At 51.3% G+C, this 57,671-nt stretch carries 42 protein-coding genes and 2 pseudogenes (2 of these 44 running past the window's edge); 19 read left to right on the top strand and 25 right to left on the bottom strand.

What is annotated here, in order from left to right; translation table 11 throughout:
• Positions 1-970, bottom strand: the start of a protein-coding gene (locus GNT65_RS12845; protein ID WP_160796808.1) for an LTA synthase family protein. It extends 1,019 nt beyond the left edge of the window; the window shows 970 of its 1,989 coding nt (coding positions 1-970); it begins with the start codon at positions 968-970; its stop codon lies beyond the left edge, outside the window.
• A gap of 491 nt (positions 971-1,461) precedes the next feature.
• Here GNT65_RS12845 and GNT65_RS12850 point away from each other — a divergent pair, with 491 nt between their 5' ends.
• Complete coding sequence (locus tag GNT65_RS12850; protein WP_160796810.1) at positions 1,462-1,680, top strand: hypothetical protein; 219 nt, start codon at positions 1,462-1,464, stop codon at positions 1,678-1,680.
• An 87-nt stretch (positions 1,681-1,767) separates the two neighbouring features.
• On the opposite strand, the gene GNT65_RS12855 is transcribed toward GNT65_RS12850, so the two are convergent.
• From GNT65_RS12855 to GNT65_RS12865, 3 genes and pseudogenes are all read right to left on the bottom strand, one after another.
• A complete protein-coding gene (locus GNT65_RS12855; RefSeq protein WP_160796812.1) occupies positions 1,768-4,131 on the bottom strand; it encodes a Tex family protein in 2,364 nt (787 codons plus the stop codon).
• A 127-nt stretch (positions 4,132-4,258) separates the two neighbouring features.
• Positions 4,259-6,064 (bottom strand): thiamine pyrophosphate-binding protein, encoded by a 1,806-nt coding sequence (locus GNT65_RS12860; RefSeq protein WP_160796814.1) that lies wholly within the window; start codon positions 6,062-6,064, stop codon positions 4,259-4,261.
• 234 nt (positions 6,065-6,298) lie between these two features.
• Positions 6,299-6,640, bottom strand: a pseudogene (locus GNT65_RS12865) (GreA/GreB family elongation factor); the annotation flags it as partial.
• Positions 6,641-6,778: 138 nt separating this feature from the next.
• On the opposite strand from GNT65_RS12865, the gene gmtY reads away from it, so the two are divergent.
• The 4 genes from gmtY to greB are packed head-to-tail and all read left to right on the top strand — an operon-like array spanning position 6,779 to position 12,502.
• Positions 6,779-8,083, top strand: coding sequence for a gamma-mobile-trio recombinase GmtY (gene gmtY, locus GNT65_RS12870; protein ID WP_160796816.1), 1,305 nt, complete (start codon positions 6,779-6,781; stop codon positions 8,081-8,083).
• The gene (gene gmtZ / locus GNT65_RS12875; RefSeq protein ID WP_160796818.1) at positions 8,080-11,361 is read left to right on the top strand and encodes a gamma-mobile-trio integrase GmtZ; all 3,282 of its coding nucleotides are present in this window, start codon (positions 8,080-8,082) and stop codon (positions 11,359-11,361) included. The genes gmtY and gmtZ overlap by 4 nt, the downstream gene beginning before the upstream one ends.
• Position 11,362: 1 nt before the next feature.
• A complete protein-coding gene (gene gmtX, locus GNT65_RS12880) occupies positions 11,363-11,986 on the top strand; it encodes a gamma-mobile-trio protein GmtX (protein ID WP_160796820.1) in 624 nt (207 codons plus the stop codon).
• A 21-nt stretch (positions 11,987-12,007) separates the two neighbouring features.
• A complete protein-coding gene (gene greB, locus GNT65_RS12885; RefSeq protein WP_160796822.1) occupies positions 12,008-12,502 on the top strand; it encodes a transcription elongation factor GreB in 495 nt (164 codons plus the stop codon).
• A 252-nt stretch (positions 12,503-12,754) separates the two neighbouring features.
• On the opposite strand, the gene GNT65_RS20550 is transcribed toward greB, so the two are convergent.
• The 4 genes from GNT65_RS20550 to GNT65_RS12900 all read right to left on the bottom strand — a co-directional run bounded on the left by GNT65_RS20550 (position 12,755) and on the right by GNT65_RS12900 (position 14,933).
• The gene (locus tag GNT65_RS20550) at positions 12,755-13,135 is read right to left on the bottom strand and encodes a hypothetical protein (RefSeq protein WP_181006290.1); all 381 of its coding nucleotides are present in this window, start codon (positions 13,133-13,135) and stop codon (positions 12,755-12,757) included.
• 202 nt (positions 13,136-13,337) lie between these two features.
• Positions 13,338-13,652 carry a DUF2004 domain-containing protein gene (locus tag GNT65_RS12890; protein WP_160796824.1) on the bottom strand — a complete coding sequence of 105 codons (315 nt, stop codon included), beginning with the start codon at positions 13,650-13,652 and terminating at the stop codon, positions 13,338-13,340.
• A 111-nt stretch (positions 13,653-13,763) separates the two neighbouring features.
• Positions 13,764-14,270: a DUF695 domain-containing protein gene (locus tag GNT65_RS12895; protein ID WP_160796826.1), complete on the bottom strand. Its 507-nt coding sequence runs from the start codon at positions 14,268-14,270 to the stop codon at positions 13,764-13,766.
• A gap of 456 nt (positions 14,271-14,726) precedes the next feature.
• The gene (locus tag GNT65_RS12900; RefSeq protein WP_033540323.1) at positions 14,727-14,933 is read right to left on the bottom strand and encodes a helix-turn-helix domain-containing protein; all 207 of its coding nucleotides are present in this window, start codon (positions 14,931-14,933) and stop codon (positions 14,727-14,729) included.
• A 132-nt stretch (positions 14,934-15,065) separates the two neighbouring features.
• Between GNT65_RS12900 and GNT65_RS12905 the strand changes: the two genes are divergently transcribed.
• Positions 15,066-15,605, top strand: coding sequence for a response regulator (locus GNT65_RS12905; protein WP_160796828.1), 540 nt, complete (start codon positions 15,066-15,068; stop codon positions 15,603-15,605).
• A gap of 5 nt (positions 15,606-15,610) precedes the next feature.
• The gene (locus tag GNT65_RS12910) at positions 15,611-17,026 is read left to right on the top strand and encodes a DEAD/DEAH box helicase (protein ID WP_160796830.1); all 1,416 of its coding nucleotides are present in this window, start codon (positions 15,611-15,613) and stop codon (positions 17,024-17,026) included.
• 75 nt (positions 17,027-17,101) lie between these two features.
• Here GNT65_RS12910 and GNT65_RS12915 read toward each other — a convergent pair whose 3' ends face one another.
• Positions 17,102-18,037 (bottom strand): BrxR family helix-turn-helix transcriptional regulator, encoded by a 936-nt coding sequence (locus tag GNT65_RS12915; RefSeq protein ID WP_160796832.1) that lies wholly within the window; start codon positions 18,035-18,037, stop codon positions 17,102-17,104.
• A gap of 305 nt (positions 18,038-18,342) precedes the next feature.
• On the opposite strand from GNT65_RS12915, the gene GNT65_RS12920 reads away from it, so the two are divergent.
• Genes GNT65_RS12920 through GNT65_RS12935 form a run of 4 tightly spaced genes read left to right on the top strand, consistent with a single transcriptional unit; the run spans position 18,343 to position 21,447 of the window.
• Positions 18,343-19,593, top strand: coding sequence for a cyclic GMP-AMP synthase DncV-like nucleotidyltransferase (locus GNT65_RS12920; protein WP_160796834.1), 1,251 nt, complete (start codon positions 18,343-18,345; stop codon positions 19,591-19,593).
• A complete protein-coding gene (locus tag GNT65_RS12925) occupies positions 19,583-20,074 on the top strand; it encodes a type II CBASS E2 protein (protein WP_160796836.1) in 492 nt (163 codons plus the stop codon). The genes GNT65_RS12920 and GNT65_RS12925 overlap by 11 nt, the downstream gene beginning before the upstream one ends.
• Positions 20,071-21,174 (top strand): SAVED domain-containing protein, encoded by a 1,104-nt coding sequence (locus GNT65_RS12930; protein WP_160796838.1) that lies wholly within the window; start codon positions 20,071-20,073, stop codon positions 21,172-21,174. The genes GNT65_RS12925 and GNT65_RS12930 overlap by 4 nt, the downstream gene beginning before the upstream one ends.
• Before the next feature lie 27 nt (positions 21,175-21,201).
• Positions 21,202-21,447 carry a hypothetical protein gene (locus GNT65_RS12935; protein WP_244952180.1) on the top strand — a complete coding sequence of 82 codons (246 nt, stop codon included), beginning with the start codon at positions 21,202-21,204 and terminating at the stop codon, positions 21,445-21,447.
• 204 nt (positions 21,448-21,651) lie between these two features.
• Here the strand turns inward: GNT65_RS12935 and GNT65_RS12940 are convergent.
• Positions 21,652-21,792, bottom strand: a pseudogene (locus tag GNT65_RS12940) (transcription elongation factor GreB); the annotation flags it as partial.
• A gap of 405 nt (positions 21,793-22,197) precedes the next feature.
• Between GNT65_RS12940 and ompR the strand changes: the two are divergent.
• The 4 genes from ompR (at position 22,198) to GNT65_RS12960 (ending at position 27,313) form a co-directional block, all read left to right on the top strand.
• Complete coding sequence (ompR, locus tag GNT65_RS12945) at positions 22,198-22,923, top strand: osmolarity response regulator transcription factor OmpR (protein WP_160796842.1); 726 nt, start codon at positions 22,198-22,200, stop codon at positions 22,921-22,923.
• A 21-nt stretch (positions 22,924-22,944) separates the two neighbouring features.
• Positions 22,945-24,255: a two-component system sensor histidine kinase EnvZ gene (gene envZ, locus GNT65_RS12950; protein ID WP_160796844.1), complete on the top strand. Its 1,311-nt coding sequence runs from the start codon at positions 22,945-22,947 to the stop codon at positions 24,253-24,255.
• 146 nt (positions 24,256-24,401) lie between these two features.
• Positions 24,402-26,363 (top strand): methyl-accepting chemotaxis protein, encoded by a 1,962-nt coding sequence (locus GNT65_RS12955; RefSeq protein ID WP_160796846.1) that lies wholly within the window; start codon positions 24,402-24,404, stop codon positions 26,361-26,363.
• Positions 26,364-26,467: 104 nt separating this feature from the next.
• Complete coding sequence (locus GNT65_RS12960; RefSeq protein WP_160796848.1) at positions 26,468-27,313, top strand: hypothetical protein; 846 nt, start codon at positions 26,468-26,470, stop codon at positions 27,311-27,313.
• 66 nt (positions 27,314-27,379) lie between these two features.
• On the opposite strand, the gene GNT65_RS12965 is transcribed toward GNT65_RS12960, so the two are convergent.
• The 9 genes from GNT65_RS12965 to GNT65_RS13005 all read right to left on the bottom strand — a co-directional run bounded on the left by GNT65_RS12965 (position 27,380) and on the right by GNT65_RS13005 (position 47,251).
• The gene (locus tag GNT65_RS12965) at positions 27,380-27,853 is read right to left on the bottom strand and encodes a peroxiredoxin (protein ID WP_160796850.1); all 474 of its coding nucleotides are present in this window, start codon (positions 27,851-27,853) and stop codon (positions 27,380-27,382) included.
• Positions 27,854-27,973: 120 nt separating this feature from the next.
• Positions 27,974-28,531, bottom strand: a complete 558-nt coding sequence (locus GNT65_RS12970; RefSeq protein ID WP_160796852.1) for a DUF2937 family protein — start codon at positions 28,529-28,531, stop codon at positions 27,974-27,976.
• Between the two features lie 32 nt (positions 28,532-28,563).
• Entirely contained in the window at positions 28,564-28,779 is a 216-nt protein-coding gene (locus GNT65_RS12975; protein WP_160796854.1) for a DUF7661 family protein, read from the bottom strand.
• Positions 28,780-28,914: 135 nt separating this feature from the next.
• Positions 28,915-29,730, bottom strand: a complete 816-nt coding sequence (locus GNT65_RS12980) for a substrate-binding periplasmic protein (RefSeq protein WP_160796856.1) — start codon at positions 29,728-29,730, stop codon at positions 28,915-28,917.
• A gap of 303 nt (positions 29,731-30,033) precedes the next feature.
• Positions 30,034-31,278 (bottom strand): DUF1501 domain-containing protein, encoded by a 1,245-nt coding sequence (locus GNT65_RS12985; RefSeq protein WP_160796858.1) that lies wholly within the window; start codon positions 31,276-31,278, stop codon positions 30,034-30,036.
• Between the two features lie 19 nt (positions 31,279-31,297).
• Positions 31,298-37,600, bottom strand: coding sequence for a LamG-like jellyroll fold domain-containing protein (locus GNT65_RS12990; RefSeq protein WP_160796860.1), 6,303 nt, complete (start codon positions 37,598-37,600; stop codon positions 31,298-31,300).
• Between the two features lie 85 nt (positions 37,601-37,685).
• On the bottom strand, positions 37,686-38,927 hold the full coding sequence (locus GNT65_RS12995; protein ID WP_160796862.1) for a DUF1501 domain-containing protein: 1,242 nt from the start codon (positions 38,925-38,927) through the stop codon (positions 37,686-37,688).
• A gap of 17 nt (positions 38,928-38,944) precedes the next feature.
• Positions 38,945-45,313: a LamG-like jellyroll fold domain-containing protein gene (locus GNT65_RS13000; RefSeq protein ID WP_160796864.1), complete on the bottom strand. Its 6,369-nt coding sequence runs from the start codon at positions 45,311-45,313 to the stop codon at positions 38,945-38,947.
• 1,158 nt (positions 45,314-46,471) lie between these two features.
• Entirely contained in the window at positions 46,472-47,251 is a 780-nt protein-coding gene (locus GNT65_RS13005) for a class I SAM-dependent methyltransferase (RefSeq protein ID WP_420853523.1), read from the bottom strand.
• A 182-nt stretch (positions 47,252-47,433) separates the two neighbouring features.
• On the opposite strand from GNT65_RS13005, the gene GNT65_RS13010 reads away from it, so the two are divergent.
• Positions 47,434-48,273, top strand: coding sequence for a 23S rRNA (adenine(2030)-N(6))-methyltransferase RlmJ (locus GNT65_RS13010; protein WP_160796866.1), 840 nt, complete (start codon positions 47,434-47,436; stop codon positions 48,271-48,273).
• Between the two features lie 59 nt (positions 48,274-48,332).
• On the opposite strand, the gene GNT65_RS13015 is transcribed toward GNT65_RS13010, so the two are convergent.
• From GNT65_RS13015 to GNT65_RS13030, 4 genes are read right to left on the bottom strand one after another with little or no spacing between them, the layout of a single operon-like run.
• Entirely contained in the window at positions 48,333-48,695 is a 363-nt protein-coding gene (locus GNT65_RS13015) for a nuclear transport factor 2 family protein (protein WP_160796868.1), read from the bottom strand.
• Positions 48,696-48,700: 5 nt separating this feature from the next.
• Entirely contained in the window at positions 48,701-49,432 is a 732-nt protein-coding gene (locus tag GNT65_RS13020; RefSeq protein ID WP_160796870.1) for a lytic transglycosylase domain-containing protein, read from the bottom strand.
• Entirely contained in the window at positions 49,432-50,442 is a 1,011-nt protein-coding gene (locus tag GNT65_RS13025) for a DUF3137 domain-containing protein (protein ID WP_160796872.1), read from the bottom strand. The genes GNT65_RS13020 and GNT65_RS13025 overlap by 1 nt, the downstream gene beginning before the upstream one ends.
• Positions 50,443-50,458: 16 nt before the next feature.
• Positions 50,459-51,028 carry a LemA family protein gene (locus GNT65_RS13030; RefSeq protein ID WP_160796874.1) on the bottom strand — a complete coding sequence of 190 codons (570 nt, stop codon included), beginning with the start codon at positions 51,026-51,028 and terminating at the stop codon, positions 50,459-50,461.
• An 883-nt stretch (positions 51,029-51,911) separates the two neighbouring features.
• On the opposite strand from GNT65_RS13030, the gene GNT65_RS13035 reads away from it, so the two are divergent.
• Entirely contained in the window at positions 51,912-53,525 is a 1,614-nt protein-coding gene (locus GNT65_RS13035) for an AbgT family transporter (protein ID WP_160796876.1), read from the top strand.
• A 101-nt stretch (positions 53,526-53,626) separates the two neighbouring features.
• Here the strand turns inward: GNT65_RS13035 and GNT65_RS13040 are convergent, their stop codons facing one another.
• Positions 53,627-54,499: a LysR family transcriptional regulator gene (locus GNT65_RS13040; protein ID WP_160796878.1), complete on the bottom strand. Its 873-nt coding sequence runs from the start codon at positions 54,497-54,499 to the stop codon at positions 53,627-53,629.
• Between the two features lie 93 nt (positions 54,500-54,592).
• Between GNT65_RS13040 and GNT65_RS13045 the strand changes: the two genes are divergently transcribed.
• Positions 54,593-55,096 carry a lactoylglutathione lyase family protein gene (locus GNT65_RS13045; protein WP_011867450.1) on the top strand — a complete coding sequence of 168 codons (504 nt, stop codon included), beginning with the start codon at positions 54,593-54,595 and terminating at the stop codon, positions 55,094-55,096.
• 85 nt (positions 55,097-55,181) lie between these two features.
• Here GNT65_RS13045 and prlC read toward each other — a convergent pair whose 3' ends face one another.
• Positions 55,182-57,221, bottom strand: a complete 2,040-nt coding sequence (gene prlC / locus GNT65_RS13050; protein WP_160796880.1) for an oligopeptidase A — start codon at positions 57,219-57,221, stop codon at positions 55,182-55,184.
• Between the two features lie 302 nt (positions 57,222-57,523).
• On the opposite strand from prlC, the gene GNT65_RS13055 reads away from it, so the two are divergent.
• Positions 57,524-57,671, top strand: partial view of a hypothetical protein gene (locus tag GNT65_RS13055; protein ID WP_160796882.1) — the 5' end (the start) only. Its footprint extends 629 nt past the window's final position; 148 of the gene's 777 nt are visible here — the first part of the coding sequence; its start codon is at positions 57,524-57,526; its stop codon lies off the right edge, out of view.

Raw genomic sequence — 57,671 nt, forward strand, 5'->3', positions numbered from 1 at the left:
GGTTAAAGGCCCAGCCCTCTTTAGCCAAGGCGTCGATATTAGGCGTCAGTGGCAGGCCGCCAAGGTAACCGGTAAATCTCGCCCCCAGGCTCTCCTGCAGTATGATCACCAGGTTCTTGGGCTTGCCCTGGAAACTCGCCTGGTTATAGGTCACGCTCGGCAGAGACTCTGAGGTGAAGGCGCTTAGCGGGCGACCACTGTCTTTACGTATATTGTCTATGATCTGGCTCTTCTCCAGCTTGCCATACACCTTAGAGGCATTGGCTTCCGCCGCCATCTGATCTATGGCAAACACCAGAGAATAAGAGGAGTTCACCACCAGAGAGTTCACCAGCGGATCGTCGGCGAAGGCCACCATGGCGGGGTTAAGTGGTCTGTGCCCCAGGCTAGAGCGCGCGCCCATCAGGGTCACGGCGATAACCAGTAAGGCAATGGCCGGACGCCAGAACCAGCGCGGATAGACCACCTCTTTCAGTAAGCGCCCACTCAGGCGCCAGCCGCCCCACAGACTCAGGGTGCTGACGATCAGCCCGAGGAAGATCTCTCCCTTACGGCTGGTCCACAGCATGGAGAGCACCTCTTTGGGGTAGATGAGGTATTCGATATAGAGACGATTCGGTCTCAGGCCATACTCGTCGATAAACGAGGGAGTCGATAGCTCGAGGAAGATCATCAACCAGAGGCCCAGGGTCAGCCAGACTCTCAGTACCGACTTCCAGCCACGGCCGACTATATGGTCGCCACCAAAGATGGTGGTGCCTAGGGCGGCGATGCCCCATAACCAACACAGAGTGGCAAAGTCGACCCTCAGTCCCTGAAGCAGCAGGTGTGGCCAGCCATCCACGGCGGCGACCCTATCGGCCTGCCAGATGCCCAAACCAATACGGCTCAGTGTCGTGATGGCCAGGGCTATCAGGCCAAAGTAGACAATGGCCCGCATTGGCCCATGTTTCTTGTGGGACGTCGTCATGGTTTCCTCAATCAAAATCGCTATCGCTTAATGGGTACGAGCATGTTCGCTCGGCAATGTGCCATTTTGACATAAAAGTCAGTAAAAAGTTCGAAAAGTGTAACAGTTAAATAAGACGTGAATTATCAGCTAAATAGTGGATTCCCGCGCTTTTTGCCCGCCAGAAGCCCCAATAATCTATTAAAAAATCGAATAGTAACTATCTTTCGATCTCCCCCCTCCCTGGGTAGGATAGCGTCAGATAAGTCAACAACATCAGTTAAAACAATCAGATAATAGATGGCTCTCGGCTCTACGCCGTCTAAAGAGGATACGCCCAGGGCTCGAAATTGAGTCCCTCATGGCACCTGCCGAGAACAGTATCAGCCAACAAGCCTTAGGGCCTCGTAAATACATAAAAATAACAACTGGTTATTTTCTAACAGCTTAAACACGACAACTCATACGGTTACACATGCATTCATATCAGAGATCCACGCCAGAGGCGCCCCATGGCTGACTACCTCATTAGCTATAGCTTCGAATCACCCACACCGCTGAGCGGCCGTCCCAGCCCCAAGGCGAACAAGACACACCTGGATAACACCCTCAGCGCCAGCGTGATAGTCAATGCCCGCGGCCTGACGCTCGCCAAGCAGAAAGTGATCGCCAGGGGTAAACAAAATGGCGTCAGGCGGCTCAAGATACTCTCTGCCGAACTCCTGCTCTAGCTGCAGTGCTAGCGACCAAGCAGTTCCATACGTAAGCCACACATAAAAAAGGCCGCAAGTGCGGCCTTTAAAAACGGTAAAGCGAGATTACTTCTTCAATTTGGCGAAGGCATCGGCAAAGGCATTACCCATGGCCGCGTTGGCTGGCGCCTTAGGCTGCTTGTACTGACCCTTAGACTGATTCTTGCCCTGTGGGCCTTTACCTTGATGTCCCTTGCCCTGACCCGCTTTCGCCTGGCTCTTGCCGCCTTGGTGAGACATTTGCTTCTCGCCCGGCTTCTCGTCCAGACGCATGGTCAGGCTGATACGCTTACGCTCGGCGTCGACCTCCATCACCTTGACCTTGACCACATCGCCTGCCTTCACCACAGTGTGAGGATCGCTGACAAACTTGTCGGTTAGCGACGAGATATGCACCAGACCATCCTGATGCACGCCGATATCGACGAAGGCACCGAAGTTGGTCACATTGGTCACCACGCCCTCTAAGATCATCTCCACCTTAAGATCTTTGATCTCCTCGACCCCTTCCTTAAACACGGCGGTCTTGAACTCGCCGCGGGGGTCACGACCCGGCTTATCCAGCTCGCTGAGAATATCTTCTATGGTCGGCAGACCAAACTCCTCGGTCACAAACGCCTTAGCATCGATCTGCTTGAGCAGATCTGTGTTGCCAATCAGGGCATCCACCGCCTGCTGCTGGGCCTTGGCGATAGACTCGACCAGGGCATAGGTCTCCGGGTGCACCGCGCTGGCATCCAGCGGGTTGTCGCCCTCACGAATACGCAAGAAACCCGCCGCCTGCTCGAACGCCTTGGGGCCGAGACGTGGCACCTTAAGCAGCTGTTTACGCGAGGTAAACTGACCATTTTGGTCGCGGTACTCGACGATATTGCGCGCCAGCGTCTTGTTCAGGCCGGCCACCTGAGTCAGCAGCGGCATGGAGGCCATGTTGAGATCCACGCCAACGCCGTTTACACAGTCTTCCACCACAGCCTCGAGGGACTGTGACAGCTGGCTCTGACTCACGTCATGCTGATACTGACCCACGCCGATAGACTTAGGCTCTATCTTCACCAGCTCGGCCAAGGGATCCTGCAGGCGACGTGCGATAGAGACCGCGCCGCGAATCGACACGTCCAGCTCGGGAAACTCCTCCGCCGCCAGCTCGGAAGCCGAATAAACCGAGGCGCCGGCCTCGCTCACCATGATCTTGGTGAGTCCTGGCAACTCGCTCTTCAGCTGGGCGATCAGCTCGCCCGCCAGCTTGTCTGTCTCACGGGAGGCGGTGCCATTGCCTATGGCTATCAGCTCTACCTTATGCATCTTCACCAGGTTCGCCAGGGTGCGGAGCGACTTGTCCCACTGGTTTTGCGGCGCATGGGGGAAGATGGTGGTATGGGCCATCAGCTTGCCCGTGTTGTTGACTATGGCCACCTTGACGCCGGTTCTTAGGCCTGGATCTAATCCAAGTGTCGCCTTGGCACCGGCAGGCGCCGCCATCAGCAGATCGCCAAGATTTCGGGCGAAGACATTAATCGCCTCGGTCTCGGCACGCTCGCGCAACTTGGCGATAAACTCTGTCTCCATCTGCAGCGCGATCTTGATGCGCCAAGTGGAGGTAACCACCAGCTTAAGCCACTGATCCACTGCGGAATCGCTCAGCTTGAGCCCGAAGTGATCGGCAATGATCACCTCGCAGTAACTGCCTTGCTTGGCCTCGCTGTCCGGGTCGGCATTCATGCTCAGGCTCAACACGCCTTCGTTGCGACCACGCAACATGGCCAGGGCACGGTGAGAAGGCACATTCATCAGCTTCTCGCTATGCTCGAAATAGTCTCTGAACTTGGCGCCCTCTTTCTCCTTCCCCTTCACCATACGGCTCTCGAGCACCGCGTTCTGGGTCAGATGTTGACGCACCTTCTGCAGCAATTCGGCATCTTCGGCAAAACGTTCCATCAGGATAAAGCGCGCGCCATCGAGCACGGCCTTCACTTCATCGAAACCCGCCTCGACATTGAGGTATTCGCTCGCCAGGGCCTGAATATCAGCCTGACGATCACTGAGCAAACGATCCACCAGAGGTTCGATACCGGCCTCGATGGCAATCTGCCCCTTGGTTCGACGCTTAGGCTTATAGGGTAGATAGAGATCTTCCAGGCGCGTCTTGCTGTCGGCCTGATCGATAGCGGCCTGCAGCTCGGCGGTCAGCTTGCCCTGGGCCTGAATGCTGGAGAGGATCACCTGACGGCGATCGTTGAGTTCGCGCAGATAGCCCAGGCGGCTATAGAGGGTGCGCAGTTGGGTATCGTCTAAACCACCTGTGACCTCTTTGCGATAACGTGCCACGAAGGGAACCGTCGCGCCGTCATCCAATAGAGTGATAGTTGCCGTCACTTGCTGCTCACGAACATTAAGTTCCTGAGCGATGATTTGTGCAATATTTTGCATAGATTACGTCGTGCCCAAATAGAGAGTTAAGTGCCGCCAAAGATAACACAGCCCAGTGCCAAGTTGTACGCCCTATCTGTCGCAACCCCAGATATTAAAGGGCAATTAAGGCGACACGTCTCTCAGTTTAGTTGCGTTTTTCGCATAGCTCCTGCCAACGGCGCGTCGCCTCAGCCTGACCATTACGATAGCCGATGTAACAGTTGAGCTTCTGGGTGGTATCGCTCTGGAATGGCTCCTCGATAGGGGCTGGCACCTCGATAAGATGCAGGCCACCACTGGCGATGCAGCCACACAGGGTATCGACAAACTCACCGCTTTGCTGACACAGATGCCCCCTGCCACCATAGGCCTGAATCAATAACTTAGGATCGAACCCCTCATGATTACAGGCATAGATGGGCGCGTCGCCGGCCTTACCCAGATGGAAGATGTTGTTGCGCATGTAGACGATAACCAGGTTGGCCCCCTGCTTCTGCAGGTTAATCAGCTCGTTCGCCTGGAAGTTAAAGCCACCGTCGCCGGTGATCACCACCACCGGCTGCTTACTGTCTTGCTCGGCTAGCTGATCTACCACGGCTCTGGCATAGGGCAGGCTGGTGCCCATGGCCGCATACCAAGGATTAGCCAGATAGCTGCGGCCGATATCGCTGCCCAGGGTCGTCAGCTCGAAGCTGGCAAACAGCGAGTTACCCACCTCGGGCAGAAAGATGAAGGGGTGCTGGCTAGCCTGCTGCGCCGCGTTGATACAGGCCGAAAGATGGTGATAGCCCAACTCGGCATCCTTGGTACTCACAGGCGTTGACGCTCTAGAGTCGGCCTCAAGAGTCAGACTTGGGGGTGCACTGATGATTGGCTGCTCGCTCAGCAGCTCCACCACGGCGGCGATATCCGCCTCCCACTGGGCGGTGCCCTTGAGCATGGTCTTGTTGCCATGGTTGTCTATGGCGTGAGTCTGGCTGCTAAAGGCGTTGTTGGTGTCCGAGGGGAAGATGGCCGTGCCCAGCTCGAGCACATAGTCGGCCTGGGTCTCGATATAGTCCTGATTCGGCAAGCGGCTGAATACGCCGTTGTAGCTACCCAGGCAGAGTGGCCGCGACTCATCCAACATTCCCTTACCAAACCAGGTGGTGGCATAGGGCAGACCATTTTGCTCGCAGAAGGCCAAAATCTTCTCAAGCAGCGGCGCATTGAGCCTGAGCTTCTCGCCGAGGAATACCAGCGGCGCCTTGGCACGCTGCAGCTGGGTGCGGATCTGACAGGCAATCAGCTCGGCGCCGCTCAGGTTTAGCGCCTGGGGCCTAAGTTCACTCGGCGAGGCAGGCAGACTCAGCGCCTGGGTGGGCTGATAGATAAGATCCCGTGGCACCTCTATATACACGGGCTGACGATTCACATAGGCATAGGTGAGCAGCTGCAGAAATTGCTCGGCGGCCACGTTAGGCTGGCCGCTGTGACGCTGGCCCTGCAGACGCTCGGCGCGCACGCCCAGCGCCTTGAAGGCGTTGAGCGCCGCATCGAGATCCGTGTGCCATGCCGTGTGAGGATGCACGCTGTGGTGCAGCGCCTGACTGTTTATCTCCGCCTCGCCGGGTGCGCCCGAGATAAACACCACGGGCAGGCCTTCGGTACGTGCCAGGGCCGCCGCCGAGGTGCAGGGCAGGCTACCGACCGTATAGGTAGTCATACAGACCCCGAGCGGGTTCAGCTCGGCCTGGGCACAGGCGCTAAAGCCGGCGTGCATCTCGTTGCTAGAAGGCAATACCGCCACCCGTTTATCCAAGGTGTTGATCAGGTTAGCGACGAAGTCGCCACCGACACCATAAACACGTTTCACACCGAAGAAGGCCAGCAGCTCGGCGATGCTATCGCCAAGTAGGGGCAGATGGGCGGCGTAGTCGGCGCCAAAGTTAGATTCGATCGATACAGACACGTTAAAATCTCGGGTTGTCCAAAAATGTCTGTAGCCTAGGAGCTGCGGCGCATCTGCGCCTTGATCGAGATCATCAAGGCTTAGCGCGCAGTGCTATACCAAGGACGAACCGCAGTGACAAGATTTCGTTACAGGACTTATATTAGGCAGGTATTGATTTGTTTTTCAGTGCATTAACTGAAGCCGAAGGCGTTAGCCCAGGCTTACACCCAGGCTGAAATCGCGAAGGCAGGTTTAGTCGTCAAACGCCTTATACTGGATCTTATTGACGTACCACTCCTTCTTACCGGCGGGCGTGTTGACCACTACTTCATCGTCCACCTGCTTGCCGATGAGCGCCCTCGCCATGGGCGAATCTATGGTGATATAGCCAAGCTTGGTATCCAGCTCATCCTTGCCGACGATACGATAGCGCACTATCTTGCCCGCCTCGTCCTCCAGCTCCACCCAGGCGCCGAAGAACACCTTGCCCTCCTGCTGGGGCGAGTAATCGACGATCTGCAGATCTTCCACCCGCTTCACCAGATAGCGCACCCGGCTGTCTATCTGCCGTAGCAGACGCTTGTTATAGGTGTATTAGTACCATGCCAATAAGCATACTAAGTAAGTGAAAGTGAATAGTTTAATGCTCTAGATCAATAGATTTTCTTTCAAAGAACATATGTTAGTAACACTAACTATGTAATAAAAAGTATCTAGTTTAGGAAGTGATGTATGGCTTATGTTTTCAAGAGGCATGTTTACTATAAAGCGAATCAGTCAGCTTTAATGGTTACGCTTCCTGCAATTTTTACTGAAAAAGGTCTCCTTGTATCGCATCTCAGATTCCTCTATTCAAAACGTCACAAATCTCAATCTTGGATTGAACGAAATGTATTTGCAGTAGAACTACTATTAAAATTTATTAATGCCCATATAAATACTTCTACTTCGGCCACGGAGATGCTTCGCTCGTTTGTCGATACCCTATGCTTTGGTTCAATAGATAACTCAAACGATGACCAATCTGGTTTGTACTGGCAATCAAGAAGGGTTGAGGATGTTAACGTAATACTTGGCCACATCAACTTCTATTGCGACTATCTAGATGAACTTCATGGTCATAAGCTACCCAATCTAAATCCATTAAGAAAAGCCACTAAAGCTGAAGAGAGAATGCGCTGGTGCGCATACTATAAACGCCAGTCAAACTGTTTCTTAAACCACCTTAGCAATCCATCAAAACATCACTCCTCTGTGGTGCGTAACATTCAAGGTCCATTGAATCATCTATTGGCAATTGAATCAGTACATCGTTTCCCAGAAGAGCATTTCGAACGTTTCTTACAATATGGTTTTCTAAACCCCCGAACCGGTGACATGGATTTCGGAAGCCTACTAATTGTGATGCTGATGCATTATGGCGGTCTTAGATTATCCGAATGCTTCCATATTTATACCAGTGACATTTCAGTTGATACCAAATCAGGCTCAGCAATTGTTTCAGTTTTTCATCCCAGTGATGGAGCAAGTCCTGAACCAAGGTTCTCAAATCGCAGAGACTACTTAAACAGTCGCTTTCGTCAAAAGCCACGAAATGAGTACAAACGATCCCATAAGCTTTATTCCGGCTGGAAGCAACCTCTGCTAACAAATCGAAACCTATCATTTGATGTCATGTTTTTCCCAGCAAACAAGGCCAACGATTTCTCCTGGTTATTACACAAATACTTAGCAGTAAGAGTTGATGGGGCTCATCCATATCTTTTTAGCAACTCGATAGGAAAGCCTGAATCGAAGAAAAACTTCATTCAAAAACACAAGCGAGCTGTAGAACGCATCGGACTTGAAGTTGGGAAACGCCTCGGCACTAGCCCACACTCCCACAGGCACTCCTACGGCTATCGTCTAAACCAAGCGGGCTTCAACCAATTAGAAATACAAAAAGCGATGCACCATAAAAGTCCATTTAGTTGCTTGGTTTATTTACAGCCACAAGACAAAGAAATTAGAGAAAAAATAAGGATGTTGGAGCTTTGAAAAAAAAATTCTACTCCTCCCTCGCCGAGGCTCAGCAGGCGACGCAAGACTTGGTCATAACCACTCGGTCCGAATACTATAAGCGTAGGTGTGAGGACCCACGCTTACCCAGCAGCCCAAATGAAATCTATGCAGCCGACTGGCACAACTGGCCTGAATTTTTAGGCAAAGAACCCCCAAATGTCTACGCCACTTTCGCCGAGGCTCAGCAGTCCACGCAAGCCTTGGGCATCACCACTAACTCTGAATACCAAAAGCGCAGGAGTGAGGACCCTCGCTTACCCTGCAAGCCAGACCGAACCTATGCAGCCGACTGGCAGAGCTGGCCTGCATTTTTGGGCACTAATAACAAATTCTATGCCACCCTCGCCGAGGCTCAGCAGGCGACGCAAGCCTTGGCCATCGCCACCAGCTCCGAATACCAAAAGCGCAGGAGTAAGGACCCTCGCTTACCCAGTACCCCTCATGTTACCTATTCAACAGAGTGGCAATCATATACTCAATTTTTGATGCCAATTCAGATAGACACTCTCTCTGAATTAAAGAGAGCCTGCAAAGTACTGGCGATAAAAGACTCGATGCAGTATCGCCAATGTCGAAAAATCTATCCTCAGCTACCCTCTAAACCTGACAAAAAATTAAAAGAATGGGTAGATTGGTTCGATCTGTTAGATATCCCTCGTCCATACCCATATGAAAAACTGCGATCGATAGTTTTAGAGCAAAAATGTCGTACTCTGGCAGACTATAAAAAAATGCGCGTAACGCTAAATGATCCCCATATTCCTTCATCCCCGATAGAGTGTTACAGAGGAAAAGGGTGGACAAATACATTTGACTTCTTTGGCACAACAAGACCATATCAAGTCAAATATTTTGAGCCAAAGTGGAAAGAATGGGCCAATTTGATAACCGAATTTTTAAAGTCTGCAAGGGGAGGCGATACCAAAGCGAAAGACCTTTGTGAATTTGTTCGAGAATATATTGAGCCTAATAACTTTGAAACCTCACCATTGGAATATTTAACCAGAGGAAAAACCAACATTCAGCCAATGCTCGAATTGTTTGAAAAAGCTACTATTACACGTAAGAAAAAGTGGCTTTTTTCAATTAATGAATATTTAGACTGGATAATTGCTAATTTTCTAACCATTGAAGATGAAGATACGGGAGAGATATATCGCATAAAAGGAGCCAAAAACCCTTTTTCACATGTCAATTTCGATGGTGAGCAAATGCCAGTATCAATCAATGAGACGAATAAACTAGCCTTACCCTATCAATTCGTAAAAGACGCCAGAGAATGGATCCTACCTCCAAACTCAATGCTCAACCAGACTAGTTACTCAGAACTGCATCATCTTCATAAGTTCTCTGCAGACTGGATTCTTATTGATGATTCATTCCCCGTTGCCCCCTCAGATCCTGACTGTGTAACCAAAGTTGAAGGCGGTAAAACGTTCCTATGGCTGCCTATCTATTGGACCTATACCTATGCATTAATGCAGTTGCCGGCTAGAGGGAGGCAAATAGTTTATTGCGACTCAGGTGAAGCAGATACAGAAGTGCCTGACATTCAAAACGGTAAAGTAGTATGGAAAAAGAACCTAAGCCAATTAGCGGGCCTCACGACACGTCAAAGCATGGTCAGCAAAACAAAAGATAATGACTTTGGTGTTTACTACACCTCAAATAAGACTAACTTCAACGGTGAAGGATATGCCATCCCATTTATGCCATTGGAATTAGCCTATTGGCTAATAAAATTGCGGAAATGGCAAGAAAAATACAACCCTATCATTGCACCGACAAAGTGGCTTGATTGCACCCGAACTAACTTAAATGAGATCCAAAGAAAACAAAAAGGTATTAACTGTTTTCTTTTTCGAGACTATCAAGAAAACGAGCCAGGTACATTTGGTGGACGCTTAGCAACAAGGCTGGCAGCAGCACTGTTTTTCTCATCAGGAGAACAATTGAATTCTGCGACCTATAACGGACAAAGCCATAAAGAGTGCTACAAACAAATACAACAATTACAGAGTATCCCTATTTCACGCTTTAAGTCGCAATATACGCCTCACTCCATGCGAGTAAGCCTGATCAATGCTTATGCTTACGAATTTGGCATGCCACTCGAAGTGATTATGAAGCTAGTCGGACATTCATCGATTATCATGTCTATTTACTATATAAAAAGTGGCAAAACAGGCGCAAATGTTCGAGAACGACTAGAGGTAGGAGAAAAGCAAGCATTAAGCAAAAGCACAGATACATTAAGAAGTTTCATAGAGGCTCAACGAATTGAGCAGTGCAAAAGCCAGTTGATAGCAAATAGCCAAGAATATCTACAAACCATAGATAATATTCGGCCAGCTTCTAGCTATCTGTTTAAGGATTTTGGCATGTGCCCTGTCGGTGGCGCTTTTTGTAGCGAAGGCGGCTCTCCATTGGCAATGAAAACAAATATCTACCATCCAGTCAATGCGGGATACTTAGGGGAGCAAAATTGCATTCAATGCCGATTCTTTGTTACTGGACCTGCCTTTATGATGGGACTAACGGCACTGTTTAATGAAATAAGCTTAGCCGTTAACACTCAATCACATCGCTATGCAAAGTTAGAAGGCGAGCTAAGTCAAACGATCACCCAAATCGATGTGATCTCACATGAAATTTATCGACAAAAAGCCCAAAATGAGCAATTGGATAAACTCGAAAAGGAGAAAGGACAACTCCAAGCTGAAAGACGGAAACTAAACTCCGAGATAGAAACTAGAGCGAAGAAAATGGACTTATACATGTCTGACATGAACTCCATCCATAAATACCTGATTAGCTGCAAAAAACTCATCAACCAAGAAGAAAACATCAACAGTTCAAAACTACATTTGATCGTACCGCATGAGTTTGAAGTGAATATTGAGCTGGATGATGTCAGTGGTTTCCAGCTGCTATCTGAAGTATGTGAAAATGCCGAACTCTATCATAGCTGTAGCGACGAGTTAGCTGTAACCAGACGCAGTCAGGCTCTCGATAAAATATTGATTCAAAATGGGCTGAACCCGCAGTTTGTATTTCTTAGTGAAGAGCAGCAACTGGCTGTTGGCAATCAAATGACTCAACTTATGCTCACAAGACTGCAAAGCTGGGAAAAGATCGATAAACTTATTAATGGCAGTTTAGGGTTAAACGACTTCACTGAGGCCGATGGGTTATCAACTTGTGACATCAAAGAATTATTCGCAAACTCTACCCCTCTAAAGTTGGTAAATTAATATGTCAGAAATCTCCCCTCAAATAGTACTTGAACAACTAAATAAAACGGTCTCTTCACGCATTCAGAGATCACTAGATGCTATTTATCAGATTTGCATTGAACAGCAAGAAAGAGGGCTAAGTGAATTTAGCTATTCCACTATTGCACGGCTTGGAAAGGGCCGTGGAGTCCCAGCAGCTCAGAGCATTCGCAATAAAACAGGTGAACCATATAGAACACTTATTGCTAGCTTCGTAAACACCTCAGGAAAATCTGAAAAACCGAAAGCAACAACCAGCAAAAGTAAACGCTACGCATGGATTGATGAATTAAAAGATCCTGTTGTAAAACTTCAAGCTAACATCCTCTATTCTCAGAAAATTGCAGCAGAAAAGTTAGTAAAAGAAATCGTACCAATTGATCAAGTTATTGAGATATTTGACGGCGATTCATCAGCATCAACTACCACTAAACTCACCAACTTGGAGCGAGATGCTTTAGAGCACCTAATCTCATCGGAGTTTTTGCGCCGACAACGATTGGAGATAGGCCCAAATGGAAGTATATTGACGGTCGATGAACAAGAAACATTTTTCCCTGTTGCAACCATAGATGCGATAAAAAAAGCATTGCAGTATTTGTAAGCAAGGACTAGGAATACACAGTTGAGAACCAACCTAATTACCCGAGAAGGGTTTGAGAAACTCAATAAAGAGCTTAATTACCTCTGGCGCGAGTACAGGCCTGAAATCACCAAAAAAGTGACCTGGGCAGCTAGCCTTGGCGACCGCTCAGAAAACGCTGACTACAAGGAGAACAAACGTCTTCTTAGGCAAATTGACTCTCGTGTACGCTTCCTTAGAAAGCGCATTGAAGCTATCAAAGTCATTGAGTACTCTCCAGAGCAAGATGGTAAGGTCTTTTTCGGTGCCTGGGTTGAAATTGAAAATGATAATGGCGATACAAAAAGCTTCCGCATAGTTGGCCCTGATGAAATCTATGGTCGCAATGATTACATCTCTATTGATTCCCCCATGGCGCGGGCATTGCTAAAAAAAGAGGTGGATGATGAAGCAGTTGTTAAAACGCCAACAGGTGAGCAGGTTTGGTATGTGAATAGCATTTCTTATCAACCGCCTAAAACCAATTCTCAAACTTAAGCAATTGATAAGATGTATTAGTTCAGACTAGATCGTACAGTAGACATGCTCGTACCGTAACTCTCAATTGGACATTTTCGAATTAAAGCCTTAACTCTAACCTATCAGCTTCGGATAAAAATTTCTATGGGATAACGCCCCGCCAACCGCGAGCGTCAGTGAGTCCGGTTCCGGCCACGCTTTTTGTGGCCGGAACGCATTTGAGCTGCTTGTTAAGTGTTCTTGCACCAGAATAGGTCCTTAACCGTCACCTTAGTTATCTACAACATCTAAGGGAATATCATCGATAATTTGTCCAGTTTTCCAACCAGTTTTATGCAAAACCTCTTCAGGAGTATCCTCTGGTACTATGAACCAATAGCAGTAAGTCATTTCTCCACTATTACCAGTGTTTGCATTAAGCTCAGCTCCCATTTCTTCCCAATCATCATCAGAAATGCCAAGGTATCGAGCAAGATGGCTGTCAGGGACTTTTATAAGTGTCGAGATAAATGTTCCTGTAGTACGCTCTTCTCTAACAGTTTCATGGCAATAAGGACAATCAATTGGCTCTCGACAAGCTCCACATATTCCACCACCACCGACTTCAGTTACCGAAAATTTCGCTCCACATTTGGGGCACTCTTCATTCATATAAAATATCCTATTTAAACTAAGATTTGAGTACGTGCCAGGTTGCTTTCTACATTAACAACCATAACGTATAAAATGTACTCCAACTAAGATGAACACTTAACGCCGGCCACAGCGGCTGGCTAAAGTGGCACGTAATTGCGCCAGCAATTTGAGTGACACTTTTGACAGTCCGTTGCTGGCCCTTGTTAAATTTTGGCCCTTAGCTTTCCATGGTAATATCTTCAATGTTACCTTCCTCATCGAATCTAACACTGATTAAATAATTTGTAGCATCATTTGGCAGCGTGAAATCATACGCTATACCATCTTCATCATCCCAGCACTCTTGCAATACCAGAGAGTTGAAGACCTCACTAGGAGTTGGCTCTTCAATACCGATTGCATTTTTCCAGTCAGACTTACTTAGCTCTTCTAGATGATGGGAAACAAATAGATCGATTCCATACTCTCCTTCTTCAGTGCCAATAGTAGCCTTAATTGCTTCCAGAGCTTTCTCCTTCTGACTCGAATCCATTAACTATCTCTCCGAAAAATTTAACGCCGCCTTAAGCGGACAAAAATAGTTGGCTACACTTGTTGAGGCACGAAACAAAGCCAATTGTTTTTGTTCCGTTTAAAGGCCTTGTTAAATGCCTTTCACACCAGACACAAACTGATGATAAAGTTTCCAATCAGCTTGATATTTATTATCAATTTCAAGAGGGTAAATTGACTTATCCTGCAAAGCGGAATTCAACTTTTCCATCCAGTTATCAACACTTTTTACGTACCAATGCCACTCTTTTCTACCATTACCTGTTACTACAAGCATCAAATGACTTACATCGGATTTATCTAAATGCTCCAAGGCATCTTCAAAATCAATTTGAGCATTGTTAGTTTGCTCATCAGGCATTCCGCCTTCATTCGCAGACACGTAGCGCCAAATAATGGAAACTAAATACGGATATTGGCTCTCTTGCGAGCCTTCAGGAACATCTTTAAGACTTCTGAAAATAAGTGGCTTACCACCTTCCTCTCCTGTAGCAGTAAAGTAGATGTTTTCCGCTAAAACCTCAGACACTAAAGAACTCCAAAATATTATGATTACTAAAAATTTATTCATGGCATTTAACATTTTATTAGTGCGCATGCGCGTTTACCTCGTTGGACCAGTGAATACGCGCATAGCTAACTATCTGTATGTAATGAACTTATCAGCATTTTTCCCAATATACCATCTGGAAAAACGCGCATGCGCGTTTTCCAAACCTATTATCTACTTAACGAGTATTATAAGCAGTTAATTTTAAAGCCATTTATTTATTCCAAAATGAGAAAACGCGCACAAATACAGGATAAAAGTCGTTCAAAATCCTTATGATTTGAATATGACTGTATACTTATCCAGTTTTTTGATGGGGAGAAGTGAATTGCATCACGCGGGTGTAGCGATGAAAACTTCTAGGCCAGAAAGTCCGTTCGTTACTGCTCCGCCGACAACTTGCTAACAAACTTTGGGGCATTTTCGAGTTAAGAAAATGCTAACTTTGAAGTTGCAGGATAACATTGAGGTACCTCTGGGATTGAAATTGCGGCCGTTCTTAAACTAGGGCAATAACTCTCTTACGTCACACCCCAAAACCTCAGCTAGTTGATAGGCCTTTTCGAGCGTGATGTTGACTTCTCCCCGCTCAATTCGTCCTGCATAGCTACGATCTATCTCTGCCAACAACGCCATTTTATCTTGTGAGATCCCGAGAGCCTTGCGCTTATCGCGTAATTTCGCACCAAACTGGATAGCTAAGTCTTTCATTTTTCGTCTCGTTAAAGAGAAAGACTATCCAAAGTTGCGGCTTATAAAGCCACGGATTATAATCCGCATTTATAATGCAAAGCTCTCCTATCCCGGAGAGTTAGAGATAAAGAGCCGCTTTGCGAGAAAGTAATGTCAAAACCATCCATCAAGATTAACGCTCAACTATATTCAATTCTCCAGGATGAGAACTTTGACAACTTCAGTGTGACACGATTACGTGACGCATACTTGGCAATGTCTTCAACGATCGAAGAGCCAATCGAAGCTCGCAAGTATGTTTACAGGCAAATCCATAGACTGGTTAAGAAAGGCTTACTGCTTAAGAAGGGAACAAAAAACTCTAAAAGGATTGTGTACCAAAAGTCTGAGCTGTTTTTTGAGACTAAATTCATCGTGCAAAATACAACAGCGGCCACGGCAAACCAGAACACATCAGCCCCCTCGACAACTAATCATGCCATTAGGCAACTTGAAGAGCGTTTGAAAGAATCTGAAGTGGATCTACTCACTAGCATTGGTGAGTCAGAAGAGTATATGCGGTTGTATCAGTCCTTCCCCGAAATGAAGGCGCATCTCGAATCCCAGTACTTACAAGCTAGAGAAAGAAGCTCAAAACTACTTGGGCAAATCAAGGCTATCAAATCTGTCCTCTCTCACCAGCGTAAATAATCTGCATGCAACTAAGAAAATGGCAATCAGAGTGCGTCAATCGCACTCTAAAGCACTTTAATACCCAACACAGACACTTTCTTTGTTTAGCCACGCCTGGAGCCGGTAAGACGATTATGGCGGCCGAGGTGGCAGCTCAACTACTTAAAGAAGGCCTAATCGACTTTGTGCTTTGCTTTTCACCTTCCATCAATATATCTCAGGGGATCAAGTCCGCATTTTCAAAACGATTGGATTGTCGTTTCGATGGCGTAATAGGGGCTATTGGTTGCTCTTACACTTATCAAAGTATGCTGTCATTCAACGAAGATTTTTGGCAGCTGCTAAAGCGAAATCGCGTACTCGTCATTTTTGACGAAATCCATCATTGCTCTGGCAGTTCTCTAGAAGATGCGAATGCATGGGGAGAAGAGATCTTACTGAATATTCAAAACCAAGCAGAATACACCTTAGCATTAACTGGCACTCCATGGCGCTCAGATCAGGCACCTATAGCTCTATCTCGTTACACAGATCCAAACAACCAAATTCAATGCGATTACATATACGGTTTAAGGGAAGCTGTAGCTGACGGAGTATGCAGAAATCCCAAGATCGTCTTAATTGATAATGAAAAAATCTCGGTTACTGATGAAGAGAATGAAACTAAGACGTTTAATTGCCTAGATGATTTATTCAAAGGTTCTTCGGTTTCTTATCAATCGGTCATCAGAAATGATTTAGCAGTTCGACATGTGTTAAAGCTGGCGACAAACAAGCTCAATAGCATTAGGTTACACAATCCAAATGCAGCAGGACTAGTCGTTGCATCTTCGGTAGAACATGCCATTCATATCCTGAATATTCTCAGAAAGGAGTTTGCACAAACCGCTGAAATCGTCACCTACAAAGAACAACAACCGTCATTAAAAATCGATGCATTCAGAAATGGCACTACAAACTGGATTGTTAGCGTTGGTATGATTAGTGAGGGGACTGACATCCCACGTCTACAGGTATGTTGCCACCTAAGCAGAGTCAAAACTGAGCTCTATTTTAGGCAAGTTCTAGGTAGAGTATTACGTAAAAATAAAAGCAAAAACCAAGAAGCCTGGCTGTACACCTTCGCTGCACCAAAACTTGTCGAGTTTGCAAACCGCATAGCTGAAGAGATACCTGACAGTCCAGTGCTATTCCGGGACGCACTAGAACCTGAAGTCTCACAGGGCCGAGGCAATACCCTTCCTTTGCCATCCACAAATATTCCCCCAAAGTCCATTCGCGCACTTAAATTTGGACGAGCCTGCCTTGATGAACATACGCAGTCACATTTGGCAGAGTTGGTGTCGCTAGAACAATCAGCCCCTGCAGCATCATTGTCATTTGAGCTTCTCGGTGGTTTTAGAGAAAAGGTAGTTTCAACCTTTAGCTCTCCGTTCTAAACCCTCACAACAAAGTATGGTGACACCACTTTTTCAAAGTGGAGTGGACCTCGTTTAGTAGGCATCCTATGACTATTATTTGAGTACATTTTCCATACATTTATAATTTTCCATCGTACTGCGATTTATTAATAAAAAGTTATAATTATCATTACCACGTCGATCATCATCAATTTCTTTGACTTTTCGAGTGTCAATTTTCCATTGTTCAACTAAGTAATAAAAGAGTACAGCCTTAACGCTAATAGTAAGCTGTTCAGTATCCCTATCCATATCAAACTCGTAAATGAGAGTCTCTTTTTGACTTCCTTCAATCGATGGATGAACTTTAAGTACGACAGGTATAGACATGTGCCATTCCTTATCACTTTCAATACGCTGTGTCGGAGACGCTGATATATTCGGAACTTCTGTGGCTGCTTTCAATCTGGAGAAATTGAATGACTTGAATCCATCATCATTGAACTTACTACCTAAGCTATACGCTCTAAACATCCATGAAATGCCATCATAAAAAATAGCTGTAGGAAACAATTTTCTTTTTATCTGGGTGCCAATAGATCTTGAAAAATACTCACAATCAATAGCGGTTCTATTACTGATAGCCCTCGTTACTTTTGAAATCATTTCGACATCTAGTTTTTTAGGTAGTAGAGCTACTCTTTCGTACGGTATAAATCTTTGGCTATCAACCTTACCTTTGTTAAACCCATTGGCCAGCATGCTAAGCGCACTTTCAGCACTAAATGTAAGAAGTGGATTGAAAGTATTTAGCTTTATGACATTCCTACCTTCCCGATGTTCGTACGAAACATTATCTTTTCGATACTTCTTATAGTCAGAAATGGCCGCAGATGCTGATGCCTCCTTTATGCCAAAGAAGTCAGTCAAATCACTTCGGTTCAAACCTCCTTTAAACATTAATAGAAAATCAATGAAAGCCAGACGATCTGCTTTGGAAGTGCTTTGGGTTTTCTCCAAAAGCTCTAAGTAACTGTATTGATTGTTCATAATTTCATTCATTGCAAGTTGTGAATTATCGCTCTTACTGTCTATCTATCATGGACCAAAAAAAGATCACCAACAAGCACTTGATCGACGAGTCAGATCTAATTATTATACGTGGTGCTGTACTAAACTTAACCAAACACCATATAGTGTATCTAGAGGGCGGTACAACACCAATATGTAGTTATCGGTTTAAGTCTTCAGTATAGTATGTTGATAGGTAGGTCAACTTCCTTCATCGCGCAGTAGGTGATGAATCAACGTTAAAGGGATTTCCTGGCACTCTAAAACATTGAATGAGGTATACCGTGACCGAATTATTTACTAATGCCCGAGCTCTCAGTGAGCATAAGAAATCCATGTTGGTTGAAATGTTGGACTCTGTGTTTGACAACCTAGATCTGACGAAAACTCAGCGCGAACGTATTGAGACAGCCTATAACACTGTTGGTAGCTATCTGGCGAGTTGTGACCATCCATTACTTAAAGAAGCGCAAATATATCCACAAGGCTCGATGAGACTGAGAACAACAAACAAACCTCTATACCAAGAGGAATTTGACGTCGATCTAATCCTATTTTTACCTAATGCAGGCCATGCAACACGAGACGAAATAGTGAAAGTAGTCAAACAACATCTTAAAGATAACGAAGTCTACAAAGAGTTGGTGGAAGATCTGCCAAGAGGCCTTAGGATCAACTACAAGGGTGATTATCACTTAGACATCACACCTGCCAAAGAATACGACCTTCCTGGGTTACAGGGCCATCCTTTGTGGGTAGTGGATAAGCATACAGGCTTTAAGGAATCCAACCCTGAAGGGATGGCTCAAAGGTTTGAGAAAGCCTGTTCTATGTTGCCAGTAATACGCAGAAGGCACGAACTTCTGGAAGCCTTGGCCAATAAATCCGTTACGGAATTACCTGATCAGTCAAAGAAAAAACCGCTCAGTAGGATTATCCAAATTTTGAAACGCCATCGGGACGTTTGGTCTCAGCAGGGCGAAAACCTACACGCTGATTTCAGACCAATCTCTGTGATAATCACGATGTTAGCCAGTTTAGCTTACGTCGATGTCGTAAAGTCTGGAAAAGAATACGAAAGCGAGTTCGATTTGATTCTGGACGTTATTGAGCTGATGCCTCTTCATATTGAGATCAATTTTGATGGGGTCTTTGTCACAAATCCCACAATGAGACCGGAGAACTATGCTGAAAAGTGGAATCGGGTCGAAAGGCAAGAGGGGCAAAAATACCGAAATGCATTTTATGCTTGGCACCAGGCAGCAGTCGATACATTTGAGCGTCTAGCGAGTGCAAACAATCAAGGTATGGATAACGTTTTCGCAGCGCTGTCCGGTGCATTTGGGGAAAAGCCGGTACTTGCCGCCAAAAATCGAATTATCGAAGCCATTAATGAGAACAGAAATAATGGGAATCTGCGCGTTGCGCTTGGTACAGGAGCTTTAGCTGCTGCCACTGCAGGAAAGGTACATGCGGCTTCGCGGGTTGTTAGCCCAGTAGAGTCTGTTAAAAGGAATCAGTTCTATGGCGACTGATCCATTATTCCTAAAACGACTTGAACAACCAGAAATTGGCATTCGCGAACAATACCTGTCTTTGAAGCAATTTTGTCCGGGAACAGTCGTGATTACCGACAATGATAAAACGGTGCTGTGGGAGGGTACACTTCAACCCACACCACTTTCAAGAGAATACCGTGTGGTGATTAAGTATACACTCAACCATTCTCCTGTCTGCGTCATTAAAGAGCCCGATTTATCGGTCTTGGCCAAAGGTCGAAAAATTCCCCATATTTACCAGAACCAAACAGGCATAAGGGGCACTCAACTCTGTCTCTATTTACCAGTAATCAAACAAAAAAACAAAGTCAGCGAATGGCAACCAACCATGTTCTTGGCAAACACGATTCTGCCATGGGCTTCAATATGGCTAGTGTACTTTGAGTTCTGGTTATCCAGCGGTGAATGGGACGGTGGCGGTGTTGAACATGATGCAATTGCGGAGAGCGGAAGATGAAAAAATCTATCAGTTACTTTATTGAAAAAGCCGCAGATTGGTTGTTTAGGAAGCGTTCACCGGCATTGATGGTTTTCAGGGCTGGGGTTTACTTGTTACCTCTAACATTGGCAGGAGGTTGGGCTGTATCGATCATGTACAAAGATACAGAGAGAACCTTGTCGTTGGGGTATCAATCTTCAAGTACAGCACAGTTTATTGTAGGTATTTGTTTAATTGTTGACGTCGGTTTGATGGTGTTAGGGGCTGTCTGGGAATACCAACGCTATCGAGACGAAAAGAAGCGAAACGATAAAAAGAAAACCATAGTCATCGAGCAACGAGGCTTGGTCGATACATCGGATTCACCATTGAGTGAGTTTATAAAAAATAAGTGCTCATGGCCAGTCGAATCAATAGTCAATGACATCCGGGAAAAGATTACTGACAATGTAATCTCAAGGCCTGATGTGGCGTTAGCCAGAGTTAATAATTTGAAAATGAGTCTGTCTGAGAAGACGGCTCAGTCAGCAGCGTCTGATATCTCAATAGCATATGGCGGAGTATCTCCAGTTCCATTTACGTTTTATACCGGCTACCTATTAGATGATGAAAGTCAGATCTCTGTGTATGACTGGGATAGAGATGTAGGGGACTGGCGAGGACTGGATGACGTTGACGACGGAGAACAATTCAGCATTGAACCTTCATCAATCAAAGGTAATTCCGTTGTACTCGCGGTCTCGGTTTCTTATCCCGTTGATAGGCAGGCTATTGCTTCGGTTTTCACTGGTTTGCCGGTTCACTATTTGTCGCTGCCTCAGCTGGACAGAAACAACCACTGGTCGAAAGAAAAACAGGACCGACTAAGCGGGCAATTCCTAGAATATTGCAAAACGCTTCTGGGGCAAGGGGTCGGGCACATTCATTTAGTGTTGGCCTCACAAAACAGCATAGCCTTCAGATTTGGACAGGCCTATGACAAGCGTAACCTACCAAGTGTTTCTGCCTATCAATACGAACGTCACCAACCAGTGAGATACCCCTGGTGTGTACAGATCCTGCATGAAGCTGGTAAAAAACCATCAGTCATTCAAACCGAATTCAAGCATGTCGCTTGATGTTTAAAAGTGAAAAAGGAGTCAATTATGACTAACAAAAAGCAAAGTTCATCGCAAATGGCTTCATTGGCTTCATCTGTTTTGACGAGCAATGGTTCTTCTCAGATTCAGAAAGCCTTAGCAGGTTCAGTACTAAGTCAATCCAGCACATCACATCAAACCGGTGCAGAAATGGAAAGTGTTGCTTCGGCAGTGTTACAAAGCGACAAATACAATGATGTTACCAAATCTTTAGCAGCTTCTGTATTGTCACAGTCCAACAAAAAGCGTTAGCAAAGTCGGGGCTGTGCAGAAAAAGTGGTTCAATTATCCATCAACTAAGTGTGATGGATAAATGCTCTAGCTTGGAAAGGGGCGAAACGTTTTAAGTGTTAAAAACTGAAAATAGTACATCTAAAAAAGTATGGTACTAGAGTTAAATCTAGTTACATCAGCAACCTAGACAAATTAGTACACTCAGAATAGAACTAATTCATTGTCGGCGTTTTCGCTACGGTCGCCCTGGGCCGCCGCCTCCTGCACCTTCTTGGTGATCTCGGGGCGGTACTCTTTCCATAAATACTTAAGCTCTCTGTCGAGCGCTTGCCACCCTTCGCGGGTGATCAACATGGCTTTCATCTTTCTCTCGTCATGACTCAAGATGATGGCAGGCAGCGCCCGCACATCGAACGGTTTTCGCCAGATAATACCCAGTGCAGCCGTTGAAAAACAATAGTTCCGTGGCTCGACCTTGGCGAAGCAGTAAAACTAGCCGTCGCCCAACCAGTCGCCGTCTGGTAGTTTCAATTTGGTTACAATTTCCTAAGCTAGGCTCTAGCAAGGTATAATTTCAATTAATATCAGAATGTTACAAATGTTTTCTTTCGACACTAGTAAATTTTACTCCCGCCTCAATATGAAATCTCGCTAGGCTTTTAAATAGCAAAGCGGCTATATTAAGCAGGCACATAAGATTAATATTGAAATTCAGCCAGTTGAGCGGTAAACCTTGAGTCGATCGCACTGAAATAAGGGATAGAGAGCATGGGACAAGAAACCTCTAAAATTCTCGTTGTCGATGATGATATGCGCCTAAGAGCCCTGCTAGAGCGTTACCTGATGGAACAGGGTTACCAGGTCAGGAGCGCAGCCAATGCCGAGCAGATGGACAGACTGCTGGAGCGGGAGAACTTCCACCTGCTGGTGCTGGATCTTATGCTGCCTGGCGAAGATGGCCTCTCTATCTGTCGTCGCCTGCGCCAAAATGGCAATACGATTCCCATCGTGATGCTGACCGCCAAGGGCGACGAGGTGGACCGCATCATAGGCCTTGAGCTGGGCGCCGACGATTACCTGCCCAAACCTTTCAACCCCAGAGAACTCCTGGCCCGTATCAAGGCGGTCATGCGCCGCCAAGCCCCCGAGGTCCCAGGAGCGCCGACCCAACAGGAAGAGGAGATCACCTTCGGTGAATTTACCCTTAACCTGGCCACCCGTGAGATGTACCACGGTGACGAAGCCATCTCCCTCACCAGCGGCGAATTTGCCGTGCTCAAGGTGTTGGTGAGTCATCCCAGAGAGCCGCTGTCACGGGACAAGCTGATGAACCTGGCCCGAGGCCGTGACTACTCGGCGCTGGAGCGCTCCATCGACGTGCAGGTATCACGCCTGCGCCGTCTGATCGAGAAAGACGCCGCCAACCCAAGATATATCCAGACCGTTTGGGGCCTGGGCTATGTGTTTGTGCCCGACGGTGCCGCGCGGCGTTAGCCCTAGGCATCGTCCCCAATAATGAGCTGGTTTAAACGCTTTCTGCCCCGTAGCGCCTTCAGTCAGACCGTACTGCTGATAGGCTCGCTGCTGCTGGTGAATCAGCTGGTCTCCTATCTTTCGGTGGCCGTCTACTTTATTCAGCCCACCTACCAGCAGATCAACCAGCTGATCGCCCGTCAGGTCAACCTGCTGTTCGTCGACGGTATAGATATCGGCCGCGAACACCTCTCCATGGTCGATGCCCTCAACGCCAAGGTGCGCGACGACAGCATGGAGATCTACAATCTTAAGCAGGCCAGAGAGGCCGGGGTGGATCGCGCCGCCTACTACAGCTTGCTATCGGCACAGATGTCGGAGCACCTGGGTGGCAAGGCCGAGGTGCGTATCGCCCAGGGCCAGGAGTTCGAGATCTGGATCCGCCCGCCCCAGGCGCCGTCTGTGTGGATCAAGGTGCCCCTGACCGGCTTCAACGAATTTGGCCTCTCACCCCTCACTCTGTATCTCATGGTGATCGGTGCCCTGAGTGTCGCCGGCGGTTGGTGGTTTGCCCGTAAGCAGAACAAGCCACTCAAGCGTCTGCAGAAGGCGGCCATCGCCGTCTCCCGTGGCGACTATCCCGCGCCTCTGCCACCGAGCGGATCCACAGAGATCATCGAGGTAACCAACGCCTTCAATCAGATGTCCCGCAGCATGCAGCAGTTGGAGCAGGACAGAGCCTTGCTGATGGCGGGGATCTCCCACGACCTGCGCACGCCGCTGACTCGAATCCGTCTCGCCTCCGAGATGATGGTGGAGGAGGATGAGTACCTCAAAGAGGGAATCGTGCATGACATCGAGGATATGGATGCCATCATCAACCAGTTTATCGCCTACATACGTCAGGATCAGGAAGCCAACCGCGAGCAGGCACAGATAAACGAGCTGCTGCAGGGTATCGCCCAGGCCGAGTCCAATCGTGATGGCGAGATTGTGCTTGCCCTGAGCGAGTGTCCAGAGGTCCCTATGCAGGCGGTGGCGGTCAAACGTATCATCAGTAACCTGGTGGAAAACGCCTTCCGCTACGGCAACGGCTGGGTAAGGCTGAGTTCCAGCTTCGACGGCCGCTGGGTCGGCTTCGGTGTCGAAGACAATGGCCCAGGCATCCCTAGCGATCAGATCCCCAAGCTGTTCCAGCCCTTTACCCAGGGCGATAGTGCCCGTGGTAGCGTCGGCTCCGGCCTGGGACTGGCGATCATCAAGCGTATCGTCGATCGCCATCAAGGACGTGTAGTGCTCACCAATAGGCCCGAAGGCGGTCTGCATGCCCAGGTGTGGTTGCCGTTGGAATAGTTGCCCCTCTCCCCCTAAATCTTTAGCAATAGCTCCCTCGCTTCTCATCGTCAGGTGTAGTACCTAAGTGCCACATCTAAGTGCCGTGTCATTAATTTGCAATGTTTACGTCATATTCTGGCGCAAACTGTCATTGGCGCTTGATCATGAAAATTTCCACCCTCTCTCTCTGGGCCTCTGCCACCCTGTTACTGCTGGCCGCACTCTTGGCCGGTGTCGTCGTATGGAGCAACCAGGAACGTGCCCAGATAGAGCAGAAACATCAGATGCTGGCCGACCTGCAGCAGCAATTTCTGGTCGAGGTGCGTCGCCAACTGGAAAGCTATCTGAGCACGGGCAACAGCCAGCAACTCAATGACGCCAAACAACAGCTCAAGACCATAGCCGCCAGCCTGGATCAGTTCTCCCACGAGGAGGCCGCGCGGTTAAAAGGGGCTATATCGGCTTTTATTAAAGACTTGGACACCCAATACCGCGCCGCGGGTAAGCTGGCCGGCAACCCCCGTCAGCTGCTGGCCCACGCCGAGAGCGAGATGCTCTCCTACAACCAGCGCCTGGCCGAATATGCCGACAAGGGCCTAGCTGAACACCCTAAGCTGGCCAAGGAATACCTACATCTGACCCAGAGTCTACCGCCCTTGGTATATCAGCTGTCGCAGCTGACCCAGGACTATCTAATCGGCAAAGATCAGCGCCTCAAGTCCCTGCTGGCGACTCAAATCCAGGCCCTGACCGACTGGCACGATCAACTGGCCAAACTGCCACTACTCGGCCTGTATAAAACTCAGGAGGCGGACGAGTTTGCCTTGGGCGATGACGAGCCTGAACAGATAGAGATAGGCGAGAGCGACTACAGCGAGCTGCTATCCCTCAGCCAGCGCTACGGCAAGGAAGTGAGCAACACCCACCAGATGCTGACGGCCAACCAAGCCGCCCAGGAAGCCATGATGGCCGCCATCGTTAAGATTGAAGATCAGCTGCTACAACTTGGTCAGGCGCAGCAGGCACAAAACCTGCACCTCAAGCAGCAGCTACAGACCCTGCTCTACGGCGTAGTCTCAGTGCTAGCGGTGTTTGCCCTTGTCTACCTCTTGTTACAGCAACGCCGGGTGGTCAAGCCCCTCAGGCACCTGAATCAGGCCTTCATGCGTCTGAGCGAGTCCAACAACCGCGAACGCCTTACTATAGCCCGTCGCTGCGAGACCGGGCAGATTGCCGGTCACTTCAATCAACTGCTGGACAGGTTCGAGGCGGAAGATGCCGCCCAGCGGGTCAAGATAGGCCAGATCTCCACCTCGCTGTCACAGCTGGTGCACCGCATTGGCGAGCTGACCCAGGGCACAGAGACCACACTAGGCATAGTCGACACGGCGCAGAACCAGACCGAACAGGTGCGCGCCATCGCCCGTGAGGTAAGCGAACTCTCCAGCCAGGTCGAGCAACATGCCCAGCAGACCCATAGCCAGATGCTCGCCAGTCAGGAGGAGGTGCAGGCCTTCATGAGCGCCGCCGACGAGACCCAGCAGGCGGTGAACCACTGTCACCTGTCTCTGGACAGCCTTTCTACCTCGGTCAACGACGTCTCCACCATATTGGATGTGATCGGCAATATCGCCGAGCAGACCAACCTGCTGGCACTCAACGCCGCCATCGAGGCCGCCCGCGCCGGCGAGCAGGGACGCGGCTTCGCCGTGGTCGCCGACGAGGTGCGTAACCTGTCCCAACGCACTCAGGAATCCTTGCAGCAAGTGGTGACCATATTGAGCCGTCTCACCGAGGCCAACCAACAACTGACCCTGAGCGTAGAGGGAATAGCGAGCACCAGCCAGAAGCAGGCCCAGGGAGCACAGACTCTCTGGCAGGTCACCCAGACGGTGCAGCAGCAGTCTCAGGAGATGACTGAGACCGCCAAGCAGGGCACCCGCTTCAGCGTCGATCAGGCCAGCCACCTGGACAGCCTGTCACAAGCAATGGACTCGCTGAAACAACACGCCATGGCCGCCGCCAGTCAGAGCGAGGTGATCGCCGATGAGGTCGCTCAAGGGGTCGCCGACATCGAAGCCAGCCTCGGCATCGACGGACAGCCATCTCTCGAGAGCGCCGCCTAACATAGAGACTCGGGAGCAAACTGGAACCTGGCTAGCAGAAAAATTAGCCATCTTGTGCTAAGGTGCGCCGCATCATAACGGATGATGAACCATAGAGGCGCCTCATGAAGACAACACTCGCACTCGGCTTAGCCGGCCTAATGAGCTTTTCCGCATTCGCAGACTCAGACAACTCACCCTACGCCATGTCGCTCATTGCTGGCCTGGAGTCATACCCTGACTCAGAGTTCAGCTCTATGTCCCGCGGCGGTGGCCTGTCGTTTATCTGGGATGACCTGCGCTATAACAATGTCTACCAACTGGATACCAACTACTTTCGGGTGCGCGGAACCTACTACTACGAACGCGACTCGGAAAAGTACGATGAAGACAGGTTCCGTAACTCCATGGATCTGCGCTTTAACTACCAGCGTCCCTTCGCCACCCTGGGCGCACACCAAGACTATCTACTCAGTTTTCACGGCCGCTACGAGGGGCATTACAACAGCCAGCAACTGGAAGAATTTGAACAGCTGGCCGTCGCCGGTCTGTCGCTCAATCGCCGCTTTAGCGACGTCAACCACTATGATCTCGGCCTGACACTCGGATTGGGCTACAGCGAAGAAGAGAAAGACGACGACTGGCCGCGAGAAGAGATGGGCCGTGGTGAGGAAGACCTTAACCGTGCCGGATTTGGCTACTTCTTCGAGTGGAGCAACAAGTACACCTTTGCCCACTCGGGCTTGCAGCTGGGTGCCAAGTGGAGCCGCTTCGACGGCCAGTGGGGCTATGACGGCGACAAGTTCTACACCATGGACAGGCTTACCCTGGAGGTTGTCACCCCACTCGCCAATCAGAACAACCTGCTGCACTTCATGACCCAATATATCAGCCGCGATTACGAGGTCGATCTGCTGGGCTTCGAAGACACCCTTTATCGTGTGGCCGTGGAGTATGTACACTACTTCTAAGAGATTAATCTCGAACAATGACCACAAAAAAAGGGCGCCTTAGGCGCCCTTTTTTCATCTTGCAAATTATAACGCCGCCAAGACCACCTCAGCCTTGCTCACCTCGAAGCTCTTAGGCGCCTCGACATTCAGCAGGGAGACCACACCGTTATCGATCACCATGGCGTAACGCTGGGAGCGGATGCCACCAAAACCTGCGGTGTCCATCTCCAGGCCCAATGCCTTGGTAAAGCTGGCGTCACCATCGGCCAACATCATCAGCTCGCTGGCATTTTGCGCCTCGCCCCAAGCCTTCATCACGAAGGCATCGTTAACCGATACACAGGCGATAATATCCACCCCCTTGGCCTTAAACTGATCTGCCAACACTACATAGCCGGGCAGATGCGCCTCGGAGCAGGTCGGGGTAAAGGCGCCGGGTACGGCAAACAGCACCACCTTCTTGTTGGCAAACAGTTCGTTCACGTCATGGTTGACCATGCCGTTCTCGGTTAACTCACCTAGGGTCGCGGCGGGTAATGATTGTCCTTGGGCTATCATGGGGAAATCCTTATTAGTTAAATAATCTTGTTGGCGAATATTCGCTGACTTATATTCACGAACTTATGCTCAGTTTACACAAGCATAGCCCTTATTCGCGGTGACAAACACAGACGAACCTTAGGGTTTCTCTACCCTCTCCTCGCCCGAGGTTTTAGCGGAGAGACGAATCCGTCGATAGGCGCCGCGGCAACAACGACCACAACCGTGTAGCGTCAGCTCGCACAGCATAGCAAACAGCAGACCAAACAGCAGGCCGAAGGCGATGGCACGGCCATCGAGTAAGATGCTGTGGCTGAAGTGCTGCCACACTTGCTGGCGGATCTCAGGCAGAGGTGCCAGCACAAGCCTGTCGAATCCGCCGTAGCCAGATTGATTGAACTCAGTTAGCGCCTCTGACAGCAGTCGATATCTATGGTAAATCGCCTCGATGCTCTCGCCACCGGCGTTGAATACGGCATCGGGGTTCTGCTTATAGTGAGCGATGAGCCTGTCGATATCACCGCCGAAGAAACGGTCGGCGTCACGCTGAAACTCGGCCAGACTCTGCTTAGCCTCTTGAGTATGGGCGGTAAGCGCCTTGCCATACTGATCCACAAAGGCCGGCACCTGCACACCTAACAGCACGCCGCAGACAAACAACAAGAGTCTCAAGTAATCCATCAAGCGTCTTAGCATCAATCCAACCTTTGCCTCTCAATTAACAGACATTAGCTCTCTATCACCACGCTAGGATGCTGCTCGCTGGCATGCTCATGATAGATATCATCCAGAAAACCAGGTAGCTCATCCTCGGTCAGCTCGGGTGGGATCACCACATCATAGACGCGGGCACGCATCCCGGTTTGCGATTCATTAAACAGCTGCCACTCACCGCCCACGCGCCGCACCGACATAGATCTGCCAAACACATTAATCCTTATCATTGCTCTCTCCCAAGACACCACTAAATAAGCAAGCTAACACTCGCCGCCGGGCATAACAATAGCCGCCTCATTAAAGGTCATTCATATGAAAATATGCAGATTAAAGGCGGAGAGGCTCTTAGTGATAAACGGTAATCAGGGAGCAACTTTCCCACCTAGCCTCGCTGTGAAACGCGCCCAGAGCCTGGCCAAAGCACCGCTCTTTTCCAGGCGATCTATCCCCTGATTAAAGTCTTCGACCAGCGCCTGAGCATGGGGACTGCGACGGGACACCAGCATGTAGAAAGGTACCTTAGCCCCCCCAGCCATTGGCAAGATGGCGAGCTTAGCCGACAGGGTCTCCTGCCCCTCCAGGCGCAAGATGGCATTGAAGACCTCCCGATTAATCAGAAAGAACTCGCAGCGGCGCTTGAGCAGTAGGTCGCTAAATTGAAATATCTCGTTGCTGCGGGCGATGTCGAGATCGTCCGGTTGGCCATAGTAGGCGTAGTTAAAACCCCTTATGCCACAGACGCGTCCCAGAGAATCCAGTCGCTTGGGAATTCCATCTTCGGCTAATAAAGGAAAGCGTTCTGTCAGGAAGGCCACGGACGGACTCAGATAGAAATAAGGCCGTGACAATAGGAAAGTTGCCCGGCGCTCAGCGTTGGCCGATGCGGCCATGGCGGCATCGAGGCGCCCCTGCTCCACCTCCAACAAACAACGGGGCCAAGGTGCAGCGACCAGATTTACTTGCCAGTCTGATGAGGCTAGTACTCTCCGTAACAACTCAATATCAAAACCGGCATTCACAGTGGTTTTTTGACCGTCGAGGCGGATGAAGTAGTTTAATGGTGGATACTCAGTCTCATCGATACAGATGCGAATCGCCTTAACACCTACCTCTAGGTGCGTCGCCACACAGGGCTGCCAGGCAAACAGCAGTAACAACAGAAAGAGTTTCGAGTTCATAGAGAGGCCAATAAGAAATATTCTTATAGAGTATAGGCGAGTTATCTTATCCAACGCATTGGACGTCGCCTTAGCCATACTCATAGTATGACTAAGATGTCACAAAAAAGTAGTATAAACGACTTCAAGGAAATGTCTTTATCCCCATAAGCCATCGTGTGGTGGCCATAAAGCAGAAAATTTCCCCAATTAATCCACGTAGAAAAAGCCCACAGAAACTCCCAGTTCTAGCCCAAATACGGTTTCCACAGGCACAAAAAAGCAGGCAACCCAGGCCGCCTGCTTATTTATCCACTCAACAAATTAATCGAGTAACCCCAGCGTCTCTACGCCCAATGGGAACTTAAAGCTTAACTCGCTAGCCTGGCCTATCCCCATCTTGGCTCGGATTGCCGCATGCAGATGGCCAGGACTAAGTATTATCCCATCTGGCGACAGTGCCAAAGAGTCGGGATCCACAGCTTGCGCCCTGAGCTGACTATCTGTGGCTCCCACCAACAGATTGCCTGTCATCAGCTTATCCCACACCATCATGCTACCTATGCTCCAATGATCTTTGCCCTGATCGCCATTGTAGTATGGGGTACGACCAAAATCGGATCCCATCACTATGGTGGTGCGATCGGCAATCCCTTGGTATTGCAGTTGTGCAATGAGATGATTGATCAACTCGAAGTAGGCCGGGATCTCCTTACCTTGTCCCTCGTCATTGTTGCTATGGGTATCGAAAGCCCCCAGGCCGATAGATGCAGTGGTCGACAGACCGGCAGCAAAGGCGGCGGCCGCGATCTCTGCCCGCAACAACTGACCGCTGGAGGGGTTAGCCGGCATAGAGTTGAGCAAACGGGAGAGATCTCCCCCGTGAGTATGAGCATTGCCAAACTGAGACAATGCCACCAGCTCGGCATCGTTGAGCGCCGAATTGCTATAGTCGCTCAATGCCGCCTGCTGCTCACTATTCACCATCTCCAGAATATCCTGAGGCAGGTATCTATCGGTATCGGCCATGCTACTTACCCGACTCAAGTCATTGAGGCGTGCCGCCTGCACTATGCCAGCCGTCTTACCATAACCCGATCCCAGATAATAAGGCATCAGGTACTGGGACTGATTGAGGGAGGCAATCAAGGCCGGCGTTGTCGGGTAGGCCGGAGACTGATGGCCGGTGGCAAAGGCATGCATACCGGCGGTATGACTATTGGTACCACAATCGACACCGTTGAATACCCGCAAATTTTGATACTGAGCGTTAAAGAAATTACCCAGATGATCTGGTCCGCTGTAACTTGAATTCAGCATAGGGGCAATCTGAAAATTTCCCACCTGACGGATCGCCGAGGTGTTGTAATTATTGATCACTCCCTTTGAACTGCTGTACTCGATATTACCCTTAGGATCACACACAGAGGTGGTATCCCAGCCACCGTCGGCACTCACAAACACCCAAAACTGACCGTTGGCGTTGCCGGTGTTGGCCAGGGCGAAGCGACTGCAAGCCGCCATAGAAGTCAATGCTGCCAGGCCTTTTATAAATTCTCTTCTGTTCATTTTTATCTCCTCGCAACCCTTAGTGATAGAAGAAACGCATATCTTTCAGCAGGTAACTAACTGTCGCCTGCCAGGCGCGAATGTAGAAGAAATGGTCATTCTTAGTTAGGTGCGGATATTCAACACCAGAGATAGCCAGATTCGCCGGATTACAGGCAGAATCTACGGCTCGGCCGAAACCTTCACCTATGATGCCCTGTTCACCCCGTTGCAATACCCTTTGGTAGAAGTTCATCGCCCTGGTGATCTGCTCATCATCCGCTGCCAACAACTCACCGTAGAAGGCATAGAACATCTCTCGCAGCGCATTGCGCATAACACTCTCGGTTTGGTCGATATTCCGCAGGAACAGGCTGTCGATGGTGGCATCGCTGAAGCCTTTCCCCTTGAAACGCAATTGATAACTTCCCGGGCTGAGATAGAAGCTACTGCTTTGTGCCAGGCGCCAGGTTGACCAGCTGCCGGTGGGCAAGAGTTCAATATCGTCGGCCACCAACAGGTCATCAATCTCTAACTGGAAGTACACAGGGTTCACCCTGGCATTGGCAGCGGGTAACACCAATTCATAATTACCCGCCTGAGTAATAATCAGGGGAGCCGTGAACTCTTGATCATCCTCTGCGGCAAAGTCGAATACATAATCGCCGCCATAGGTCTTGGTTGCATTGGCATCCAGTTTGAGTGCGCCATTAGTAAAGACAAACTCTTGGGGGGTTACCCTCACCCCTACACCCTCAGGCTCAAGCCCCATGGCGATAAGGCGGTCATCATTGGCACGTGACCATTGACGCGGCGTCACCTCACACGCCAAATCCACCGCCATCCAGGACTGTACAGCGGCGCCCGTACCGGACAACACAGGATTGCGCGTCATAACACTGGTATGATCTATACCGCCGTACATCAAACGAATTGCGATATCGTCCAACCAGTCCGATTGGCCGCTATCCCACTCACGCCCAAACAGTGCGCGGATCTTGCGATCCAATGCCTCTGGACTCAACAGATGCTTAGTGCCTCCCAGTGCGTTATCTCGCTTGGCATAACCACTGAGTAACAGATCTTTCACCAGAGGCTTCACCTGATAGTTAGTCGCGCGGAAACGACTGGCCAGAGTATTGATATCCTGCTGCTGTGAGGCATAACGAGACTTATCGTTATCACTAGCCGTCGTCAAGGGCTGTTCCAACAGGGGGAAACCAGTGATCGGCTCGAACAAGGTTTTCACCACAGAGCGAGCAAAACGCGAGTCCTGCACCGCCTGCTGCGCCACCCACTGCAAGGGATCGACTCCCGACAGCGGCGCCACTTCGCCGTTAAAGCCGGCTGCGAGTATCTTGTTGTTAGGCCACTTATACTCTGCATCGTAGTAGTTCTTATTCCAGTGCTGGAAGCTAGATGCAACGGGATCCATCACCAAATGACAACCAGTACAGGCCGGATTGGTCAGGGTAGGCTCGTCACCCGACAGATCATCCGCCGAGGGACGTTCGCCAGCCATAGCCAATATGTCGGTATCTAAAAAGTTCTTATAAAACTTATACGATCTGTGACGGTTGAGGTTTGTCGGTGTCGTGGGGAAGATAGACATATACACAGGGTTAGTCATGACTCCCGCCTGGGGAATCGGCAGCTTCACCGGTTGATAGTCCTCGGGATCCCAAGGAAACTCAGCCACTTCAGGTTCGGCTAGCTGACGGAAGTTCAACTGACTCGCCACCCCGTAACTGCGGGCATTGTAGTAGTTAACCATAGTGTAATCGGCCGTAAGCAGTTCTGAGAAGGGACGGTTGTTGGCTACCAGATAGCGCACCAACTCGGTCGTCTCACGGCGATGCGCGGCAACGCTCTCTGTCCAGGCGTGGTTACTCTCATCACTACCGGCGGCATAGTCAATCTTGTACCAGTTAGAGGTGCCCCCGACAATTTCTGAGAACTTATTGGTCCCGTTGAGCACCCCCTTAATAACTTTGGTGTGCAATATGTCGTGGTATATCTCTGTCATGCGCTCGGCAAAGGCTGGCTCTTCCAGCATTTGTTCAAGCAACTCAGGTAAGACCCCGGCGCCCTCTTCTTGCAGCTGCAGACGCTCCTGTGAAGTCGGCAGTCGCGAGGCCAGATTCAGCGCAGCCTTATGCAACAACTCGGGCGCATAGTCATCGCCGATCGTCGCATCCAAGAGACTGATGCTCGCTGGTGCCGATGGAGGGTTAGCACCATTGACTATTAGCTCCTGATACATCCAGTCATACAGTTTCTCGGCGCAAGCCTGATCACAGCTCCCTGGGTTACCATAGGGCATGGTCTCGCGAATTAGATCTATGATATCGGCACGATACAGAGACTCGAGTATCGGCGTACTTCCCAGACCATCGGCGCCATGGCATGAGGCACAATTGAAGGCCGACCAAAGTTCTTCACCGTTCATACTCTGGATATCGGTCTCCTCGTCATCTTGCGCCACTGCACCCGCAGCAGGGGTCTGGTACAAGGTCTTGACCTCATCGGCACTGAGTGCGCGCTTGTAAACCCGCAACTCATCGAGTAAGCCGCCCTCAAACTTAGCCAACAGGAAGCGATCAATTGGCGCCGAAGCCGCATGTTGTGCCTGTTGTTGCAGTTCTCCATCAATGTAGACGGCCGCATTCCCGCTGACATCCCGGGTATAGGTCGCCATCACCCAGCGATTCGCTGGCAGCGAATTAGCCGACGTGTCTATCTTATTGCTGCTGTTATTACTGGTGGCAAACTGAAGATTGAACTCCCCCTTACTCTTAATGTAGAAATCGCTGCTGGCGTATGGGAAAAGCTTATAACGACCATCCAGGTCACTTGCTTGCACCGTCTTTAGCCAGAAGTTAATAGTGAAATCTGTCTTAGCCATATCTATGGCTTGCGTCGCGTCGAGTAACAACTCGGCGGCACTATTACCATTAGGTTGCAGCGCGTAGCCGGTGATCCCCTCTTCAACATAAGCGGTGTCACTCAAGCGCAGATCTAATCCATTGCCTGCCTGGTCGATAGCCCGGCCGGGCGTCAACTCATCGAAGGTCCAATGAATGTAGAGATCCTGGGAGGACAGTTTCCACCAGCCAAGATCGCCCAGATGCACTGTCGTCGATTCCGAGTAAGTGGTACCTCCCTCGCTGTCCAAGGTCACTACCCGCAGCTCGATATCGCCACCATATTGCATTTTGACACTGGCACTGGTGGCGACCACGTCGGCCGTGGCCTGCCATTCACTCGCCACCGGCTGCAGATAACGGAATTCGATGAACTGCCGCTTTACCGAACTGGGAATCGTCGAGCCGCCCTCAAACGCCCACTCCAGATTGACAAACTGTCCGCCGACCTGGGCACTACTAATTTGGGCTTGCGCAGCACCGCCTTGAGTGTTGGGTTGCCTGGGAGCCGGCAATTCCGGTGAACCAAACTGCGCCCACCTCTCGGACCATAGATAGCGCCCCACTTGTTCGGCGCAGTTGGTATCACAGTGCAGAGGCATGCCGTCTATTTTTGCCACTAAGGCCTCGAAGCCTGAATCGATCCATCTGTTGGCAATCTCCTGTGTCACCAGGCCCGCCGCCTGACTACCATGACAGGCACTGCACTGAGAATCGGCAATCCGCTTGCCTAGATCGGCGGTGATCAGGTAATCGAGAGCTAGCGTGATCTGCGGCGCAGTCTCACTAATGTTGATCACCTCAGTAGCGGGGGTGGGCAGGCCACCCCACAGATAACTGAACTCCAGCTGATACTGACCATAGGCCAAAGCCACTGGAACTGTCTCGCCCCAGTTCAGGTTGATGGTCTGGGTTTCAGCCCCGATCACCCTTACCTGTGGCAGCTCTGTATCGCTATAGGAAGCGGGCTTAGGCGGTAGACTGACCAATAGGGTGCCGCTCAGCACCTCCGGCTGATATTGCCAATTCAACACGGGATTGGTATCACTCGCCCCAATTGAGAGGCTATAGCTGCTCTGATCCGGCTGCCAACCAGGAAGCGAGTTCATCACCACTGTGTATTCACCATCTGGCAGACCGGCGAAGCTGAACTCACTTTCATTCCAGTTAACATAGAAGCGACGCTCAATCCCGTCAGCATCGATCAGGCGACCGGCCACCAACTCATCGCTCACCGACTCGGGGCGCGGCGGCACCTTGATGGTAAGCAAACTGTTGCTTGCCGGCGTTTGATAGGAGACCCGATAGATCACCCCGGCCTTGTCGTCACTCAGCAGGAAGCTACCATCGGCCAGCTTAAGCATCTCCACCGGGCGACCGATACAGGCCTGGGTGAGACAGGCATAAGACTTCACCTCGTCGATATCTTGCATCCAGCCATGAATCAGCGGCTGCTCGGCAACCACGGCGCCATTGTCGTTCACCGTCAGCATCCGCAGCTCAAGCCCTGGGCGAAGTCGCTTGAGTCCCGTGGCATGGGTCGGGAACAACAGGTTTTGCTGTCCCTCGCCAGCCGGGTAAGTCTCCCAGAACATCACCCCCAATGGCGCGCTGAAGGGCTCGATTTCAAAGGCCGGTGCGCGATAGTTGGCCACATCTATGTCCGCCGGGGCGATATCACTCACCACACTGCCTGCGGGTACGGCAGCCTCTTCGGTGCCGTTATATTCACCCTCTGTAATACCAATAGTGTCTTTACCAAAGACGTAGGGAGCACCAAAGTGCTGGCCCCAATCGGTCACATGGTTAATTTCATCCGGGTTATCGAAACCCTGACGGTTGTTGTCGGAAAACCAGATCTCCTTGGTCACAGGATGCCAATCGAAGCCGACACTGTTACGTATCCCTTCGGCTACTGTCGTGGTTTCCAGTGTTTCCAGATCCAGGCGCAAAATGGTGCCATAACGCTCGTCATCCATCACGCAGACGTTACAGGGACGACCAACAGCCGTGTATAACCCCTTATCGTTGGCATCGAGCGGGTTGAAACGCAGCGGGTGTTTCTGATGCCAGTAGCGGAAACTGCCGCTCAGCACTGTGCCCTCATCCGCCGGGTAGGTATAGATCTTTTCCGGTACGGCCAACTGGCTATAGCGGTTGTCGATATCATTGATCTTGTATAGGGCACCTACGGTAGAGAAGTAGAGATCGCCGTCTCGGTAGGCCACGCCATGGGGCTCCTCCAAGCCGCTGGCGACCACGTAGGCCTCACCGGGCTCGCCGGTTTGGGGATCCAGTGGGATAGCATAAATCAGGCCCGACAGGCCTTCGCTGTCTAAGGGAATGGCGCTGGAACCCACATAGAGCACATTGTTGCCCATCACCATCTGCCTGGGCTGAAACAGCCCCTGGGAAAACAGCTCCACCTTCACCCCTGGCAGCGGCGACAGCTGCTCGACCGCAATGGGATCGCGATAGAGTACCGCCTGCTGCACACTGGGCGTAGCATCGCTGAGTTCCAGTACCTTGGGCAGCATACGCGGTACATAACCCTCGACGGTATCCAGGGTCAGCTGGTACTTGCCCTGAGGGAGATCATCCAGCGTAACGGACTCTCCCCAACTCCCCGAGAAAGGGATGCGGACCTGAGAAGCGAAATGGAACAGGGAACCTGTCACCTGGGCGTTATCCACCACTGTCGCCGGACTTGGCGGCAAGTCAACCGTGATTTGACCGACATAATCCTGCTCAGGCGAATCGAACAACTGCCAGGTCTCAAGAGGGGTTAACACCCGATCATACAGACGCAGCTCATCCAGGCTGCCTTTCACCAGCGAACCGTCCGCCAGATTCTTGCCAAATTGCGCCTTGAAGTTCCACCAGGGATCGCTGTATGGGGTCACCCCGGTCTGCCGGGCAATCTGCACCCCGTTCTGATACAGGGTCAGGGTGGAACCGTCGAAACTTGTGGTCCACAAGTTCCACTCATCCACGGGTTGCAGTAGCTGATCCGGGGAAAGGTCGATCACTACACTGCTGGCAATCACCACCTTGACGTTGTCACCACTGACAACAAACTGAAAACGATTCCAGGCACTGCCTATTGTGGTGTAATTGGTTAGGCCATTCTCGTACACCTGCTTCATCCAGAAGCTGGCGGTAAATTGTGGGAAATCTTTACCTCCGGTAATTTTACGCTCTAAGGTGTCACCGCCCCCCTGCAGTTGCACGGCATTGCCATCTACACCGCTGACGACTTGAACGTTTCCCGTTACCCTTGCCGGTTCATCATTTGCTAACTCCCCAGAAAATGATGATCCAACAAGCTGTTCAAATTTGTGGTAGGTAATTATGCCCGATGAAATATCCCCATAGGCGGCGAAAGGCAAAAGCGCGGCCAGGGGCAGTAGCTTTTTCATAGCTAGCTCCATAGATATTTTTATAGTTTTTAGATAAAAGCTCCCCAAGCGGGCTAAATAATTAGCCCGCTATCTAGAGACTTACTCAGGTAAACAGCTGCAATAGATCTACCCCCAAGGGATATTGGAAGTTGATGTGGCTGCTCATCGATATCCCCATGCGTTGCCGGATGGCCGCATGAATATGCCCCTGAGTCAGCACTACACCGTCTGGCGATAATTCCAGCGTTTCGGGATCAACCTTCAGCGCCTTGAGCTGATTGTCGGTCGCCCCTATCACCCGGTTCCCCTGCCACTGACGACTCCAGATCATGGTGGAACCCACGTTCCAATGATCCTTGCCCTTGTCGCTGTTGTAGTATGGGGTCCGACCGAAATCTGATGTCAACACCAGAGTGGTACGGTCGGCAATGCCCTGCTGCTCCAGCTGAGCAATCAGATGATTGACCGCTTCGAAATATTCCACCAGCGCCACCGTCTGACGACTATCGTGATCGCTATGGGTATCGAAGATGCCAATGGAGATGGCCGCGGTATTAGATAGGCCCGCGGCGAAGGAGGCCGCGGCGATCTCGGCCTTTAGCTTGTCACCGGTTGAGGGCGAGGCAGGCAATTTGTCCAGCAGACGCTTCAGATCTGGCCCATTGAGATGGGCAGCAGCAAACTGTGACTGTACCAACTGCTCTGCCTCGCTGGCATTGCTGCCAAGTGCCGCCATGGCAGCCTGATGTTCGCTGTTCACCAGATCCATGACTGAGGAGGTAAGATAACGCTCGGGGTTGGTGAAATCCTGCACCCGACCGAGATCATTTAGGCGTGAGGCATTCACCAAGTTGGCCGTATTACCATAACCTGAGCCCAGGTAGAAAGGCATCAGGTACTGAGAGGCATTAAGCGATGCGATAACCGCCGCCGTCACAGGGTAAAGAGGCGACTGATGACCACTCATCGAAGCCCTTATGCCCACCTGATGGCTGTTGGTCTGGTAGTCCAAACCATTGAAGACCTGCAGGTGGTTATACTGATTATTGAAAAAAGCCGCCATTGGATCCGTGCCGGCAAAATTATTGTCCAGCAGTGGGGCAAAGCGCAGCGCCCCCGCCTGGCGGATCTCCGCCTGGCTGTATGGGTTGATATTGCCCAGGCTACTGCTATAGGCAATATCTCCCTTGGGGTCGCACACCGCCGCGGTATCCCAGCCGCCATTGGCACTGACAAATACCCAATATTGTTCTTCGCCGGTCGCCGCACTGGCCAGATTCAGTTTTCCGAGAGCCATCAGGCCACTCAGGGCTGCGAAGCCGGTTAAAAATTCTCGTCTGTTCATGATGATATCTCCGCAGCTTATTGATAGAAGAAGCGATAGTCTTTGAGCATAAAGGTCAAAGTCGCCATCCAGGCCCGCACATAGAAGTGGGGATCTTGGTTGTCTTCATAGGGATAACTGACCCCTTCTTGACGGTGAGTCTGCACCTGGCAGGCACCATCCAGATAAGGGTTAGCCTCGTCACTGCGTACCGCATTCAGGCCTGTACTCAACAGCTGCTGATACAACTGCCATGCCCGGGTCACCTGAGGAGAGTCACTGGCGAGTTGCTCGCCGTAAATGCGATACATCAGCTGCTGCAGATTGCTACGAACCTCAGCCTCGGTACGAGCTGTGTCACGTAGGAAGAGTCCATCAATCTTGACGTAACTGAAGCCCTTGGCCTTAAGACGTATCTCATGGCTACCAGCACTCAAATAAATCGCATCTAGCACCTCATGGGTCCAGCGCCACCACCCCTTGGTGGAGCCCAAGCTGATATCATCGGCCCACAACTGGCCGTCCACAAACAGCTGGAACAGTACTGGCTGGTCATTGCCGTTGGCATAAGGCAGCACCAATTGATATTGCCCTGCCTGCCCGACACTCACCGTGGCCGAGATCTCCTTGTCGTCTCCCCAGGCAAACTGGTAAACGAAATCATCGCCATAACCCACCGACTGCGACGCATTAGCCTCCAATTGACCATCGCTGAACACAAACTCACTCGGAGCGATACGAATACCTACGCCCTCAGGTGCTAAACCAGTCGCGATCACTCGGCTCTCTGCCGCCTGTGCCAGTTGCTGCGGCACTATCTGGCAGGCAAAATCATTCGCCAGCCAGGTCTGTACCGTGGCACCAGTGCCCGAGAGCACGGACTGACGATCCAATACGTCCTGGTGATCTATGCCGCCGTACATCAACTGAGTTCCGATCTCTTCGAGCCAATCGAAATAGCTACCCTCTTCCCAGTCTTGGCCAAACACAGCATTCACCTTGCGCGCCAGCTGTTCGGGCGTCAGCAATGACCGACTGCCGCCAAAGGCGTTGTCACGCTGAGCATACTGGCTCAGCAACAAGTCTTTCACCAGGGCTCGGATATCAAAGTTCCCCTCTCGGAAGCGAGTGGCCAGACTATTGATGTCCTGCTGCTGAGTCGCATAGCGGGCTTTACTGGTGTCGCTATCGTTATCCAGCGGTTTAGCCAACAATGGATAACCTGTCACGGGCGCAAACAGGGTACGCACCACCGATAAGGCAAAACGCGAATCCTGCACCGCCTCACCCATCAGCCATTGGAGCGGGCTAATATCGGGATCGAAGTAACTTGGTGACAGCTTGCCATTAAAGCCAGGAGCTAAGATCTCATTTTGTGGCCAGTACTTGTTGTCCCATGACTCTTTCGGCATAGTCCAGACATACTCGCTGCCCGCCCAATGCTGGAAAGAGGAAGCCACTGGGTCCATCACCTGGTGACATCCGGTACACACAGGGTTAGTGAGTGTCGGCACACCATCGGCGACCAGATCTTCGGCCTTAGGTCGCTCACCGCCTATCTCCAGAATATCTGTGGCCAGAAACTTCTTATAGAAGCTATAGGCACGGTGACGGTTTCTGTTGGTCGGCGTAGTGGGATAGCGACGCATAAATACGGGATTAGTCATCACCCCAGCATGGGCTATGCCCAATTTCACCGGCTGGAAATCAGTCTCATCCCAGGGATACTCGGCAATGCTAGGCTCTGCCTGCTCTCGGAAGCTAAACTGCCCCTCGATGCCGTAAGAACGCGCGTTGTAGTAGTTCACCATGGTGTAGTCGGCGGTCAGCACTTCTGAGAATGGCCTGTTATTACGTACCAGGTATTTCACCAGTTCGGTGCTCTCGGCGTTGTGGGCATTGGTGGTCCTAAGCCACAGCTGTCCCTGCAACTGAACATCGCCGGTTACCTTGTAGAACCAACTGCTATCGCCCCCCAGGTTTGCGGCGAAAGCCCCCACGGCTCCCACCGTGCCTTCGGTCCCCTTGGTATGCAGAACATCATGATAGATCTCCCCAATGCGATCGGCGAAGCTCTCCTCCTGCAGCAAATCATCGAGCAGCTGCGGCAAGACCCCAGCCCCCTCGTCGATCAAGCGTTGTTGCTCCTCGGCACTCGGCAGACGCGCTCCCAGGTTCAGAGAGGCCTTATAGAGCAGCCAGGCCGCCTGACTATCGTCTAAATAGGCGTCCAACCCACTGCCGATAACCGGTGGCATGGTCGGCGGGTTACTTCCGTGGGTAATAAACTCATCATACATCCAGGCATAGAGTCGCTCTGCACACTCCTGGTCGCAACCTCCTGGGTTGCCGTAGGGCATGGTATCGCGGATAAGATCTATGATGTCGTCTCTGTACAAAGACTCGAGTATGGGCGTGGCCCCCAAGCCATCGGCGCCATGGCAGGCGGCGCAGTTGAAGTTTTGCCACAACTGATCGCCACTCATGTCACTGACATCTATAACACCAGTACCACCGGCGTTCGTGCTCTTGGTACCAGCCGTTGGAGTAAGGTACAAGGTGCGCACCTCATCGGCCGAGAGGCTGCGCTTATAGACGCGAAACTCATCTAACGAAGCATCGATAAACTCATAAGGCTTAATCAGCTTAATGGGTTTTCCCGTACTCGCATGTACTCCCTGCCCCACCAATTGACCATCGATATAAGCTGAGAATTCTCCCGTTTGTTTGCGTACATAAGTAAACATCTGCCAACGTCCGGGGACGACACTATTCGCTGTCGATGCCCACTGATTTCCGCCAGTATTATCCGTCTTAAACTGTACGTTGAAGTTACCCAAGGTACTGAAGAAGAAAGAGTCTTGGGAGAAGCCATCGCCATAATAAAAGATCTGGTTGCGTCCCCAAGAGTCGACACTGCTGTCACTCTTCAACCAGAAAGACACACTAAAGTCGCTCTGGCCCAAATCGATCTGATGCTCGTCGTCCAGGCTCAGCTCCGCAAAATTGTTTTTCTGCCCCGGCTTGAACGCATAACCGGCAACCGCATCGTCACTGTAGACATAGTTTGCCGTGAGGTATGTCAGCGGCAAGCCATTGCCAGACAGGTCATTTGCCTGACTGGTTACTATCTCATCAAAATTCCAGTGGATGTAGAGACCGTCTGTGCTTAGTTTCCATTGTGGCATGTCGCTCAAGGTCACCAACACTGACGCCGAGTAGCTGGTGCTGCCCTGGGTATCCAGAGTCGCCAGCCTCAGCTCTATGTCACCCCCAAAACTAGGCTGCAGCTGAGTGCTCAATCCTGAGATTGCGGCGCTGGACTGCCAGGCACTAGGTGTTGGTTGCAGATAGCGGTATTCCAGCGTTTGGCCGCTAACCGCCCCGGGTACGCCAGTTTCACCTTCATAGAACCAACTCACGCTGATGAGCCCCTGCTGCACCTGGGCAACATCGATTTGCGCCTGAGGCGCGCTGCCCTGAACCTCGTTTGTCGGTGGCGGCAATGTCGGGGCACCAAACTGACCCCAGAGGCTCTCCCAAAGGTAACGCCCTACCTGTTCGGCACAGTTGTTGTCGCAGTGCAACGGCATGCTGTCTATCTTGTTCACCAATTGGTCAAAGCCCAGGCCAATCCAACTCTCGGCGATGGGTTCGGTCACCAGCCCCTGAGCCCCAGTACCGTGGCAGGCATTACACTGCTGCTCGGCAATGCGCTTTCCCACGTCGGCGGTGATCAGGTAGTCGAGGTTCACCAGAGTTTGCGGGCTAGTCTCGCTTAGGTCGATCACTTGGGTCAGAGGCGACGGCAGTCCGCCCCAGAGGTAGCTAAAGGCCAATTGGTACTGGCCAAAGGAGAGTTCCAACTGGCGAGTTTCCCCCCAGGCCAGCTCGAGAGTCTGGCTCTGTGCGCCAGTGACTGTCACCCGTGGCAGCTCGGTGCCAGTATAGCCAGCCGGCTTAGCTGGTAGGCTGACCGACAGGCTGCCATTGAGCACCTCAGGCTGATACTGCCAATTGAGCACAGGATTAAGATCACCGGCACTAATGCTGAGCGTATAGCTGCCCTGATCCGGCTGCCAGCCAGGTAAGGAGTTCATCACGACTCTGTAATCACCTTCAGGTAATCCGACAAACTGGAACTGACTTTCATTCCAGTTAACATAGAAGCGACGCTCGTTACCTTGTGCGTCAATCAAACGACCCGCCAGTAACTCATCTTCGATAGCGGCATCGGGTTTAGCTGGTACCTGGATAGTGAGGCTACTGTCGATCCCTGGGGCCTGGTAAGACACCCGGTAGATCACCCCCGCCTTGTCATCACTGAGCAGGAAAGAACCATCCGACAGCTCAAGCATCTCCACGGGACGACCAATACAGGCCGAGGTCAGACAGGCATAGGAAGCCGTATCTATGTCTTGCATCCAGCCATGCACTAAGGGTTGTTCAAAGGCGACACTGCCGTTGTCATTAACCGTCAACATGCGCAGTTCCAGCGCAGGACGCACCGCCTTTTGCCCGTTGCCATGGGTAGCAAACAGCAGATGCTGCTGATTGTCAGCCGCTGGATACTTATCCCAAAACATCACGCCCAATGGGGCACTGTTAGTTTCCACCTCGAAGGCCGGCGCTCGGTAATTGGCAATATTGATGTCGGCAGGCGCTATGTCGGTCAACACCCCACCTGCGGGCACCGCGGCACTGGTCTTGCCATCGTACTCGTCCTGGGTGATCCCTATGATCTCTTTACCAAACACGTAGGGAGCACCAAAATGCTGTCCCCAGCTGGTAACATGGTTAATCTCATCCGGGTTATCGAAGCCCTGGCGATTATTATCTGAGAACCAGATCTCCTGGGTAACCGGATGCCAATCGAAACCGACGCTATTACGTATCCCTTCGGCGACAATCGTCGTCAGGGTGTCCAGATCCAATCTCACTATGGTGCCGTAACGCTTGTCTTCCATCACACACACATTACAGGGACGACCAATGGCCATATACAGCCCCTCGTCATCTGGGTCATAGGGGTTGAATTTGAGTGGGTGTTTCTGATGCCAGTAGCGGAAACTTCCGGTTAATACCGTACCTTCGTCGGCAGGGAAGGTATAAATCTTCTCCGCGCTCGGCAGGGTGCGGTAACGGTTATCGATGTCGCTGATCTTATACAGGGCACCGACAGTGGAGAAGTATAGGTTACCGTTACGGTAGGCTACACCATGGGGTTCCTCCAAACCGCTGGCCACCACGTAAGGCTCACCGGGCTCACCGGTTTGCGGATCCAACGCCATGGCGTAGATCAAGCCAGCAGCCCCCTCATTGTCCACCGGAATAGCACTGGACCCCACGTAGAGCACCTGGTTGCCCATGGCCATCTGCCTGGGCTGGAACAGCCCCTGTGAGAAGAGTTCCACCTGCACACCGGGCAAGGGGGAGAGTTCATTAACCTCAATAGGAGCCCGATAGAGTACCGTTTGCTCAACGCTTAGATTGTTGTCACTAATCTCTATCACCTTGGGCAAGAGTCGCGGCACATAGCCCTCTATGGTATCCAGCGTCAGCTGATACTTGCCGTTTGGCAGGTTGTCCAGCGTCAGAGATTCTCCCCAGCGGCCACTAAAGGGAATACGACTGCCAGAGATGAAATGATACAGGGAGCCGGTAACCGCTGAGTCGTCGACAGCCGCAGCAGGACTCTCGGGTAACGTCAGGCTAACCGTTCCCAGGTAGTCGGCGTCGGGCGAGTCATACAACTGCCAGATTTCCAGGCCCTTGAGTGCCCGGCTGTAGATGCGGAGTTCATCGATACTCGCATCCACGTCTGTCGCCTCGGCTAACTCCTTACCAAACGCCACCTTAAACTGCCAAAAAGGCTGTAACGCCCCCGTATCTGACTGACTGCCTAGCTGCTTGCCATTTTGATACAGGGTCAATTCTTGCCCGTCATAGCTGACGGTCCATAGATTCCATTCATCCAGAGGTTGCAGTTGCTGAGCGGGTTTCAACACCAGCGGTTTGTCAAAATCCGCATAGGCAAGGATCTCACCACTGCGCTTGATATTGAACCCAAACCGCGACGAACCCACGCCTACGTGGCTAAAACTCTTGTCTCCATTAGGAAACGCCAGTCGACTCCAGAAGCTGACAGTATACTCACTGGGCTGCCAGCCATTCATTTGCCCCTTAAGTTCTTGACCCTGACCGCCAATGCGAATCGCATTGCCTTTAGGTCCAGGAACCAACTGATAGTTTCCCTGAATGTCCAGCGGCATGCCGCCTGAAATTTCATTAGACAGAGAAACACCCGAGACTTGTTCAAACTTATGCCAACTGACTAAATCTTCATTGATATCGCCAAAGGCTGAGGTAGATAAAGTTGCTATCAAAGGGATGCAGAGCTTTTTCATTTATTGCTCCTTATAGTTTTAGTTTTATCTGGCATGGATGAGATACAACAGTGCGACCTTCTTTCACATCCTGCCAAGCCCAGAAATTTGTGACAATTCGTAACAAAAACGTTGCCTTACGGTTTATTTATTGTTAACTGGGCGAGTGACACTATACGGATCATCCCTGGTCAATTAATAGCCCCCCCCCCTCTCTTTTTGTGATTCAGATCACGCTATACCCATATATTTTTTACGGGTAAACAGCGAGCAGCCCCCGAACAGACAATGAAAGACTTTGTTGATTAAAATCATCAAGTTACAGAAAAAACCTGGAAGATATATTCTTTTGGTGCAGTGAAAAAAACTACAAAATCATGTATATAGCAAAACGCTATATCATTATAACCATTTGCAAGCAAAATTATCTCAAGGGAGCATGTTAACGAGTAATCACACGTTTTTTCGTCTTAAACCTCGGCTCATTATTGCTGATGACTTCATGCCCAAATTGATTTTGTAACACTGCCACCTGATGAAAGAGCTAAAGATAAAGCCATAATGAGAGGTCTTGGTTGCAAATTTTCACAGAGGGAGGATTAAAATTTCATGGTTTTCTTTAAGTTGAAGATTCAATTTAAAAGGAATTTAAATTGCGAAGAAAGGTCTATTCGGGTTTATTGCCTTATCCCTAATATCACTTCAGTTCTCGCTAATAAGGATACTATCCAGAACTGTAATACCATCAAGCAGACATTCGGCAGTGCCGAGTAAGGTATTTATGATGCTGTAGATGAAGGCCTGCTGCCAAATGATCTTGACCGTGGCGACCCTGTTAAGCTGGTATGCAAAGCACAAAAATGCACAACGTCATAGATAGGCCCCCAGCCTGAAGGAGGGCTACCGACTCTTCCTGGCAATGCCCGAGAAGATAACGGACGAACAGTGACTCAAACAAGGGGGAATATGCGCGCAACCTACTATCAAAGCTATGAAGGAAGTCGCAGGATCACTAAAAAAGTGATGAGAGTTATTATCGCTCTTCCTGTAGATCCTGTGTGATATTGTCAAGTATGTATGTGGTCTTCACTCCAAAAACAGGCTCTGTAACGACATAGCCACAACCAAGCAAGCTAGTGTTTTATAGGCATTTATCTCGCCACACTGACATAATCGTCACTACTCGCTCTTCATCGCGGCCTTGACGTAGACATCGAAGCGGTTCTTCTTGGTTTCGATGCGGGTGCTGGGTTTAACGCCGTCGAGGTCGTCGGCGTAGTCGGGGCGCTTGACTACCACGCGCTTGCTGGCGAGGGCCATGGCCGGGGCCAGCAGGCCGTCGGCATCTAGGTCGGCGCCCACCAGCGACTGGAACACCCGCATCTCCTTCTTCACCAGGGCCGACTTCTCCCTGTGGGGATACATAGGGTCCAGATAGACCACATCCACCTGCTCACCCAGTTCGGCCAACGCCGTCAGGCTGGAACCATGGACCAGATGCATGCGCTCGCGCATCCAGGGGCCGATATCGGCATCTTCATAGGCGCGGCGCAGGCCATCTTCCAGCAAGGCCGCCACCACGGGATTACGCTCCACCATGGTGACCTTGCAGCCCAGGCTGGCAAGCACGAAGGCGTCTCGCCCAAGGCCTGCGGTGCCATCGACGACGCTTGGGGTCACCCCCTGCTTAAGCCCCACGGCCTTGGCGATCGCCTGGCCTCGACCGCCGCCGAACTTACGCCTGTGAGCCACGGCGCCGGTGACAAAATCCACCAATATGCCCTTGAGCTTGGGCTCATCGCGCTTATTTAAAATCAGACAGTTATCTTCGAACACCAGCTCGAACTGGGCGTCCTTGTCGAACACAAGCCCCCAGCGTTCACACACGGCTTCCAGGGTCGGGTATTGGCGATTAAAAAAGATCCCCACTGATGCGGGCTTGGTCGATGATGCAGTCACTTTGGCTCAATAAGTTAAGAAATAACGCCCTCATTATGCCAAAAGTGCACAGCGCTGAATATGGCCTTTGTTAACGAGGCTTACTGCCTGCTGCTGTACCTATACAGGAGTCGCTGTACCTGGGCAGGCATCCCCCCTATAATCGCCCTATCAGGCTAGCGCCCTCATCATCTGGAATATTCATGTTAAGTTACCGCCACGGCTACCACGCCGGAAACTATGCCGATGTGCTCAAGCACAGTATCTTGCTGCAAACCCTCAAGTTGATGCATAAGAAGAATAAGCCCATGGTGTATATCGACACCCATGCCGGCGCCGGAGGCTATGCGCTATCCGATGAGTTTGCCCAGAAGACGGGCGAGTACCTAGAGGGAGTCGCCAAGCTGTGGGACAAGCAGGACCTGCCCGAGGCGCTAAGCCAATACGTAAGCGATATCAAACACTTCAATGGCTCAGATGAGCTGGAGCTCTACCCTGGCTCGCCCGCCTTTGTCGACATGAACCTGAGAGATAATGATCGCATGGTGCTGCATGAGTTGCATGGCACAGACCATCAGCTACTTGAAGAGCAGCTGGGCAGCGACAAGCAGATCAAGGTGATCAAGGGCGATGGCCTCAAAGGGCTGCTGGCCGCCGTGCCACCACTCGAGCGTCGCGGCGTCATCCTCATCGACCCCAGCTACGAGATGAAGAGCGACTACCAGGAGGTCGCCAAGGCGGTGCTCAAGGCCCATAAGAAGTTCGCCACCGGCGTCTTCATGATCTGGTATCCCGTGGTGCAGCGCGAGCAGACGGAAGCGATGTTCGAGCTGCTCAAGCAGAGCGGCATCAAGCGTCAGCTACGCATAGAGCAGGCAATAAAACCCGACAGCGAGGAGTTTGGCATGACGGCGGCGGGCCTCTGGGTGATCAATCCACCCTGGCAACTGGACGAGATCGCCGAGACGACGCTGGACTATCTGGATCCCCTGCTCAATCAGGGCGGCGGCCGAGTAGAGGTCACCTGGGAAGTGGGCGAATAGCAGCTAGGAATATTCGCTTAGAAACAAGCGCTGAGAGAAAACCTTTCACCACAAGCCAGTTAGAAGAAGGGCGCGCAGGGCGTGCCCTGATGGTAGATCATCTGCCATCGGCCATTACTGCATTTCCACAGCGAGGTGCGCAGGGAATAACGCTTATCTACCTCGTTTACCGGCTTAAAACAGGCGCGGTAGTTGAGCTGGACCAGATCTTCGCTCAGCAAGCGATACTGCATATCGCTCACCCTGAATACCGGTGGCTTCTCCTTGGGCAGGCGCGCCAACACCTCAGGCTTGCCGAAGCTGATTCCCGTGGCACCCACCTCCAAAAAGTCGGCATGTATCAACTCGTCGAGCACATTGGCATCGCAGCGCACCTCTGGGCTGAGCAGCGCGAGTTCCAGTTCGATAATGGTCTGCTGCATCTTAATCACCCCAGCTTCTGATAACGCTTCAGCAGTATCTTGACCCGTTTCACATAGGCCTGGGTCTCCGGATAGGGCGGGATCCCCTTGTACTGAGTCACTGTGGTAGGGCCGGCGTTATATGCCGCGCAGGCCAGATCGATATTGCCATCGAACCTTGCCAGCATCTTGGCTAAGTAGCGGGCACCGCCGTCGATATTCTGCTCGGGGCGGTAGGGGTTCTTGACCCCCATGGCCTTGGCGGTATCAGGCATCAGTTGCATCAATCCCATGGCACCGCTACGGGACAGGGCAAACACATTGAAGGCGGATTCGGCATGGATCACGGCGCGGATCAGCGCTGGGTCCAAATCATGGGTCTTAGCCGCCCGTGCGATCAGCTCATTGTATTCCGCGCTAAACAGCGGCATCTTCTGCCAGTCGAGAGTCGAGTCGGGTTTACAGGCATAGCACTCATACGAGAGCACCCTGAAATCCCTATCGCCCGGGGCATGGTCGGCAAAGGCCACCACACCGTTAGCCTGAGTATATTGATATACCTTGATCTTGCTATCGCCCGTCTCGCTAGGGCGCGGGGCATCGCCCCTGTTTAAGATGCCATGCTTAGAGTAGCTCGCCTTGTAGCGCGGCTTCTGCGCCTGCTCGGTGGCACCTAGCGGTAGGCACAGCGCCAGGCCGAGCCAGAGGCACAGCAGCTTTTGAGCAAAATGAGGCGTAAGACGAGCACGGCTAGGCATTAGAATCCAATATTCTGATCGAGTTTAAGTACTTCAATCATAGCAAAAAGCTGCTTCATCTCTCGGTTAATTTGGCTGAACTCGTACTCGAAGGTCGCACCGTTGAAGATAGAGCCCAGCTCGAAACGGTTATCGCCACTCTGCAACATGATCAACAGCTTGTCTTCGTAGAAGGCACACTGGATCTTGCCGGAAAACAGGTTGGCGAGGGACTGCAGACGCTCCATGAAACCTAGGGTGAGCAGGTAGCGCGCCTCGATCTGATCGCTGGAGAAGACATCGAACTGCTTCTCGAATCTGGGGTCTTCCAGCTTGACCCGGTTCAGACGCTTAAAGCTGCTGGAGAGAAAATTCACCAGGCCGCCGCGGTTCTTCACCACCACGGTATGGCCCTTAAACCTCTTGTGGCTACTGAGCTGCACCATGACGCCACGAAATACGGTTTCTGTTTCCGTACTTTTCTCGCGTTTGACCTGCTTGGTCAGACACAGCTCGTTGATGGCGATCTCCACGCCCTTGTAGGTGCCCTGCACATAGTCATCAAACTTAGCATTGTCGTAGCCAGGCAACAGCTTGGAGCGCTTCAGTTGAGTCAGGCTCATGTTGTGGCTGGTGCTGAAGATAAAGTCGGGGCCGAAATAGCGGAAGATCTTGGGAAATACCTCCTGCTTCACATCCCGCTTATAGCGCTTGAGCGGACGATAGCTCCACCAGCCGAAGGGGAGGCACAGCACAATGAAGAAGACCCAGGGGATATCCAAATAACCGGACAGGCTAAAGACAAGGATCAACAATGCCAGGCCGAGGAGGATTCCTAGACTGGTGTAGAGACGCCCGCGCAGCGCCTTGAGGCTGGCGACCCTGTGGTTTTCAAATTTACGTGTGAGCGGCTCGATATGTTCTTCATAGTAAGCCTTAAACTGCACCAACTCCTCGGGTTCCGCCCGCAGGCGCTGGGGCTGACGCTGGGCCTTAATTGGCGCCCCGAGGATAAAACTGATCGGGTTCATGGAATCAGAACCCGCTTTACTTCAGGTAATCGGATGCGTCGATCGGCGTCTTAGACGCTTCATCGGCCTCATAGAAAGGCATCACCTTGACCTTGGCCATAGAGGCGATAATAGAGCCTGGGAAGATCTCCACCGCGTTGTTGAGCTCAGACACGGCGGCGTTATAGAAACGTCTCGCCGCCGAGATATGCTCCTCGACCTCGCTATAGGTTGTCATCGCCTGCACCATGGTCTTGTCAGACTTGAGCTCGGGGTAGTTTTCGACGCTAACCATCAGCTGGCCCATCTTGTTGTTGAGCTGTTCGGCAAGCCCCAGATGCTCCTTGATGGCATCGGCATCATTAAGGTCATAGCCAGCGGTCACCTGAGTACGCAGCGCGGTGATCTCCGTTAGCAGCGACTTCTCGTGATCCATAAATTTCTGTGCGATCTTGAGGATGTTGGGCACCAAGTTGGCGCGCTTTTTCAGTTGTACGTCGATACCCGACAAGGCTTCACGCACCGCGTTACGCTTCTTGATCAGGCTGACATACCAGAGGTAGGTGATAATAACGACTAGGCCGAGGCCCAACAGCAAACCTTCCATCTTTGAGTTCCTTCCCTATAGTTATTTTTATATCTCGTTAGTTAACGCACCAGCTTCACCGATTTTCGCGATGATTTCCAGCAATTTATCTGCGCCGCTTTCGACATCTCACTGCTGCTATATTCATCTTTTTTCACCGAAAATGATATTTATCACGCCAATTTTGCCGTAAAAGTATCCTTTTCACCTAGCTTCACGACTTTTAACCCGGCTCACGGCAAAAAGCACAACAAGTAACAAAATCAATACAAATAGCCATGTAAGACAATACTATACAGATTGACCTAATACTGGTGTTTCAAAATCATCCCCTAGCTAATGGTCAAAATGACACGCTTTACCGACAGTCAGTGAGGCTTTAGGGCAAAAATCAGCCGATTTACTGCATATTTCATAGAGACTGTCTATCCAACGCTCAAATCATGGCTGCTACTTGCACAGAGTTTGAGCAATGAGAAAGCTTCACTGACAGCGCAACCTCCCTCCCACTTCCTTAATTCGAGCCTCCCAACTCGACTGCACCTTGCAGCGGATCCATCAATGATTCCCCAATCAATACCAAGGTTATCTCAACATGTTTCCTGTTCAGTATTCGTACAGCCAGCCTGGGCTATTATCTTAATCAACCAAGAGGCAACCCAATCTTCCCCCCAGGGCTTGGTTTTAATCATCATCCTTTTATTGGCCCGCTTAGACTAAGCTGGGCTTTTTTTTGCCTATACCAAACTCCCCATCCCCCCCCTGACCCCAAGTCTCTTGATTGACCGATTAGCGCAAATTAAGCTTCAGTTAAAGCAATTCCTTCATCATAAAGTGCTAACACTCCGCCTGCTGGCGGTCAGAAATATAAGGGCACCCAGATGCCCAAGATGAAGGAAATACCATGAGCTCCAAACAAGAAGAGGGTCTTGCGGCCAGTCAGCCCCCGACACCATCGACGAACAAGAACGGCCTCTTCGTCCGCTTTCTCAACCTGGTCGAACACCTGGGGAACCTGCTGCCCCATCCCATCACCCTCTTCGCCCTGTTTTGCGCCGCAATCATAGTGATCAGCGGCATCGCCGGCTATTTCGAGCTGACGGTAAACGATCCCCGTCCGGTCGGCGCGGCAGGACGCGGCGAGGATGGCCTGATCCACGTCGTCAGCCTGATGAATGCCGAAGGCCTGAGGATGATAGTGTCCAACCTGGTGACCAACTTCACCGGCTTCACTCCCCTGGGCACTGTACTGGTGGCCCTGTTGGGGGTCGGCATCGCCGATCGCTCCGGGCTGCTGTCGGCGGCCATGCGTACCCTGGTGATGGGCGCCTCTAAGCGTCTGGTCACCCTCACCATAGTCTTCGCCGGTATCGTCTCGAACACCGCCGCCGAGCTGGGCTATGTGGTGCTGATCCCCATGGCGGCGTTGATCTTCCACTCCCTGGGGCGCCATCCCCTGGCGGGTCTGGCGGCGGCCTTCGCCGGTGTCTCAGGCGGCTACAGCGCCAATCTGCTGCTGGGCACGGTGGATCCTCTGCTGTCGGGCATCACGGAAGCGGCTGCGCAGATGATCGACCCCGAGTACTTAGTGGGCCCTGAGGTCAACTGGTACTTCATGTTTGTCTCGACCTTCGTCATCACCATTCTCGGCGCCTTGGTCACTGAGAAGATAGTCGAGCCCAAGCTGGGTAAGTATGACCCCAGCGAGGCCAGCATAGATCTGCACAGTCAGAAGATGGATGGCGTCACGCCGCTGGAGATCAAGGGCCTTAAGGTGGCGGGGCTCTCCATCCTGGTATTAGGTGGCATATTGGCCCTCTCTGTGGTGCCGGAAAATGCGCCGCTGCGTCACCCCGAGACGGGACTGGTCGCGGGATCGCCCTTTCTCAAGGGAATAGTGGCCTTCATCTTCATCTGTTTTGCCATTCCGGGCTTGGTCTACGGCAAGGTGGTGGGCACCATGAAGCGAGATAAGGACGTGATCGACGCCATGTCCCACAGCATGAGCACCATGGGCATGTATATCGTGCTGGTGTTCTTCGCCTCCCAGTTTGTCGCCTTCTTCAAGTGGACTAACCTGGGCGCGGTACTCGCAGTTACCGGCGCCGACGCCCTCAACGCCATCGGCCTCACAGGCCCGCTGGTGTTCCTGCTGTTTATCATGATGTGCGGCTTCATCAACCTGATGCTGGGCAGCGCCTCGGCCCAGTGGGCGGTGACGGCGCCTATCTTCGTGCCCATGCTGATGTTGGTGGGGTACGCCCCAGAGACGATTCAGGCGGCCTATCGTATCGGCGACTCGGTCACCAATCTGATCACCCCCATGATGAGCTACTTCGGCCTGATCCTGGCGGTGGCCTCCCAATACAAGAAGCATCTCGGCATAGGCACTCTAGTCGCCACCATGCTGCCCTACTCGATCGTCTTCTTCATCGGCTGGACCTGTTTCTTCTTCATCTGGGTGTTTGCCCTCGGCCTGCCGGTTGGCCCAGGCGCGGCAACCTACTACACGCCTTAACACCCAATTGCGAGGCCGGTGAAGCCGCCGGTCTCGCTCGCTTTCTAAACCTGATCTTTCTAGGCCAGATCTTTCCAGGCCAAACAGGCCTTACTCACTTGCTAAGCAAGGCAGGCCTTAATGGCCTCCCTGAGCGAATCGACCCGTCTCGGCAGCACGGCCTGACGTCGACGGCAAAAATAGATAGTCTCGCTGACGGCTACCGGCAGCAGATGGGCGGTTATCTTATCCTGACGGGCAAAGGCCTCCACCGCATAGGCAGGCAAGACGCTAAAGCCCAGGGCGCGGCTCACAGGCTCTAAGATCAAACCTATCTGATTCGAGAAGCCCCGGTTAGGCAGCTGATCACTGTGCTCGAATTCAGGATAGTTAGCCCCCAACAGCAGCTTGGCATGATGGGCACCATCGGGATGGTCGATAAAGCCCAGCTGTAGCAACTCCTCCCAGGAGACAGCTTCATGGCCCGCGGGCGTGACTAAGAGTAGCGGCTCCTCGGCAATCGCCTCGGCCTGCACCTCTGACAGCTCCGGCTGGCGGGTCATCAGGCCGATATCCGCCTCCATGGCGGCGATGGCGCTCTCGACCCCGGCGTTGGAGGCGAAACGATAATCCAGCGACAACTCGGGGTGGGCGCATTGCAGCTCAAGCAGCTCGCCATAGAGCTTGAGGCCGACACTGCCGGGGGAGATCAGGCGTACCTCTCCGGCGAAAGGCGGGTCTTGCTTGATCCCCTGCTCAAGCTGAGCCAGGGATTGCAGTATCGCCTGCCCCTGCTGGTATAGCTGGCGCCCGGCGTGGGTCAGGGAAAACTTCTTGCCTTCTCTCAGCAGCAGCTGGGTATCGAGCTGCTCCTCCAGCTTGCGCACATGCTGGCTGACACCAGATTGGGTCATATGCAGACGCTCGGCGGTGCGGGTGAAATGCCCCAGTTCCACCAAGGTGCAGAAGCTGCGTAACCAGATGGGACTCATCATCACATTTTGTACTCAAAATGATTAATTTTGATAATTTTACATAATTTAGTTCACTTTGTAATCTGTGCCCAATTCGTTAAACAGGAGCACAGCATGAACAACCCAGCTTACCCAAGAACCTTCTCACACATAGGCATCTCGGTGCCGGATCTCGATGCGGCCGTCGCCTTCTACACTGAGGTGTTAGGCTGGTATCTCATCATGAAACCCACAGAAATTGTTGAAGATGACAGCGCCATTGGCGAGATGTGTACCGACGTCTTCGGCGCGGGATGGGGCTCGTTTCGTATCGCCCACCTGGCTACCGGCGACAAGATAGGCGTCGAGCTATTCCAGTTTGCCAACCAGCAGAACCCGGAAGACAACTTCGAGTATTGGAAGACGGGGGTATTCCACTTCAGCGTGCAGGACCCGGATCTCGAGGGTCTGGTAGAGAAGATTGTCGCCGCCGGTGGCAAGAAGCGCATGCAGGCGCCGCGTTACTACTACCCAGGCGAGAAGCCTTACCGCATGATCTATATGGAAGATCCCTTCGGCAACATCTTAGAGATCTACAGCCACAGCTATGAGCTGACCTATAGTGCGGGCGCTTATTAATACCAAGCACTAGCCCATAAAAAAGGCCAACCCTAATCACAGGGCTGGCCTTTTAGTATCGATTTAGGCTAATTAGATCAGTATATTAGCCTTGAATGCCCGAGTGTCTCAGCAGGGCGTCGATCTGTGGCTCACGGCCTCTGAAGCGCTTAAACAGCTCCATCGGCTCAAGGCTTCCGCCCATCTCGAGAATATTCCCCAGGAAGCTGCGACCGGTATCGGCGTTGAAGATCCCCTCTTCCTCGAAGCGGGAGAAGGCATCGGCCGACAACACCTCGGCCCACTTGTAGCTGTAGTAACCCGCGGCGTAACCACCGGCAAAGATATGGGCGAAGCTATGTTGGAAACGGTTGAAATCGGCGGCCTTCACCACGGCAACCTGATCTCTCACCTCATCCAGCTTGGCCTGAATATGGGCGCCCTCTGCCGGGTCATATTCTAGGTGCAGGCGGAAGTCGAACAGCGAAAACTCCAGCTGACGCAACATCATCATGCCCGACTGGAAGTTCTTCGCCGCCAGCATCTTGTCTAGCATGGCCTTAGGCAATGGTTCATGGGTCTCGAAGTGTCCGGAAATCTCGGCCAGGGCCTCCTCCTCGAAACACCAGTTTTCCATGAACTGACTCGGCAGCTCAACCGCGTCCCAAGGCACACCGTTGATGCCTGATACGCCCGCCACGTCTATCTTGGTCAGCATATGATGAATGCCGTGACCGAACTCGTGGAACAGGGTCGTCACCTCGTCGTGGGTAAACAGCGCAGGCTTACCATTGACCGGGGCATTGAAGTTACAGGTGAGGTAGGCCACCGGCTTCTGCAGGCCGTGGGCGGTTTGACGACGCACGCGGCAATCGTCCATCCAGGCGCCACCACGCTTGTCCTCGCGGGCATAGAGATCCAGGAAGAAGCTGCCTCTGTGCTCGCCCTCGGCATCTTTGATATGGAAGAAACGCACATCTTTGTGCCAGCTGTCGAAATGTTCCTGCTCCTCTATGGTCAGGCCGAACAGGCGCGACACGGTATAGAAGAGGCCTGAAAGCACACGATCTTCAGGGAAGTAAGGACGCAGCAACTCCTGGGAGATCTCATATCTGTGATGCTTGAGTTTCTCGGCATAATAAGTGAGATCCCATGGGGCCAGCTCGCTAACGCCAAACTCTTTCTCGGCGAACGCGGTCAGCTCCGCAAGCTCGTTCTGTCCCTGCTGCTTAGAGCGGGCCGCCAACTCGTTGAGGAAATCCAGCACCTGCTGTGGCGACTCGGCCATCTTGGTCGCCAGCGACTTGTGGGCAAAGCTGTCGAAGCCAAGCAGTTTAGCCAGCTGATGACGCAGATCTAAGATCTCATCCATCAATGGACCGTTGTCGAACTCACCTGCGTTAGGGCCCTGATCCGAGGCGCGGGTCACGAAGGCGCGGTAGCACTCCTCTCGCAGCTGACGGTTGTCGCTGTAGGTCATCACGGGCAGGTAAGAGGGGAAGTCCAGGGTAAACAACCAACCTTGCTGCTCTTTGGCCTCGGCCATCGCCTTAGCCGCGGCAATGGCAGACTCGGGCAAGCCTGCCAGCTCCTGCTCATCTGTTACCAACTTGGTCCAGGCCTGGGTGGCGTCCAACAGCTGATTAGAGAAGCTACTAGTTAGCTCAGATAAACGTTTAATCAGCTTTCCATAAGTTTGTTTATCTTCATCGTTCAATCCGATACCAGATAACTCGAAGTCACGCAGGCTGTGGGTGATGCTGGTTTGCTGCGCCTGGCTTAGCTGGGCAAACTCGTCGGACTCCTTCAGCGCCTTATAGGCCTGATACAGGCCCTGATGCTGACCCACATAGGTGCCATATTCCGACAAGAGCGGCAGGCAGGCATCGTGGGCGGCGCGCCACTCATCAGTGCTGAGCACAGAGTTCATGTGCGACACAGGCGACCAGATCTGGCTCAGTTCGTCATCCACCTGCTCGAGCGGGGCGATCAGATTATCCCAGGTGTAGGGACCGCCACTGGCGAGCACCTCATCGATCTTCTGGCGACAATTAGCAATCCCCTGCTCGACGGCTGGCTGAATATGCTCGGGTTTGATTTGCGAAAATGGCGGTAATTCACTGCCGCTTAGCAAAGGGTTACTCATCTGGTGTCCTCGTCAATCTTTGGGTATTGAGAGTACATATGGGCGGCGCCGCGACTATTCAAGCATCTTTGGAAAACTTGCAGGCCGAGAATAATACTTAAGACCTAGGTTTTAACACCTAGAAGTGAGCACCTAGCAATGACCTAGATGGAAAACTTTGATCTAAAGCAAGGCGGTAATGACTAGATATTTACATTGTCGATATTGCCAAGCGGATCGCAAATGCGACCAATTCTCATTTATGTTTAATATTTGACCCATTATCATCCGTAACGATTCCAACAGCTTTCAATGTTACTCCCATGAACAGACTGCTCTCTCATTCTTGTATAGTCGGCCTCATACTAGCCGGCACAGCCAACGCCACCGACGAACCAATTCCGGGTACAGTCGATGACTCGCATATCAACAACATCATCAGTCACGCCGAAGGCCCGGATACCAATGTCA

This window comes from Shewanella insulae, assembly GCF_009831655.1.
Lineage (GTDB): Bacteria > Pseudomonadota > Gammaproteobacteria > Enterobacterales > Shewanellaceae > Shewanella > Shewanella insulae.

Bases quoted from the DNA above. Each gene is read 5' to 3' on its own strand.
- GNT65_RS12925 (WP_160796836.1), top strand. From the start codon at position 19,583: ATGGCGACTGATCCATTATTCCTAAAACGACTTGAACAACCAGAAATT.
- GNT65_RS12990 (WP_160796860.1), bottom strand. From the start codon at position 37,600: ATGAAAAAGCTACTGCCCCTGGCCGCGCTTTTGCCTTTCGCCGCCTAT.
- GNT65_RS12890 (WP_160796824.1), bottom strand. From the start codon at position 13,652: ATGGATTCGAGTCAGAAGGAGAAAGCTCTGGAAGCAATTAAGGCTACT.
- GNT65_RS13035 (WP_160796876.1), top strand. From the start codon at position 51,912: ATGAGCTCCAAACAAGAAGAGGGTCTTGCGGCCAGTCAGCCCCCGACA.
- GNT65_RS13040 (WP_160796878.1), bottom strand. From the start codon at position 54,499: ATGATGAGTCCCATCTGGTTACGCAGCTTCTGCACCTTGGTGGAACTG.
- GNT65_RS12955 (WP_160796846.1), top strand. From the start codon at position 24,402: ATGAAAATTTCCACCCTCTCTCTCTGGGCCTCTGCCACCCTGTTACTG.
- GNT65_RS12915 (WP_160796832.1), bottom strand. From the start codon at position 18,037: ATGAACAATCAATACAGTTACTTAGAGCTTTTGGAGAAAACCCAAAGC.
- GNT65_RS12965 (WP_160796850.1), bottom strand. From the start codon at position 27,853: ATGATAGCCCAAGGACAATCATTACCCGCCGCGACCCTAGGTGAGTTA.
- GNT65_RS13020 (WP_160796870.1), bottom strand. From the start codon at position 49,432: ATGCCTAGCCGTGCTCGTCTTACGCCTCATTTTGCTCAAAAGCTGCTG.
- GNT65_RS12855 (WP_160796812.1), bottom strand. From the start codon at position 4,131: ATGCAAAATATTGCACAAATCATCGCTCAGGAACTTAATGTTCGTGAG.
- GNT65_RS12975 (WP_160796854.1), bottom strand. From the start codon at position 28,779: ATGATAAGGATTAATGTGTTTGGCAGATCTATGTCGGTGCGGCGCGTG.
- GNT65_RS12960 (WP_160796848.1), top strand. From the start codon at position 26,468: ATGAAGACAACACTCGCACTCGGCTTAGCCGGCCTAATGAGCTTTTCC.
- gmtX (WP_160796820.1), top strand. From the start codon at position 11,363: ATGTCAGAAATCTCCCCTCAAATAGTACTTGAACAACTAAATAAAACG.
- GNT65_RS13025 (WP_160796872.1), bottom strand. From the start codon at position 50,442: ATGAACCCGATCAGTTTTATCCTCGGGGCGCCAATTAAGGCCCAGCGT.
- GNT65_RS12935 (WP_244952180.1), top strand. From the start codon at position 21,202: ATGACTAACAAAAAGCAAAGTTCATCGCAAATGGCTTCATTGGCTTCA.
- GNT65_RS12985 (WP_160796858.1), bottom strand. From the start codon at position 31,278: ATGAACAGAAGAGAATTTATAAAAGGCCTGGCAGCATTGACTTCTATG.
- GNT65_RS12900 (WP_033540323.1), bottom strand. From the start codon at position 14,933: ATGAAAGACTTAGCTATCCAGTTTGGTGCGAAATTACGCGATAAGCGC.
- GNT65_RS13000 (WP_160796864.1), bottom strand. From the start codon at position 45,313: ATGAAAAAGCTCTGCATCCCTTTGATAGCAACTTTATCTACCTCAGCC.
- GNT65_RS13015 (WP_160796868.1), bottom strand. From the start codon at position 48,695: ATGCAGCAGACCATTATCGAACTGGAACTCGCGCTGCTCAGCCCAGAG.
- gmtY (WP_160796816.1), top strand. From the start codon at position 6,779: ATGGCTTATGTTTTCAAGAGGCATGTTTACTATAAAGCGAATCAGTCA.
- GNT65_RS12895 (WP_160796826.1), bottom strand. From the start codon at position 14,270: ATGCGCACTAATAAAATGTTAAATGCCATGAATAAATTTTTAGTAATC.
- GNT65_RS12980 (WP_160796856.1), bottom strand. From the start codon at position 29,730: ATGAACTCGAAACTCTTTCTGTTGTTACTGCTGTTTGCCTGGCAGCCC.
- ompR (WP_160796842.1), top strand. From the start codon at position 22,198: ATGGGACAAGAAACCTCTAAAATTCTCGTTGTCGATGATGATATGCGC.
- prlC (WP_160796880.1), bottom strand. From the start codon at position 57,221: ATGAGTAACCCTTTGCTAAGCGGCAGTGAATTACCGCCATTTTCGCAA.
- GNT65_RS12995 (WP_160796862.1), bottom strand. From the start codon at position 38,927: ATGAACAGACGAGAATTTTTAACCGGCTTCGCAGCCCTGAGTGGCCTG.
- envZ (WP_160796844.1), top strand. From the start codon at position 22,945: ATGAGCTGGTTTAAACGCTTTCTGCCCCGTAGCGCCTTCAGTCAGACC.
- GNT65_RS13030 (WP_160796874.1), bottom strand. From the start codon at position 51,028: ATGGAAGGTTTGCTGTTGGGCCTCGGCCTAGTCGTTATTATCACCTAC.
- GNT65_RS13045 (WP_011867450.1), top strand. From the start codon at position 54,593: ATGAACAACCCAGCTTACCCAAGAACCTTCTCACACATAGGCATCTCG.
- GNT65_RS12910 (WP_160796830.1), top strand. From the start codon at position 15,611: ATGCAACTAAGAAAATGGCAATCAGAGTGCGTCAATCGCACTCTAAAG.
- GNT65_RS12930 (WP_160796838.1), top strand. From the start codon at position 20,071: ATGAAAAAATCTATCAGTTACTTTATTGAAAAAGCCGCAGATTGGTTG.
- GNT65_RS13010 (WP_160796866.1), top strand. From the start codon at position 47,434: ATGTTAAGTTACCGCCACGGCTACCACGCCGGAAACTATGCCGATGTG.
- GNT65_RS12970 (WP_160796852.1), bottom strand. From the start codon at position 28,531: ATGCTAAGACGCTTGATGGATTACTTGAGACTCTTGTTGTTTGTCTGC.
- GNT65_RS20550 (WP_181006290.1), bottom strand. From the start codon at position 13,135: ATGAATGAAGAGTGCCCCAAATGTGGAGCGAAATTTTCGGTAACTGAA.
- GNT65_RS12850 (WP_160796810.1), top strand. From the start codon at position 1,462: ATGGCTGACTACCTCATTAGCTATAGCTTCGAATCACCCACACCGCTG.
- GNT65_RS12905 (WP_160796828.1), top strand. From the start codon at position 15,066: ATGTCAAAACCATCCATCAAGATTAACGCTCAACTATATTCAATTCTC.